This window comes from Actinopolymorpha pittospori (genome assembly GCF_014873875.1).
GTDB lineage: Bacteria > Actinomycetota > Actinomycetes > Propionibacteriales > Actinopolymorphaceae > Actinopolymorpha > Actinopolymorpha pittospori.
The window spans coordinates 6798681-6855210 of the sequence record NZ_JADBEM010000001.1; the positions used below are offsets into that span (position 1 = coordinate 6798681).

Consider the following 56530-nt stretch of genomic DNA (forward strand, 5'->3'; position numbering starts at 1 on the left):
CCCGGATCACCGGCAGCGGGCGCGGGTCGTCGGGGTCGGCGAGGGTCTCACCGATCGTGATATCGGGGATGCCGGCGATGGCCACGAGGTCGCCCGGTCCGGCCTTGTCGGCGGGCACCCGGTCCAGTGCCTCGGTCATCAACAGGTCGGTCACCCGGACCCGCTCGACCGTACCGTCCGCCCGGCACCAGGCGACCGAGCCGCCACGGACGAGCTCACCCTGGTGGATCCGGCACAGCGCGAGCCGGCCGAGGTAGGGGGAGGCGTCGAGGTTGGTGACGTGGGCCTGCAGCGGGGCGCCCTCGTCGTAGGAGGGCGCGGGAACCGTGGACAGGATCGTCTCGAAGAGCGGACGCAGGTCCTGGTTGTCGGGGACCGTGCCGTCGGCGGGCTGTTCCAGCGTCGCCCGGCCGGCGCGGGCCGAGGCGTAGACAATCGGGAAGTCCAGCGCGGCGGTGTCCGCGGCCGGGTCGTCGAGCAGGTCGAGGAACAGCTCGTACGCGGCGTCGACCACCTCCGCGATGCGGCTGTCGGGACGGTCGACCTTGTTCACGACGAGGACGACCGGAAGCCGCTTGTGCAGTGCCTTGCGCAGGACGAACCGGGTCTGGGGGAGGGGACCCTCGGAGGCGTCGACCAGCAGCAGCACGCCGTCCACCATCTCCAGGGCCCGCTCGACCTCGCCGCCGAAGTCGGCGTGGCCGGGGGTGTCCACGATGTTGAGCGTCACCGGGCCATCGGGGCTCTCCCACCGCACCGCGGTGTTCTTCGCGAGGATCGTGATGCCCTTCTCGCGCTCGAGGTCCATCGAGTCCATGACGCGTTCGGCTACGTCCTGGTTTTCCCGGAACACCCCGGACTGCCACAGCATCGAGTCGACCAGAGTGGTCTTGCCGTGGTCGACGTGGGCGATGATCGCGACGTTGCGGAGGTCGGAGCGGATAGCCATGCGGCCATCCTTCCCGACGACCCGTCACGCCGGTCGCCTGGGTGGTCATCTTCGCCCTGCTCAGACGGCGACCTGATCATCTTCGCCGGCCGGACATCCTGGGTGGGGTTCGGCCCCTGGCGGCTCACCCCCGGGGCTGGTGGGACCGGGGTGTCAGTGCAGCTCCCACAACACCGGCGCGGTGAGCACGCCGACGCGAGGAAGCCCCAGGGCCGCGGAGAGCAGTTGCGCGGGCCCCTGGGCGGTGTCGATGCCGAGGATGCCGGCACTGGTCGCGGTGAGGTCCTCACTGGACTCCGGGCCACGCAGCCGCTCGACCATGCTGACCCGGGGAGTCACCCGCAGCGTCGCCTCCTCACGGCTGAGGCCGACCCGGGAGCAGGCGATGTCGAGCGCCCGCTCGAACCCGCCGAGTTCGTCGACCAGGCCGCGCGCCTGGGCGTCGGCGCCGGTCCAGACCCGGCCCCGGGCGGCGGACTCGACGTGGTCCCGGCTCAGGCCGCGGTCGCCTGCCACCTTGCCGGTGAAGTCGTCGTAGACGTGGTCGAGCCAGTCCTCGAGGCGGCGCCACTCATCGGTGGAGAAGCGGTGGTAGGCGGAGAACATCCAGGCGTTGCGGCCCTCGGCGACCCCGTCGCGGCTGATGCCGATGCGGTCCAGGAGGTCGCGAATCACCGCTTTGCCCCCGAACACCCCGATCGACCCGGTGAGCGTGCCCGGTTGGGCGACGATCGTGTCGGCCGCCATCGAGACGAAGTAGCCGCCGGAGGCGGCCACGGTGCCCATCGACACCACGACCGGCTTGCCGGACTCGCGGACCCGGACGACCTCGCGGCGTACGGCGTCGGAGGCGACGTAGGAGCCCCCGGGGCTGTCCACCCGCAGCACCACCGCCCGGACGTCGTGGTCGGCGGCGGCCGCCCGCAGCGCCGCGCCGATGGTGTCCGAACCGATGGAGGTGGAGCCGAGCCCACGCCGGGTGGACCGACCCAGATGGATGTCGCCGGTGCCGTGGACGACGGCGACCGCCGGTCCCCTGGACGACACCCGGCCGATCGCCTGGCGGGGGCCCAACTGCTTCGCGCGGCGGTAGCGGTGCACGAACCTGGGCCGCACCTCACCGAGGCGAGCGCGTACCTGGGCGTAGACCTCGTCGCGGTAGCCGAGCCGGTCGACCAGGCCGCTCTCCTTCGCGTCCACGGCCGACAGGGGCGCCCGGTCGACGAGCTCCCGGATCGCTTCGGGGGAGAGCCGGCGGGTCTCGGCGATGCCCTCGACGACCTGCTCCATCGCGGAGGTGGCCAGCCGCCCCGCCGCCTCCTTGTGCGCGTCACTCATCTGCGTTGCCAGGAAGGTGTCGGCCGCGCTCTTGTACTCGTGCCGGCGGGACATCTCCGGCACCACGCCGAGCTTGGCGAGGGCGTCCTTGACAAAGACCGCCTCGGCGAGGACGCCGGTGAGGCCGACGTCGCCCGAGGGCTGCACCCAGATCTGGTCGAACGCGGTCGCGAGGTAGTAGGGGAGCGTGCCCGGACCGAACTCCCCGAAGGTCTCCGACCAGGCCACGGTTGGCTTGCCGGTGCCGGCGAAGTGCCGGACCGCGGTCCTGATCTCCTGGATCTGGGCGAGCGTGGGTCCATGGCCGCCGATGTGGGCCACCAGCCCGGCGACGTCGGGGTCGTAGGCCGCCAACCGCAGCCCTTCCACCACGTCCCGCACCAGCGGGCGACGCCGCGCCATGAACGCGCCGACGGGGTCCTGCGGTGGCGCTTCGAGCAGCGGAACGGTCAGGTCGAGTTCGAGCAGGGTGGCGACCATGGGACTCACCTTAGGGGCCCGGGTGGGACGGAAGGCTGCGGGTAGGCAACAATGATCCCGCAACGTGGAGGGGAGTATTCCTTCGCGACGGCATCGTCATCACGGTCAATCGGGTACATACCCGACCACCCGGTGCCGTCGGCCTGTGACGCAGGCGGAAGAGACCTCCGGGGAAGCGCATCCACTTCTCTCGGAGGTCACACGTGACAATCGAACCCTGGGTCTGGGTTGCCACCGTCGGTGTCCTGGTGGCGATCCTCGTAGCCGACGTACTCATCATCGGTCGCCGACCGCACGAGCCGTCCATGCGCGAGAGCGTCAGCTGGATCGCCCTTTATGTCACCCTCGCGGTGATTTTCGGCATTGGTGTCTGGTTCCTGGCCGGCGGGCAGTACGCCGGGGAGTTCTTCGCCGGGTGGCTCACCGAGTACAGCCTGTCGGTGGACAACCTCTTCGTCTTCCTCGTGATCCTGACGAGGTTCGGCGTACCCCGGAAGTACCAACAGACCGCCCTGCTGATCGGCATCATCCTGGCGCTGGTCATGCGTGGCTTCTTCATCGCCATCGGCGCGGCGGCGATCAGCGCGTTCGCCTGGGTCTTCTACATCTTCGGCGCCATCCTGATCTACACCGCGATCCAGTTCGTGCGCGGTGGCACCGGGGAGGAGTCGGAGTACAAGGAGAACGCCGTCATCCGCTGGGCCAAGAAGAACCTCCCGGCGACCGACAGCTACAACGGCGTGAAGCTCACCATCGTGGAGAACGGCAAGCGCCTGGTCACCCCGATGCTGTTGGTGATGATCGCGCTGGGGACGACGGACCTGCTGTTCGCGCTCGACTCGATCCCGGCGATCTACGGCCTCACGAAGGAGCCGTACCTCGTCTTCGCCGCCAACGTGTTCGCCCTGATGGGGCTACGGCAGCTGTACTTCCTGATCGGCGGGCTGGTGACTCGGCTCGTCTACCTGCCGATCGGTCTCGCCGTGATTCTCGGCTTCATCGGCGTCAAACTGATCCTGCACGCGCTGCACGAGAACAACCTTCCGTTCGTCAACGGTGGCGACCCGATGCACAGCGTCCCGGACATCGGCATCGCGGTCTCCCTCGGCGTGATCGTCGGCACGCTCCTCATCACGACGGTCGCGAGCCTGCTGAAGAGCCGCAACACCGCGCAGAAGAAGGACGACGAGGAACCCGCGCAGACCCACTGAGCAGCAGGCGGCCGGCACCAGTACAGATGCCGGCCGCCCGCTGTGTCCGCTCTGCCGTCGCGCCGTCCTTCGAAGGACGGGCGATCAGCCCTGCCGCGCGCCCTGGGCCCGCTCGGCGTCCCTCCGATGGTCCTCGCCTCGCACCAGCGCGCCGATCTCGTGTCCCAACCCGATCGAGGGTCCGCCGATCAGTTCCCACGATCGGGCGATCCCGACCAGGAAGCAGACGATCACCAGGATCGAGATCGTGTGCACCTCACCGGAGTCGCCGGCGTCGCCGGTGTGGCCGGCCACCCGCAGGCCCATGACCAACTGGAGCGCGAAGATCGCGATGAGGCCGAGCAGGAAGACCTGGTCGCGCACGTCCCGCCAGCGCATGCCGCGGACCCGGATCAGTGACAGCAACGAGGCTGTGGTGAACATCAGTCCGAGGACCGCCACGTCAAGCGCGGTCCAGCCGATGTCGTCTCGGGGAATCAGAGCGAACAGCGACACCGCGAGCGCGTTGGTGAACGCGGTCAGCGCGGCGGAGGCTCGCACCCGGTGAATCTGGGTGTCGCCCCTCTCGGCCAGCCGCTCCTGGGAGACCGAGATGGCGACGAACAGCAGCCCGATCAGTGCGCCGGCCACGCCCGCGGTCGCCACGAAGAAGTCATGGAGGTTGTCCACAGTCATCCCCGCATCCTCGCGGAGGGAGCGCGGAGGAGGCCGGGCGCGGGGCGTTCGCTCCGGGGTGACGCGCTGGGTGTCCTGCGGATGCGACCTAGGGTGCGTCTCCCGAGTCGGCGAGCCGGCCCGCGAGGTCGACCAGCGTGGCGCGACGGTCGGCGTTCATCGCCTCCTCACACACCTCCTTACCGGTCCCCGGCGCGTGCAGCAGGTAGGGCCCCTCGGCCGGCGGCGTGCCCTGCGGCGTCCCGGCGGCGAAGCCGACGTGGTGGATCGACTTGCCCGGCCGAGCGAAGAAGAGCAGGTCGCCGGGCCGCGCGTCCGCGAGCGGGACCCGAACGGAGGCGTCCGCCTGGTCATGGGCGTCGCGCGGGACGATCCGGCCGAGCGCACGGAAGCTGATGTGCACCAGGCCTGAGCAGTCCAGGCCGAAGGCGCTCATGCCGCCCCACAGGTAGCTCAGGCCGACGAAGCTTCGCGCCGCCGCGAGGACGGCGCGCGTGTCGACGGGGTGGGCGTGGCCGGTCTGGCGTACGACACAGGCGGACGCGTCCAGGAAGGCGCTGCCACCGCCGGGAGTGGCGACCCGCACCCGTCCCTCGGCGTCGTCCAGGACCGGAAGGATCGTCGCGTAGGACAGCGCCGCGCTGACCAGACCCCGGGCGCCCGGGGCGGGCTCCAGCCGGGTCTCCTCGACCGTCACGACGGCCTCCCGCTCCGCCGGAGCGGCCGCCACGCTGACATGGGCCCGCGGCACCCAGCCGGGATAACCCCGCTCGTCGCGGTCCGAAGGTTGCCACGGCGCGACGACACGCAGCCAGTCGCGGTGTTCTTCGAGGACCTCGACCGGCTCGCCCGCCAACAACTGGGTGAGGATCCGGTCGTTCAGGTCACGTCGGGCCGGTGTGTCCAGACCGGCCGCCCAGGCACGCGGGTCGGGGTCCGCCGCGAGGATGGGCGCGTCGATCTCACGCGGCGCGTCGGGGTTGGTCCACAAGACGGTGGCGGCGACACCGATGGCTGTGCTCGCCTGGACGGAGAGATCGGGTGCGGGCATGGAGCCACGCTAGAGCCTGCGACCCCTCCGGCGCCGTGCGGTCCGGTTGCCGGATCAGGCCCTGTGGGCGCGATGGTCACCGCGGCCCGACTGGCGTCTGTGCCCGGGTTCGTCGCGCGAGCCGGCGCGCCTCGCGAAGTGGTAGGGGCGTGCGGGTGCCGGCGAGGGCACGACGTACGACCTCTACCGCGACGTCGGGATCAGTGCGCCAGCCCGCGTGGACGACCAAAGGCCGCCGTCCCCGCCTGGTTCGGACCCACGCACCGACCTGTTCCTCCGCCAGCCACAGGGGGCTCGCCGCGCCCTCCTCCTCACCGGGCCACTCGCCACTGGCGAGCAGGGGGCGGTGGGTGACTCCGACGGTGGGCAGGTCCAGCGCCGCCCCGAGGTGGTAGGCCAGACCGGCGCGGCGCGGATGGTCGCGGCCGGTGGCGTCGACCAGCATGACGTCGGGCCGGGGCTCGAGCGCTTCGACGGCGGCGGCCAGCGCCGGTCCCTCCCGCATCGCGAGGCTCCCGGCGACGTAGGCGGCGCCGGCGGTGTCGGTGCGGACGTGCCGGGCGATTCGCCGGCGACCGGCGTAGGTCACCGCGGCGACCCAGACCGGGTCACCCGGGCCGCCGGGCCCCTCGATACCTCGCGGGAAGCAGCAGAACGAACCGCCGATGAGCAGCGGCCGGTCGACGGGCGGGCGCCAGGGCTCCGGCGTACGGGCGGCCAGCGCGGTCTGGACGACGGCCAGCCCGTCGGCGTCCTCCGGCCACCAGGTTCCGGGCAGGTCCATACCTCCAGCAGACCAGACGGGCCGGCCGCGGGCGGTGCCGGGCGGACCTGGCCCGGTCCGACGGGCACCCTAGTCCTCGGTGGCGGTGAGCTCGTAGTGCAGTGTGCGCAGATGCTTGAGCCGGTGGAAGAGCGGCACGGCGACTCCCTGCAGGAACGGGTACTTCCGGCGCAGCGCGCGACGGATCGGGAGCGACTCCTGCGTCGACAGCAGTCGGGCGGTGGCCCGCATCGACGGCCCCGTCGGCCGGCCCATGCCGTTGGAGGGGGCGATCTCGACGTGCGGATCGCGACGGAGCCGCTTGTACTTGCCCGCCTTGTCGTAGGTGCGGAAGTAGGCCCGGTCTCCGTCGACGACGATGTTGACCGCGGTCGGCACCGGTGTGCCGTCCTTGCGGAAGGTCGTCAGGGCGATGGTCTTCTGGCGGGTGAACCGGGCGAACGGCGAGGCCGTGTCGGTGGTCATGGTGGTTGCCTCTCAGGGGACTGGCGAACGCTTACGCCGCCCAGACGAGGCCACCGCGGGTTTCGTGACAAGGTCCGGGACCGACCTTGGACCGGTGCCCGGGCCGCTGCCCTGACTACCCCTTCAGGCCGCTGACTCCCAGGCCGGGTGCCTGCGGGAGGACCAGGCGTGAACCGTCGTAGCTGACGCCGCCCACGACCGGGGAGCCAGCCAGCCACCAGGCGGCGTCCAGGTCGCTGGTCAAGGTGGTGCCTCGCGCGGCGACCAGGCTCGCCGCCGCGCCGACCCCGACCGGGCCCTCCATCATCGACCCGACCAGCGTCCCGATCCCGTAGGCGTCGGCGAGGTCGAGCAGGGTGCGGGCCGGAGCGAGCCCACCGCACTTGGCGAGCTTGACGTTGACCAGGTCGGCGGCGCGCCTGCGGATCACCTCCACGAGGTCGCGGACGCCGTAGACGCTCTCGTCCGCGAGGATCGGCGTCTGCACCCGGTCACTGACCCAGCTGAGACCGTCCAGGTCGGCGGCGGCGACGGGCTGCTCGACGAGTTCGACGTCGAGGTCGGCGTCCTCGAGCGCGCGGATCACCCGGACGGCCTCGCGGGGCGTCCAGCCCTGGTTGGCGTCGAGCCGGATCCGGACGTCCGCGCCGACGGCCTGGCGTACGGCGCTGACCCCGGCGACGTCGGCGGCTGGGCCCGCCTTCGTGCCGACCTTGACCTTGAGCACGTCGAAGCCGTCCTGGACCCGGGCCCGCGCGGTCGCGGCGAGCTCACCGGGTTCGGCGGCCGAGAGGGTGACGTCGGTGGGCACGCTGGTGGCGGTGCCGCCGAGCAGCCGGGCCAGGGGCACGCCGAGCCGGCGGGCGGCGAGGTCGTGCAGGGCGACGTCGAGTGCGCACTTGGCGTTCAGGTTGCCGACGACCGCGGCGGCGATCTCGTGGGAGCGGGCGGCGAGGTCGTCGGGATCAGCGCCGAGCACGACGTCGCGCAGAGGCCCGGACAGGCACGCCGCCGCACCCTCCATCGACTCACCGGTCACCCGCCAGACCTGCGGCGCCTCACCCCAACCGCTACGGCCGTCCTCGTCGACGACCTCGACGAGGACCGACTCCACCGCGGTGGCGCGGCGTAGGGCCGTGACGAACGGCGTGTGCAGTTCGGCTCGCATCGCATGGCAGCGCACGTCGGTGATCGGCACGGGACCGGACGTTATCGCAGCGGAGCACCGGGTTCGTCGTCGGTGAGCAGGTGGTCGACGAGGAAGAGCCGCGACCCGCCGTAGCGCAGCCGCATGAGGTAGGCGAGCACACCGGACAGCCCGACGTTGTAGTCGGCGACGACCGAGGTCAGCGTCTCGTCGGGGACCAGTGCGCGACCCTCGCGCCGGCAGTGTCGTACGGCCAGCAGCGGCACCAGGTCCTCGGCCCACGCGCGGTAGGTCGGGTCGGCCAGGATCTCGGCGGCGTCGAGGAGGTATTCGCCGTCACCGGCGAGGCCGTGGCAGGCCGAGGGGGAGGACCGCCAGCGCGCGCGGTAGACCGCGCCGGCCGCCGCCCGGGCGTACTCGCCGAACCGTTGTTCGCCGGTGACGGCGAGCAGCCTGAGCAGGAAGGTGCCGACGCCGGAGGATCCGCTGCACCAGTGCGGGAGGCGGTTCGCGTCCTCCGGGCCGACCGGCCACCAGGCCGCACCGTCCTCGTCGACTCGTGCGGCCCGGCAGAGCGTGTAGCCGGCCTCCGCGGCGAGTTCGACGTAGGCCGGTTCATCCAGGGCGGTGCCGAGCGCGAGCAGGGCGTAGCCGATGCCGGCGACACCGTGCGCGAACCCGTAGTGGTAACCGCCCGCGAGCTCCGACCCGAACGACGCGGGGACCGGCCAGGTCGGACCGTACGGTCCGGGTACGGCGGCCGCCCGCAGCGCCCGCCCGCAGGCGAGGGCCCGCTCGCCGAACTGTCCCTCGCGGGCGATCAGGGCGCCACCGGCGTCGCCGCCGGCCCGGGCGAGATACAGCTGGGTCAGGGCGGCGCCGGCCAGCCCGTGTGCGATGTCGGCGTTGGGCCAACTGGTCGGCAGCCGCAGCGCGAGCCGCTCGGCCTGAGCGAGCAGCGGCGGCTCACCGAGCGTGGCGGCGGCGTCAGCCAACACCCAGGCCACACCGGCCCGGCCGTAGTACAGGCCGGGCAGGGCCCGGTCGCCGCGCTCGCACCGGTCGGACAACCAGGCCGCGGCCTTGCGTGCAGCAGCGTCGAGACTCATCGACGCCACGTCGAAGGCGGCACCGTTGGCGTGGGCACGCAGCAGGACGGAGAGGACGCCCGCCGCTCCGTGTTGGACGTTGCGGGGGTCGGTCCGGGCGCCGAGGTCGCCCGAGGGCCACAGCCGCTCGTCGTCGGGGCGCATCGTCGCCAGCAGATGGTCGAGGCCGTCGGCGAGCAACTCCTCCGCGCCCGGCTGGTCGGCGGGAGCGGCCGGAGCGGCTGAAGCGGACGCACAGGTGGGCGCGAGGGGGTGCCGGCCGGCGAGGAGGGGTTCGAGTGCCGCGAGGTCACCGCGCTCCTCCGGCCGCGGCGCGAGCAGGGCGGTGATGGCGGGCCGGAGCAGCCGGGCCGTGTCGCCGTAGCGCGCGAGGACCGCCAGCCAGGCGGACAGCCGGTCGCGGACGGGTCGTCCCTCGTGCCGGCGCGGCTCCGCACCGCTGTCACCTTCGACGGGGAAGCGACCATCGACGGGTCGCGTCGCGGGTTCGCCCAGCCAGTCGAGGAGCCCCGGATCCTCCGTCCACGGGTCGGCGTCGCGCCTGGCCGAGACGGCGCCCGGCACGTCGGCCGGGAGCAGCGGATCGGCTCCGGTCGCGAGCAGGAACAGCAGACAGCCCAGGCCGTAGAGGTCCTCGGAGGTGGTGGCAGCGGTGCCGGTTCGCAGGTCGGGTGCGTGGTAGCCCGGCGCGACCGGGCCCGGCCCGGTCTGCCCGATCGGGGTGGCGGCCGCGGCCGAGGCGAGCCCGAGGGACCCGTCGAGGCCGACCAGGTACTGCGACGGATGCAGGTCGCGCAGCGCGACGCCCGCGCCATGAGCGGCACCGACCAGCGCGACCAGCCGTCGGGTCATCATCAGCGCGAGGTCGGCCGGCACACCGGCTCCACCGCTCGCGTGCCGGTGCACCCACTGCCGCAGGGTCTCACCAGCGACGTGATCCTGGACGAGGAACACGTCGCCCGCGGCAGCGAACACCACACGCGGGCGGGCCACCCGCAGGTGGCCGTCCAGGCGCCGGAGCATCCGCGCCTCGTGCAGCAGCCGGGACCGCGCGTCGGTGCCGGTGAGGTCGGCGTCGGCGTGCGCGCGGGCATGGCGGAGCACGACGTCGACCGCGGTGCCCGCGGCCTCCCCGGCCTCGCCACGGCCGCCTTCGTCGATGGCGAGGTAGCTGCCGCCGGTGGCGAGGTGCTCCAGGGCCTGACGTACGACATAACGCCGGTGCAGCCGGATCGCCTGGCCCGGGGCGAGTCCGTCGGGGGAGCCGAAGGGGCCGGCGGTCTCCGTGCCGTCCCACGGGCATGGTGCCCAGGTGGGCGGCGCGAACCACGCCTCGCCCCGGTCGGGGACGGTCGTGCCGTCAGGGGCGAGCAACGGCTGGCGCAACCGGCCGTCGTCGTCGAGCGCCTGGAACGGGTTGGTTGTGCCCTGGAAGCCACCGAACCGGTAGTGCACCACGCTGCCCGGCCGGACCGGACGCGCGGAGAGCACCCGCGGGCCGGGGATGCCGGCTGTGCGCGCGAGGAGTTCCTCGGCGATCTGGGCGAGTACGTCGTCGTCGCGCGGGTAGACAGTCAGCACTTTGCCCGAGTCGGCGCGTGGGCACGACCGGCCTCCGAGCCAGCCGACCAGCGCGACGGAGGGGGCGAAGGTGAACGCGGCCCGGTGGGCGCGCAGCACGGGCACCACCCGCTCGAGCATCGCGGGAACCGACTTCGGCGTCGCGGACACGTCCAACTGCCAGCCCTGCCGGCGTTCGGCGTGAGTGGCGGGAAGCGCGGTGTGCCACGGTGTTCCGCGCAGGATCCGCCAGGGGCGTTCGTGGGGGCGATCCAGCAGACGCGAGACCACGGAGGCCAGGTCGTCCCTGTACGGCGTCACTCGCTCACGCCTTTCGGTGTCGCTCGCGCACCCGAAACCAGATGACCGGCGTCGACGGTGACGACCGGGCAGCGGGCTCGTCGTGGTGGACCGCTCGTGGATTCCCCCTCCACCGCGCGATCACACACACACTTTAGGTGCTCATACGACTACCAACAGCGCGGGGCCAGCGCAAGACTTACAGTGATATTTTTCGCGCATTAGGTAACCGTGAGTTACTTTCGCGGAGGCTGAGAAAGGCCGTGCCGGTCCGCCCAACTCGCCGCCGCCACCCGCGCGACCACGGCGCATCCGGCGGCGTCGTCCAGTTCGGCGCTCACGCACGTGACCAGGACGTAGGGCTGCGCGTCGGTGGGCAGGACGAGGGCCGCGCTGTGGCGGACGTTGTCGACCCAACCGTTCTTGTGCGCGACCGCGGTGCCCGGCGGAAGTCCCTGGACGACGTCCGCGGTCATCTCCTGGTCGAGCAGGACCTCCAGCATCTGCGCACACGCGGTCGGCGAAGCCAGTGTGCGGGCCTGCAGCGCCCCGAGCATGCCGGCCAGGTCGGCGGCCGTGACCAGGTTGGAGCGACCCGCCTCCTGGGCGGCGTAGTCCTGGATGCCGCGGGTCACCACCGAGTGCCGCGCACCCGTGGCCGCCCAGGCCGCCGCCGCGGCGGGCAGCCCCACGCGTTCCAGGACGAGATTGGTGGCGAGGTTGCTGGACCGCACGATCATCCGGCGGACCAGCCAGCGCAGGGAGGCGGCGCGGCCGAGGCGCTCCCACGGCTGCGGATCACTGTCGTAGTCGGCGGTCGCGTGGTAGATGGCACCGTCGCCGACCGCCGAGGCGAAGTCGTTGTGGACGCGCACCTCCTCATCGAGGTCGAGTGCACCCTCCTCGGCGAGCCGGTACGCCGCCGCCATCACCGCGAGCTTCATCGTGCTGGCGGCGTTGTGGGTCGCGTCCGGTTCCCGGACGTAGGCCGGTGGCCCACAGGGCGGACCACACCACACCGACACCACGCCGGGCAGGGCAGCGAGGTCGGCTTCGAGGGCGGACAGCGTTGGTGGGTGACCTGGCAGGTGACCTGGCGAGGCGATCGGCGGGGAAGTCGGCCGGCCGGGGCCCGGTCGCGCCGAGGGTGCGGGTGCGCTCATCGGCTCAGTCTGTCTGGTCGAAGACCCGCTGCACCATGGTCAGCGCGGCCCGGGCGTCGACACCGAGGGCGCGGGCTCTCTCGACGTAGGCCCGGGCGGCGTCCCGGAGCGGGTCGGCCTGCCGGCCGGGGGTCGCGGCGACCACCGTGCCGTGTCGTCGGGCGGTCGCCAGGATCCCCTCCGCCTCGAGTTCCTTGTAGGCGCGCGCGACCGTGCCCGGTGCGATGCGAAGGTCGGTGGCCAGCTGGCGGATCGCGGGCAGCCGCGCCCCGACCGGCAACTGTCCGGCCTCGACGAGTTCGAGGATCTGGTCGCGGACCTGCCGCCAGGGTGGCGCGGTGCTGCCGGCGTCGACGGCGATGCGGGCGGCCCACTCGGGTGTCGAACTCACCTGTGGCCCTCGCGGTCTGGCATCGGCGTACTCCCTGCTCGTGACGGTCTTCTCCGGACCCGGTTGTCGGGCTGCTCGGCGGACGTGTGCGGTCGTGCCCGGCCGGCACCCAAGAATGCGCTGGCCGAGATCGGCACGCAAGGCTGGCACACAGGCGTCATCCGGGCGCACGCAGGCGGGAGAACAGGGGCTGCCCGGTGGTGTGTGGCGGCGAAGCGTACGGGAAAGTAGGCCCGTCGAACGAGCGGGACGTCCGTCCCGGGCAGGAGGAGTCGCATGGGTGAGTGGCGGGATCTGCACGACGGCTGGGTGCTCTCGGCGGCGGGCGGAACAGACGACGTCCCGGCCGAGGTCGCCGGTGCCGAGGTGGCGGCAACGGTTCCGGGCTGTGTGCACACCGACCTGCTCGCCGCCGGCCTGATCCCCGATCCCTATCTCGACCGCAACGAGTACGACCTCGCCTGGATCGGTCGCATGGACTGGCGTTACACCACGACGTTCGACTGGGCCCCGGGCGATGACGACCGCGTCGACCTCGTCTGCGAGGGCCTGGACACCGTGGCGAGCATCGAGCTCAACGGCCAGCCGGTCGGCACCACCCAGAACATGCACCGGTCCTACCGCTTCGACGTGGCGAGCCTGCTCCGCGAGGGCAGCAACGACCTCGTGGTGACGTTCTCCTCGGCGCTGAGGTACGCCGAGCAGATGCGGGACAAGCTCGGCAACCTGCCCGGGCCGAACTCCGCCACTCCCGAGCCGTTCAACTTCATCCGCAAGATGGCCTGCAACTTCGGCTGGGACTGGGGCCCCGTCCTGGTCACGGCCGGCATCTGGAAGCCGATCCGGCTGCACAGCTGGAGCACCGCGCGCCTGGCCCGGGTGCGACCGCTGGTGACGGTGGAGGAGGGCGTCGGCCGGGTGCGCGTGCTCGCCGACATCGAACGCGTGGAAGGCGAGGACAGCCCGCTGAACCTCGTCGCCTGGCTCGCGGGCGCGAGGGCCCAGATCGAGGTCGCCGAGGGCGCCCTGTCCGCGGAGCTGGACCTGGAGGTGCGCGACCCTGACCTGTGGTGGCCGCACGGGCACGGTGACCAGCCGTTGTACGACCTCGAGGTCGCGCTGATCCCGAGTGTGGTCGACGGCGCCGAGGAGGCCCACGAGGACGTCTGGGCGCGGCGTATCGGTTTCCGTCAAGTCGAACTTGACACCGCTCCGGACGCGGCCGGTGCCGAGGCGGGCTCGGCGTTCACGATCCGCGTCAACGGCGTACCCGTGTTCGCCCGCGGCGCCAACTGGATCCCCGACGACTGCTTCCCGACCCGCGTGGACGCCGGTCGTTACCGCGCTCGCCTGCAACAGGCCAAGGACGCCAACATCGACCTGCTCCGCGTGTGGGGCGGCGGGCTCTATGAGAAGGAGGAGTTCTACCAGGCCGCCGACGAGCTCGGCATCCTTGTCTGGCAGGACTTCCTGTTCGCCTGCGCCTCCTACCCCGAGGAGTCCCCGATCGGTGAGGAGGTCGAGGCGGAGGCCAGGCAGAACGTCGCCCGCCTGATGCCGCACCCGAGCCTGGTGTTGTGGAACGGCAACAACGAGAACATCTGGGGCTGGTTCGACTGGGGTTGGCAGGCGCGCGTCGGTGACCGCACCTGGGGCAAGGGCTACTACCTGCAGGTGCTGCCCGAGGTCGTCGCCCAGACCGACCCGACCCGCCCCTACTGGCCGGGCAGCCCCTACTCCGGGACGTTCGACATCCACCCGAACGCCGACGAGCACGGCTGCAAGCACGTCTGGGACGTGTGGAACCAGCGCGACTACAGCGGCTACCGCGACTACGTGCCGCGCTTCGTCGCGGAGTTCGGCTTCCAGGGTCCACCGACCTGGGCGACGCTGACCCGTGCCGTCCACGACGAGCCGCTGGCCCCGGACTCGCCTGGGGTGCTGAGCCACCAGAAGGCGACCGAGGGAAACGACAAGCTGGCCCGTGGTCTCGCCCCGCACTTCCCGGAGCCGGCGACCGTGGAGGACTGGCACTGGATGACCCAGCTCAACCAGGCGCGGGCGCTGACGTTCGGGATCGAACACTTCCGTTCCCACCGCGGCCGCTGCATGGGGACCGTGGTCTGGCAGCTCAACGACTGCTGGCCGGTCACGTCCTGGGCGGCGGTCGACGGTGACGCGCGGCGCAAGCCGCTGTGGTACGCGCTGCGTGACGTCTACGACTCGCGGCTGCTGACGGTCCAGCCGCGGGAGAACGGGCTCGAGGCCATCTTCGTCCACGAGGGCACCGCCGACGACAGCTCCACCTGGGCGACCGAGGTGGTCCTCGAACGCCGCAGCTTCGCCGGCGAGGTCTTCGGACACTGGTCGACCTTGGTCGAGGTCGAGGCGGGATCGACCGCGTCGGTACGGATTCCGGCCGACGTGGCCACCCCGACCGACCCGCTGAGCGAACTGCTCATCGTCACCGCGGGGGACCGGCGTACGACGTGGTACTTCGGGGAGGACAAGGACCTCGCCTACCCCGATGCCGACCTCGACGTGGACGTCACCACGCACGGCTCGGAGACGCGGGTACGGGTGACGACGCGGACGCTGGTGCGCGATCTCGCCGTCTTCGCCGACCGGCTCGACCCGGCCGCCAGCGTCGACGACATGCTCGTGACGCTGCTGCCGGGGGAGTCGCACACGTTCCGGATCAGTGGGCTCGGCCGCGAGGTGAGCGCCGAGGAGGTCGGTCGCGCACCCGTGCTCCGCTGCGCCAACGACGTCCGCGCCACGACGTCCGGCTGAGCTGAGCCCACTCTGGGCCTAACTCTGGGCCCCACTCGTGGCCCGGAGTGGGCCACTTTGGCCTGAACGTTCCCGGGCGGCGGCCGAGCGAGCCTCGGCCGCCGCCCCCAGCGCGATCCGCACCATCGCCGCCGACGGGCATTTCGAAGCAGCCTCGGAACCGGATGTGCCGACCTCGCCGTACGGTGAGGGGAGGGGAGCAAGAGGCTGGGGGTGTCGTGCCTACTCCGCTGCGAGGACGCCAGCGGCAGATCGGTGTGTTCGACGACTGGTTGCGGGAGCGATCATCGGGCCGTGGCGGCGTCGCGGTGATCGACGGCACCACCGGGATCGGCAAGACCAGGATGCTCGAAGAGGTGGCCCATCTGGCCGGCGAGCGCGGTTTCACCGTCGCGTTGGGCCGAGCCGACCGGATGGGCGGCGCGGCACCTCTCGCCGTACTGCTGGACGCCCTGATGGGCACGGACCCGCCCCTGGTGACCCCGGGCGGCCTGGCCGACCTGACCACCCTCGTCGACCAGCGGTTGTGGCTGCTCGACCGGATCCGTACGGCGCTGGAGGGCCGGTCCACCCAAGCGCCGGTCCTCGTCGCGATCGACGACCTGCACTGGACGGACCTGCCGAGTCTGTGGGCGATCGGTGCGCTCGTCACCCAGCTCACGTCCGAGCGGGTGGCGTGGCTGTTCACCCGCCAGTCGGCGTACCCCAGTGGTGAACTCGCCGCACTCCTCGCGAAACTGCGCGCAGTGGACCTCCTCGAGGTCACCCTGGGGCCGTTGTCAGCCGAGGCGGCGCGCGCGGTCGCCGAGGACCTGCTCGGCGCCGCACCCGACGAGCGCCTGCGCGGGCTGATCGAACAGGCGGGGGGTTGCCCGTTCCTGGTGTCGGAGGCGGTACGTCTCGCGGCCGAGAGCGAGGAGAGCCCGTCTGGGGTCGAGTCCGTGCCGACGCCGCTGGTCCCGTCCGGTCACCGCCGGCTGCCGCGGCTCGATCCCGCGGCGATGCGGGTGCTCGAGGTCGGCGCCATCTTCGGGCAGCGGTTCTCGCTTCGGGACGTCGCCATGGTGCTCGACGAGCCGGCGGCCCGACTGCTCCCGGCGATGCGGACCCTCCTCGACTCGGGCCTGCTCCGCGACGACGGTGGCCGGCTGGCGTTCGCCCACGAGTTGCTCTGGCAGTCCGCCTACGACCAGATACCCCCTTCCGTGCGCGGCGCCTACCACCGCGAGGCGGCCCGCACCCTGCTCGCCTCCGGCGCCGCGCCGTTGGAGGTCGCCCGGCACGTGTTCGCGGGCGCCTGGCCCGGCGACGACGAGGCCGCCGACGTGTTGCTGAGCGCTGCCCGGGAGGCGGTTTCGCGGGCCCCGGCCACGGCTTCCGACCTGTACACGCAGGTGTTGACGCTGCTTCCCGAAGGCAGCGCCGAGCGCACCCGGGTGGTGGTCGAGGCGGTGCCGGCGCTGACCCAGGCCGGCCGCCTGGAGCAGGTCCGGGAGGTGGCGCGGGGGACACTGGCCGCCGGTGTCGACTGGGCGAGCGAAGCCGACATCCGGCACAAGGCCGCGATCGCGGAGTCCCTCGGCGGGAACTTCCCCGCCGCCCTCGCGCAGGCCCGGGCCGGCCTGGAGCGTCCAGGGATGCCGGACGCGCAGGCCGCTCTCCTGCGTGGCACCGAGGCTCTCGAACTCGCGTGGATGATGGACTTCGCTCCCGCCATGCTCAGCGCTCGCCTCGCCGTCCGTCAGGGTGAGGGGGCGGGAGAGCGCCTCGCGGTCAGCATGGGCCTCATCGCGGAGGCGATGGCCCAACGCCTGCAGGGCCAGCTCACCCACACGCTCACGCTGATCGAGCAGGCCTCCGCCGACCTCGTCGGCCTGGACACCCAGGCCGCCCGCTGGCTGAACCCGAGGCGTTGGCAGGCGTGGCTGCTCACCGGCCTGGACCGTTTCGAGGAGGCGGATGCCGCGCTCGCCGTCGCCCGCCACGACCTGGAGGCCTACGGGCTGGGATTCATGCTCAACACCTGGCACGGTTACACCGCGCTCCTGCGGTTGGCCGAGGGCCACCTCGACGACGCGGTGGCGGCGGCGGAGGCCGCGGTGGAGATCAGCGAGCAGCTGCGCAACACCGCGCTGTGGCCCTCGGCGCTTGCCGTCCTCGCCCGGGTCGCGCTCAGTCGCGGGGACATCGAGGCCGCACGAGGGTACGTGGACTATCACCCGCCCTACGGTGGGAGCATCTTCGACCTCGACCTGGACCTCGCCCGCGGCATGGTCGCCGACGCCACGGGCGACCCGGGTGCAGCGGTGGAGACGATGCGGCCCCTGTGGAGGACGTTCCCCGATCACTTCGGGATCCTCGCCATGGAGCCGCCGACCGCCGCGACCCTCGTCCGCATCGCGCTCCGTGCGGGAAGGCGGGACGTCGCCACCGTCACGGTGGAAGCCTCCACGCGGCTCGCCGAACTCAACCCGCGCGTCGCCTCGGTGACCGGCGCCGCCGCCCACGCCGCCGGTCTGCTCCACGACGATCCCGACGAACTGGTCCAGGCGGCGCTGCACTACCAGGCCGGTCCGCGACCTCTGGCGCGGGCCGGGGCCTGTCTGGACTCCGCGGTCGCGCTCGTCGCCCACGGCCGGCAGGACGAGGCGGTACCCCAGTTCGAACACGCCCTGCGGGTCTTCACCCGCGCGGACGCCACGGCGGAGGCCGAGCGGGTACGCGTCCGCCTCCGCGCCCTGGGTCAGCGGCGACAGGACCGGGCGATCCCCGCGCGCCCGACCACCGGGTGGGCCGCCCTGTCAGAGTCCGAACTACGCGTGGCCCGGCTGGTCGCCGCCGGCCTCACCAACCGGGCGGTGGCCGACCGGCTCAGCCTCTCGCCGCACACGGTGGACTCCCATCTCCGCCACATCTTCGCCAAGCTCCGCATAAACACCCGGGTCGACCTCACCCGCGCGGTTCTCGCGCATGAGGCGACGGTGAGCGGCTCCCTCGCCTGAGCGGCTGATGCCGGGCGGCGAACCCCCGTGCCGGGCACAGACCTCGCGGGCCGGCACGTATCGGTCCGGCCGGCTCATCGTCGAACCGTGGAAGCCGCTTGGTCGTACTGTGGTTGTGTCCGACGTTGGTGGTGGTAGCCGTGGAATCGTCTCGGCTGTACGGACGTGAGGACGAACGCCACGTTCTTCGCGCCTGGTTGCGGCGCATAGCCGAGGGTTCGGCCGGATCAGCGGTGATCGAGGGGCCGAGCGGCATCGGAAAGTCGAGTCTGCTCGAGGAGCTGACCGCCACCGCGGTCCGCGACGGGTTCGCGGTCGTGGCGGCGCGGGCCGACCGACTGGGTGGGGCGGCACCCCTCGCGCTGTTGACCGACGCGTTCCGGGACAGCCACCCGCCCCTGCTCTCCCGTGCCGACCTTCGTGACCTCGCGCGGCTGGAGGACCAACGCATCGGGCTGCTCGACCGGCTGGGCACCGCGCTCGAACGACAGGCGATCCGCCGGCCGGTTCTGGTGACGTTGGACAATGCCGAGTTGACCGATCACGCGACGGCGTGGGCACTGGCCGCGCTCGCCAGGCGGCTGCGGACACTGCCGATCGGATGGCTGGTCACCGGCGAATGGCAGCATGTCGCGGCCGACGCGTGCCCCCTGCTCACGGACGAGAAGACCCCCGAACCCCTCGTTGTGAGGCTGGGTCCACTCTCCGACGACGCCTCGGAGGAACTCGCGGGCGACCTGCTCGGGCACGCACCGGACCAGCGGCAGCTCGAGCTCGTCCACCGCGCCGGGGGAAGTCCGTTCCTGGTCGTGGAGGCGGTTCGCTCCAGCCTCGGCATGCGCGGGCGCGAACCACGCCACCCGAAGGCGGAGGACACCAGCTCCGTCGCCACGCGACTGGCGGCCATGGATGTGCCCTCTCGTCAGCTGCTGGAGGTCGGTGCCGTCTTCGGTCGGCGGCTCACGCTGGCCCATGTCGCCACGATGCTCGACCAGCCACGTGACACTCTGCGACCGGCGATGCGGGAACTCCTTAGCCGCGGCGTCCTCGTGGAGGACGGCGACCAGTTGGCCTTCGCACACGAGCTGCTGTGGCAGCTCGTCTATGACAACCTGCCCGCGACCGCGCGCGAGGTCCTCCATCACGACGCGGCGAAGGTGCTCCTGCGCGACGGGGCCTCGCCCCTGGACGTCGCGGGCCATGTCTGGGCCGGGGCCCGGCCTGGCGACATCGAGGCCGCCGACCTGCTCCGGCGCGCTGCCCGGGAGGCGGTCCCACGGGCCCCGAGGGTCGCCGCCGACCTCTACGACCAGGCACTCAGCATCGCCAACCGGCCCGGCCCGGAGCGGACCGAGACGATCGTGGAGGCGGTGCCGGTGCTGGCCCAGGTGGGGCGGCTGGACCACATCAGCGGGCTGGCCGAGGCCGCGGTGGAGGCCGGCATGACCCCGGAACGCGAAGGAACCATCCGCTACACCCTCGCTGTCTGGGAGTACTTCAGAAGGCGTCACAACGCGTCGTTCCGCCAGGCCTACAAAGGACTGGAACGCCAGGACCTGCCCCCCTCCGCACGCGCCCTCCTGCAGGCGATGCAGGCGCTGATCCTGTCGGTCACCGGAAGGATCGAGGAGTCCCTGCACGTTGCCCGAGAGGCCATGGCGGCCGGCGAGGGAGCCCACAACCTCGACGCCATGAGCGTGGCGGTGTGGGCGGAGGGCGTCGCCCTGCGGATGGTCGGGCGGTTCACCGAATCCGAGGTCTGCACCCGGGAGGCGGTTCGCCTCGCGACGGAGGCCGGCCCCGCCGAGGCGCGCCGACTGGCGCCACGGCGCTGGCTCGGACAGTTGCTCATCGTCATGGACCGCGTCGACGAGGGCATGACCGAGCTCAACGCGGTGCGTCAGGACATCGGCACCTTCGGGCTCGGCTGGATACTCAACCCGTGCCACACCGACACCGCACGCTCCCTGCTGTTCATGGGTCAGCTCGACGAGGCGCGGGCCGAGGCCGAGGCGGCGGTCAGCGTCGCGGAGGAGCTGGAGACGACGCTTCTGCTTCCCACGGCGCGCGCGGTCCTCGCCGGCGTTGCACTGCTACGGGGAGACCTGCACCAGGCCCGTGGGCTGGCGTTCGCCGCGTCGGAGCGCAGCGAGAACGTGTACGAACTGGAGCTCGACCTGTTGCGCGGCCTTGTCGCCGACGCCTCCGGCGACTCCGCGGGGGCGATCGAGGCGCTGGTGCCGATCTGGTCGGCGTTCGTCGACCACTTCGGGATCCTCGCCATCGTCCCGACGACCGCGGGTGACCTGGTGGGGGTCGCGCTCCGCGCGGGCGAACCCGACTACGCCGACCTCACGACGCGCGCGATCACCCGACTGGCCGAGCTCAACCCGAACGTGCCCTCCATCCAGGCCGCGGCCGCACACGCGGCGGGCCTGCGCGACGACGACCCGGGCCAGCTGATGTGGGCGGCCGCGCGGTTCGCGGCCGACCGCCGGTTCCTGGCCGCGGCCCACGCGTTCGAGGACGCGGGCGTCCGGCTGCTCGCCCACGGGCGGCTCGCCGACGCCGTCGACCACCTGGACCGGGCGCTGCGGCTGTACGCGGACATGGACGCGGGTGCCGGCGTGGAGCGGATCGGAGCCCAGCTGCAGGCGGTGGGTGTCCATCCGCGTCTCACCCGTCTTCGCCCGCCGTCGGGCTGGGCGGCGCTGTCCGCGCCGGAGGAGCGGGTCGCCCGGCTGGTCGCCGACGGCCTGACCAACCGGGCGGTCGCCGACGAACTCTTCCTTTCGCCCCATACGGTCGACTCGCACCTGCGGCACATTTTCACCAAGCTGGGCGTGAAGACCCGGGTCGAGCTGACCCGGGTGGTCCTCGAACAGCGGCCGCCGGAGCCGCCCCGACGCTCCGCATAGCGCGACGAGCGCGACCTTCGTTCGATCCGCGCCGATCCGCAGCGAAACGCCCGATACCGGGGCTGTCCGGGTGGGGTGGCCGCTCCGCGCCGTGCTCCGCGGCGATCGGCCACGGTCAGTTGGCGCGCTTACGTGATGGTCGCGAGCTCCGACGGAGCGAGTCTTGGTTGTGTCACAGCCAGTAACCCGTTTTGGGACCGAGGAGGACACGTCGTCCGAGCGGCGCCGCAGCCGCGGCCGCTTGGGGCTGGATGGGGAGTTGACGGCGAACTCCCTGGGGGCCACCGCCTGCGACGACGCGGGGAGAAGCGCGCCGGATGTTCGACCATGACCAGGCAGAGAGACTGCCCGTACAGGAGTGCATGCGTCTTCTGGGGGAGACGCCCATCGGACGGGTCGCGTTCACCGACCAGACCCTTCCGGCGGTCGCGCCGATGAACTTCGCCGTGGACGGCGACTGTGTCATCGTCCGCACGCGCGGGAGTTCGAAGTTCCTCACCGCCGTGCACGAGTCGGTCGTGGCGTTCCAGGCCGACCAGATCGACGTGGACCATGGCCGCGGATGGAGTGTGACGGGCGTGGGCCACGCCGAGGTCGTCACCGACGCCGACGACATCGCGAGGTTCTCCTCGCTGTCCCTGCACGCATGGGGGTCGGATTCGACCTCGCGTTTCGTACGGATCCGGCTGGAAGCCGTCTGGGGCAGGCGGGTCGGCGTCGCCTCCGGTTGAGCACCGGCACGCCGAACCCGCCCGGCCCCTTCCGACCCGGTTAGGGCACGACCTGGATCTTGCGGCCGACACCCGCCTTGAACTGCTCCAGCGCCGCGGCGTAGTCGCTGAGCGGGAACCGGTCGCTGATCATCACCTCCGGACGCAAGGCGCCGTTGACGAAGAGGTCGCCCGCGCGTTCGAAGCTGTGGAGCACCGCCATCGAGCCGGTGATCGTGATCTCCTGGTTGTAGATCTTGTACGGCTCCACCTGGACCCGCGCGTCGTAGGCCGCGACACCGAACTGCAGGAACGTGCCGCCGCGCCCCACCCGTCCGAGTCCGTCCTGGATGGCGGCGGCGACACCGGTGCAGTCGATCACGACGTCCCAGCCGCGGGGGAAGCCGCCGAGGAGTTCGTCGGCGCTGGTCGCCGTGGCGGAGCAGCCGAGCTCACGAGCCGTCTCGAGCCGGGCCGGGTTGATGTCGACGACGTTCACCGAACCGGCACCGGCACGCTTGGCGAGCTCCATCATCATCAGACCCATGGTGCCGGCGCCGTAGATCAGGTAGTGGTCGGCGAGGACGCGGGGGAGTACGTCGAACCCGCGCACCGCGCACGAGAGCGGCTCGATCAGGGCGGCCTGCCCCGTGTCGACACCCTCGGGCAGCCGGTAGCAGTTCTTCACCGGCGCGACGGCGTACTCCGCGGCGCCACCGGCGGTGGTCACCCCGATCGCCGCCCAGTTCTCGCACAGGTTGCCCCGAGCCCGGCGGCAGTAGTGGCACTCACCGCAGTGCAGCGACGGGTCGACCGCCACCCGGTCGCCGGTGGACAGTTCGGTGACCTCCGCCCCCACCGCGACGACCTCCCCGGCGAACTCGTGGCCGGGGACGACCGGAAGCGTCGGCGCGAACTCTCCCTCCAGGATGTGCAGGTCGGTCCCGCAGATCCCACACGCGAAGACCCGTACGACGACGTCGCGGGGCCCCGGAGTCGGATCCGGGACGCTCTCGACACTGACCTGACCGGGTGCGCTGATGACGGCGGCTTTCACCGGGTTACCCCTTTTCTGTTCTCTGCTCGGGCCCTACTCGTCTGGTGCTCGGGTCTCGTACTCAGGTGCGCCCGGGTGTCACGCCCGGGCGGCGCTCAGGTCTGGTCGTTGGGGTGCACCATCGCCTTGATGGTGGTGGGATCGGTGGCCGCGGCGGTCAGCGCCTGCTCGGTCCCGGACAGGCCGAAGTGGTGGGTCGCCAGCCGGTCCAGGTCGATCTGGCCGCTGGTGGCGAGGCTGATGGCGGTCGGCCAGGTGTTGGCGTAGCGGAAGGTACCGGTCACCTCGATCTCGCGGTTCTGGACGTGCGCGAGCGGCAGCGGGATCTCGTCACCCCCCATGCCGACCAGGACCACACGCCCTGCCCGACCGACCCGCCGGATCGCCTCGCCGATCGCCGGAGGGTGACCGGAGCACTCGATCAGTACGTCGGCCTCCACGCCAGCCTCGGCGAGCGTGGTCGCGCTCACGTCCACGGTCACCGCGCCGAGTTCGCGGGCGATCGCGAGTCGCCGCGGACGGACGTCGCTGACGACGACCTCGCTGGCTCCGAACACCCGGGCCGTCTGCAAGGCGACGAGCCCGATCGGACCGGCGCCGGTGATGAGCACCCGAGTGCCGGGAGTCACCCGCGCCTTGCGTGCGCTCCACACCCCCACCGAGAGCGGTTCGAGGAGCGCGGCCGCGTCGTCGGAGAGCGCGTCGGGGACGGCGTGGGCGAACTCCTCGTGCAGCACGACGTACTCGCAGAAGGCGCCGTCGATCGGCGGGGTGGCGAAGAACCGCATGGCGGGGCAGAGGTTGTAGCGGCCGAGGCGGCACTGCGCGCAGGTGAAACAGGGAACGCCGGGTTCGAGTGAGACACGTTGCCCCACCTCGTGCAGGCTGGCCCCCGGGCCGGCGCCGACGACCACGCCGCTGGCCTCGTGCCCCAGGACGAGCGGCGCGTCGACGACGAAGTCGCCGATCCGGCCGTGCTCGTAGTAGTGCACGTCGGAGCCGCAGGTGCCGACGGCGCTCACCCGGATGAGCACCTCCCGCTCGCCGGGCACCGGAACGGGTCGTTCCTCGAGGACGAGGTCCTTCACGCCGCGCAGCACCGCGGCACGCATGGTCGGGGGAACCGGCTCCGGCATCGTCGCGCCCACTTTCATCTCGTCTGGACCACCACGACCGTACCGATCACGCCTGGCCGGCCACAGCCGACGTCGGCCTGTGTCGCGAGCTGGTCCCGCGACGCCACCCGACCCACCGGCCCATCTGCCGCCCCCGGGTCAGCGGCCCCAGGTCATCGCCTTCGGGCCGGCGGCGGCGCAGACGCGGTGAGGGGAGCGCCGGGGCCGGCGACTATCGTGCGAGCCGGGAACCGTGTGAGCCGACAGGTCAGTGGAGAAGGGGCGGTGGTTTGGGCGTGATCCTCACCCTCACCCCGAACCCCGCGATCGATCGGACGCTGGAGGTCCGGAGCCTGGCCACCGGCGCGGTCAACCGGGCGGTGACCTCCCACGTCGAGCCCAGCGGGAAGGGCGTCAACGTCACGCGGGCACTCGCCGCCAACGACATACGTTCCCAGGCGATCCTGCCGATCGGCGGTGTGGAGGGCGCCCAACTGCGCCAACTCCTGGACGACGAGTCCGTCTCCTTCGTCGGCGTCCCGATCTCCGATCCGATCCGGGTGAACATCTCGGTCGCCGCGCCCGGCGGAGTCGTCACCAAGATCAACGAGCCGGGACCCACCCTGACCTGGGCCGAGGGTGAGGCGCTGGTCGAGAGCGTGCTCACCCACCTCGGCCGCACCGACTGGGTGGTCGCCTCGGGCAGCCTCCCGCGCGGCATCAGCGCCGACTTCTACGCCGAACTCGCCGAACGGGTGCACCACGCGGGTGGGCACCTGGCCCTGGACACCAGTGGAGCCGCGCTGCGGCGCGGCATGGAGGGCCAGCCCGACCTCGTCAAGCCCAACCTGGAGGAACTCGCCGAACTCGCCGGTGAGCCGTTGCCCACCATCGACGCCGTGCTCACAGCCGCCACGAAGGTGAGCCAGACCACCGGGGGCAGCGTGCTGGTGAGCCTCGGCGCGGCCGGTGCCGTTCTGGTCGGCGCCGGATCCCCGCTGCATGCCGAGGCGACCGGGCGGGTCCCGGTCCGCAGCACCGTGGGTGCTGGTGACAACCTGCTCGCCGGTTACCTCGCCGCGCAGGGTGAGCCGTCGCAGCGGCTCCGCGAAGCGGTCGCCTGGGGGAGCGCGGCCGTCCGGTCCACCCGCAGCCTCGCCCGCCCGGTCACCGATGGTGACCGACGGACCGTCGTCCTCCACCCGGCGCCGGATCCGCGCCGTCCGCTCTGATCAACCCACCCGTTAGGTTCCGAACGTGCGCACTCTCGTCATCGGCGATCACTACATTCCGGCCGCTCCCTACGTCGACGCGCTGACCGCGCAGGGTCTCGACCCGGCCGGCATCCGCACCGTCGACTGGGCCGGTGGCAAGGCCGACCAGCACGCCGCCCAGCAGCGGATGGAGCACGAGGGTGCCAACGCGGTCCCCGTTCCGACCGAGATCGTCGAGGCGGTCGGGGACGCCGAGGCGCTCGCCCTGCACTTCGCCCCGGTCCCGGCCGCGGTCCTCGACGCCGGCGAGGCGCTTCGTGCCGTGGTGGTCGCCCGTACCGGTCTGGAGAACATCGACGTGGCGGCCGCGACCGAACGCAAGGTGGCAGTCGTCCCCGTCCACGGACGCAACGCCTCCGGCGTCGCCGAACTCGCGATCGGCCTGATGATCAGCGAGGGACGAGACGTCGCCCGCGCCGACGCCTCGGTGAAGGCAGGTGGCTGGCGCAAGGACTTCGGTGGCCCTGGAACAGAGATCGGCGGCAGCACCATCGGCCTGGTCGGCTTCGGCCACGTCGGCCGGGAGCTGGCCCGCAGGCTGAGCGGGTTCGACGTCCGGCTGCTCGTCAGCGACCCCCACGTCAGCGACGACGCCCTCGCCGCCCACGCCGCCGTCCGGGCCGACCTGGACACCGTCTTCCGCGAGTCCGACTTCGTCCACGTGCTGGCCCGGCTGACCCCGGAGACCGCACGCTTCATCGGGGCCGAGCAGTTCGCGTTGATGAAGCCCACGGCCTACTTCGTCAACACCTCCCGAGCCCGCCTCGTCGACCACGACGCCCTCTACGCCGCGCTCGCCGCCGGCCGGATCGCCGGTGCCGGACTCGACGTCTACGACAACGAACCGCTCCCTGCCGACAGCCCCTGGCGCCAGCTGGACAACGTGACCCTCACGACCCACTTCGGCGGCGAGACCCACACCACGAACCTGCGTTCGGCCCGGCTCGTCGCACAGGCCATCGCCGAACTCGACCGCAGCGGCCGGGTCGCCAGCGCGGTCAACGCCGGCGCCCTGGGCTGGGTCTGACCGTGGCGGCCGACCTCCTGCTCGGAATCGACGCCGGCCAGACCGTCACCAAGGCCTGCGTCTTCGACCGCGAGGGCCGCGAACTCGGCAGGGGAAGCGCGCGGGTCCAGGTCTCCAGCCCGCACCCCCACTGGGTCGAACGTGACCTCGAGGACGTGTGGCAGGCGACGACGGCGGCGATCCGCGCCGCACTGGTGGCGGCGACCGTGCCGGGCAGCAGGATCGCCGCGGTCGGCATCGTGGGTCACAACGACGGGCTGTACCTCCTGGACGAGGCGGGCCTCCCGGTCCGCGCCGGCGTCACCGCGATGGACACCCGCGCCCATGACGTCCTCGAGGAGTGGCGCGCGGGTCCGGTCTGGTCGCGCGCCCTCGAACTCACCGGCCAGGTGCCCTACGCCGGGTCGCCGTCCGCGCTGCTCGCGTGGTTCGCCCGCCACGACCCCGACGTTGTGGAGCGCACCCGGTGGGTGCTCTTCTGCAAGGACTGGTTGCGCTACCGACTGACCGGTCAGGTGGCGACCGACCCGAGTGAGGCGAGCGCGGCGTTCACCTCGGTGCGCACCCAGGACTACGCCGCCGAGGCGCTGGACCTGTACGGACTGCCCGGCCTCGCTGACAAGCTGCCGCCGTTGGTGGCCAGCCACGCCGTCGCGGGCGAGATCACCGCGGTCGGTGCGGACGCCACCGGTCTCCTGCCGGGCACGCCGGTGGTGACGGGCGCGCACGACGTCGACGGCACCGCGGTCGGACTGGGCGCCGTACGCCCGGGGCTGCTGTCTCTCGTGGCCGGAACGTTCAGCATCAACCAGGTGGTCAGCACCGAGGTGGTCGTCGACGAACGCTGGCAGGCGCGCAGCTTCGTCGAGCCGGGGCGCTGGCTCACCATGTCGACCTCACCGTCCTCGGCGACGAACCTGGACTGGTGGCGCGGCGTCTTCGGCCTGGCCGCCGACGACGACGCCTACGCCGTGCTCGAAGCCGAGGCCGCCGCGGCGCTCGGCGGGCCGAGCCAGTTGATCTACCACCCGTTCCTCTACGGCTCTCCCTACGGCGAGACCGCGAGCGCGGCGTTCCTCGGTGTTCGCGGCTGGCACGGCCGGGGCGACCTCGTACGCGGCCTGCTCGAGGGTGTGGTCCTTGGACACCGCGTCCACGTCGACGCGCTGCGGGAGCGCTTCGCACTGGAGGACGTCGCCCGCCTCTCCGGTGGCGCGGCGCGCAGCGAGGTCTGGTCCCAGATGTTCGCCGACGCACTCGACGTCGAGATCGAGGTCGCCGACGGCTCGGAGGCCGGTGCACGAGGAGGCGCACTGTTGGCCGCACTCGGCGTCGGCTGGTACGACTCACTCGAGCAGACCGCCGACACTGTCCGGATCATCCGGCGTCACCAGCCCGCACCCAAACGCCGTCAAGTCCTCGATGACGCCTATGCGCGGTTCGTCGCGACCGCAGCCGCGCTGCGCCCGTTGTGGGAGGTCCACCAGAGCGCGGGTTCGGCATGACACCCCAGGTCAGGGCTACCATGCGCCCATGTCCGCACTGAACCACAACACCGAGGGCTCGAAGTTCGTCGAGCTGCTCCACGCGCAGGTCCGCAACGAGTTCAACGCTCACCAGCAATACGTCGCCCTGGCCGTCTGGTACGACGCGGAGGATCTTCCGCGCCTGGCCGCGCACTTCTACCGGCAGGCACTGGAGGAGCGCAACCACGCGATGATGATCGTGCAGTACCTCCTCGACCAGGACGTGCGGGTCCGCATCCCCGGAGTCGACGAGATCCGCAACGACTTCGCCAACCCGCGCGAACCGGTCGCCCTCGCCCTCGCCCAGGAGCGGCAGGTGACCGAGCAGATCGTCACCCTCGCCAAGGCCGCTCGCGACGAGGGCAACTACATCGGTGAGCAGTTCATCCAGTGGTTCCTGAAGGAGCAGGTCGAGGAGGTCTCCTCGATGTCGACGCTTCTCTCGGTTCTCGATCGCGCCGGCGACAACATCTTCCACGTCGAGGACTTCCTCGCTCGCGAGAACGTCGGCGACCAGGGTGCCACCGACACCAACGCCCCGGCGGCGGCCGGCGGGTCCATCTGAGCGCTGTCCAACGAGCCGTCAGTCGGCTCGCCCCGACCCGGCGATCGCCGTGGCGATCGCGTGGGCGAATCCGGCCGGATTGTCGTAGGTCATTCCGTGCCCCGCCGCGGGCACCACGTGGATCCCGACGCTCGCCTCCCGCAGACCCGACAGGTCGTAGTTCTGCGTGCCTTCCCCCACCAGGACCGCCCGGTGCATCGGCGCCGCGACCAACTGCTCGCGCAGCGTCGGCCGCCGCTCGGCCAGCATCGAGACCGACGTGAGATACATGCCGCGCTTGGACCAGCGACCCGTGGTGGCGTGGAAGACCGACATCCCCGCCGTTCGGTCGTCCCGGTCGATCACGGCACGAAGCGCGTCGTAGCCGCGGGTGGTGAAGGCCTCCTCCGACTGGTTGGCGACATGCCGGCTCAGGTAGCCCACACCCGGATCGAGGTTGGGCTCGGCGGCGACGAGCGTGCCGACGAGGTCGGGGCGACGGTGCGCCAGGGAGATCGCCACGCCACCGCCGAGACTGTGCCCGACGACCGTGCATCCACGTAGGTTCAGCGCGTCGAGGACGACGGCGACCGCGTCCGCGTGCTCCTCGATGGTGTAGCCGAAGTCGGCGGGGTCACTCCAGCCGGTGCCCACCAGATCGACCAGCAGCGACCGCGCTCCGCGCAGCCGCACCGAGGTGGCGACCTCGGCGAAGTCCGCGGAGGCCGCCCCACCCAGGCCGGCGAGGTAGACCCGGACGGGTTCCTGCCCGTGCGAGCCGTCCACGCCGTCGCCGTGGGTGTCGCCCGCCAGGTCGAGATAGCGCATCCAGGTGTCGAGGTGGGGGAGGAGAACCGCGCGCATACCTCGAAGCATGCCGCAGCCCGGCCGGCCCGCGACGCGGCAGGCCGGACCAGGTGAGCCGGGTGGGCCGGACCCTGGCGCCCGTGGCCCGGGGCGTGGGGTGTGGGGGGGTGGGGCGTGGCCGGGCTCAGGCCTCCAGGACGACCGCGAGTCCCTGGCCGACGCCGATGCACAGCGCGGCGAGTCCGCGGCCTCCGCCACGGCGGTTGAGTTGCCAGGCGAGCGAGCCCAGGATCCGGGCACCCGAGCAGCCGAGCGGGTGGCCCAGAGCCAGCGCACCGCCCTGCGGGTTCACCAGATCCGGGTCGAGATCGGGCCACTCGGTCAGACAGGCCAGCGCCTGCGCCGCGAACGCCTCGTTGAGCTCCACGACGTCAAGGTCGGCCCAGCCCAGCCCGGCCCTCGCGAGTGCGCGTTCGGCCGCCCGGACCGGCGCGATGCCGAAGAGTTCCGGTTCGACGCCGGCGGCTCCTCGCGCCACGACTCGGGCCAGTGGGGTTCGCCCGGCGGCCCGCGCGCCGTCCTCGTCGGCGATGAGCAACGCTGCGGCACCGTCGTTCAGCGGTGAGGAGTTGCCGGCCGTCACCGTGCCGTCGGCCCGGAACGCGGGCGGGAGCGCGGCGAGTGCCCGCATCGAGGTGTCGGCGCGGATGCTCTCGTCGCGGACGAGGTCGGTGCCGGGTACGACGGACACCTCGGCGGCGAACGCTCCGGCGTCCCAGGCGGCGGCGGCGCGTTGGTGGCTGCGCAGGGCGAACGCGTCCTGACGTTCGCGGGAGACGGCGTACTTCTCCGCGAGAAGCTCCGCGCCCTCACCGAGGGAGACCGTCCAGTGCGCGGGCATCCGTGGGTTTACCAGCCGCCAGCCGAGCGTCGTCGAGTGCAGGGTCTCCGACCCACGTGCGTACGCGCGGTCGGGCTTGGCGAGCACCCACGGCGCGCGGCTCATCGACTCCACCCCGCCCGCGACGCACAACGAGGCGTCGCCCACCGCCACGGCCCGGCTCGCCTCGATCACCGCCTCCATGCCCGAGCCGCACAGCCGGTTGACCGTCGCGCCCGGCACGGACGTCGGCAGACCGGCGAGGAGGACCGCCATCCGGGCGACGTTGCGGTTGTCCTCACCCGCACCGTTGGCGTCGCCGAACAGAACGTCCTCGATGCGCGCAGGGTCCAAGTCCGGGCTGCGCCCTACCAACTCGGCGACCACGTGCGCCGCGAGGTCGTCGGGCCGGACACCGGCGAGCGCGCCGCCGTGGCGTCCGATCGGCGTCCGGACGGCATCGAGGATGAAGACGTCCCGCGTCACTGCGCTCCCCTTCGTCGCACCCTGCTCGTCAGCCCCTGCTCGTCGTGCCTGGCCTCGTCCTACCCGACAAGTTGATCTCCCTGGGACTCACGATCATCTTCCCTTGTATGGTCGGTCAGGTGCCCAGTACCCGCATACGTTCGGCCGTACGTCTGCTCGTGATCGACTCCGTTGACCGGGTGCTTCTCTTCCACGCCACAACGGCGACCGGTCCGGCGGACGGCATGTGGTTCTGCCCGGGTGGTGGTATCGAGGCCGACGAGTCCGACCGGGAGGCCGCGGCTCGTGAGCTGCGGGAGGAGACGGGTCTCGTCGTCGAGCCGGACGCCTTCGAAGGCCCGGTCTGGAACCGGCGCCACCTCCTCGAACGCAGCGAGGACGTGCTCGACCAACGCGAGCAGTTCTTCGTCTACCGCGCCCCCAACATCCCGACGATCCAGGCGGTCGGCGACCCGTGGTCGCTGCGCGATGGGCGCCAGATCTACCGGTGGTGGAGTCGGGGCGACCTCAAGGCCGGTCTGGAGGACGCCGCGGTGTTCGCACCCAGGTCGCTGCCCGACCTGATCCCCGACATCCTGGTCGGTCGCTGGGACGGCCCGCCGATCGACGTCGGAGTCTGAGAACAGCTGGGTCGGTCAGGTCGGCCAGGGTGGTCCGAGCACCGTGAGGGTCTGAGGAGGGCGGCCGCGATGGGGGAGTCGCCGACAGATCCAGCCCTTCCAGCCGCTCCGGCCATCCGACCGGCCCGCGGTGAGGACGCCGACGCCCTCCGCGAACTCCTGCGTCACCTGCACCCAGAGCCGACGCGCAGCAGCCTGCCCCGAATCCGGCAGGAGGCGCAGACGCTCGTCGCAGCGGAACACGGCAGGACCCTCGGCCTCGCGGTGGTGACGCTCGTCGACTACGGCGTCGAGGCTACGGCAGCATAGAGGAGCTCGTGGTCGAGCCGGCGTACCGGCGACGCGGGCTCGGCCGCGCCCTCCTGGGGAGTTGTCAAGCATGGTTTGACAGCCGCGGCGTCGACGTCGTCTTCGTCTCCGCACTGGACGAGCGGGCCGCGTCCTTCTACCTCAGGGAAGGTTTTCGTTCCTGCACAGGGCCCTGGCTCTACCGCTCCCGGTAGGCAGCCGCGAGCGCTTGACGACTGCGCGACATGCTCGTCTGGCATGATCCTGCGCGTGGAGGAGCTACGGGGAACGCACCGATCAGAGCCGGACGAGCCCACCTCGGCCCGGCCGTCCAGGCTCCTCGACCAGGCGATGACAGCCGGCCAGGAAGGACACGTCCCCACTCGCGACGACGGGCATCCGGCCGGCATCCACTCGCCTGGTCGAGGAGCGCTCGTCGGCCTGTGCGTCCTCGTGCTGGGCTGCTCCATCGTCATCCCGATCCGGCCCTGGACGGCGACGTTCACCGCCACGGTCGGCGCACTCGGCCTGGTGACGGTTCTCGCCCTTGTCCTTCGCTCGCCGGCGGCGACGCGGGCCGCGGTGTTCGTCGACACGATGTTCGTCTGCTTCGTGGCCGGAACGCTCGGACACTGGCCGCCAGCGCTCACCACGGTCCTGGTGTGCGCCCTCCCGCCGCTCCTGCTGTACGCCGCCGGCCGCCGCCGCGCCACCCTGCGGCCCGCCATGCCGTGGTTTCGTCGGGGCCGGCTGACTCCGGAGGCTCCGTGGTTCGGCCTCGCCACCGTGGTGCTCAGCGCGCTCGCCCTCACCGTCTGGGCGCTCATCGTCCGTCCCGAACCCGCGCAGTACCTGCGTGACCTGCAGAGCCTGCCGCTCTGGCTCGCCGTCCTGGGCGTCGTGGGCTTCGCCCTGGTCAACCCCATCTGGGAGGAGATGCTCTACCGCGGCGTGCTCCTCACCGAACTCGGCCGAGTGTGGGGGCCGAAGGTGGCGGTCACGCTCCAGGCTGTCCTGTTCGGAGCCGCCCACTACGCCGGCTTCCCGTCCGGGACCGCCGGGATGATCATGGCCGCCGGCTGGGGCTTCGCGCTCGGCGTCATGCGCCTGCGCAGCGGCGGCCTCCTGGTCTCCTACGTCGTCCACGTGACCGCCAACGCCGTCATCGGCGTTCTGGCGGTCACGGTGCTGCACTGAGGTACCCAGCCCCTTCGAGGCTGCCGCGTACACCGACCACGGTCAGCCGAAGGTGATGACCGACCGCTTGCCGGAATGTCCCCTTGCCATGGCGTCGAGCGCCGTGTTGGCGTCGCGCAGGCCGATCGGGGTGAACTCGGGCAGGATGGCGTGCGCCGCCGAGAACGCGAGGGTGTCGCGCGCGTCGTGCGGGGAGCCGGACGGGTTGATCATGGCGCGCAGCCGGTTGAGGCCCATCGGTTGGGTGGGCAGGACCAGCGGTTCGGGGCCGTACCCGCACAGCACGAGCTGGCCGTCGGGCGCCAGGCCGGTGAGCGTCGCCGCGGCGGCCGTAGTGGACGGGGAGGTGTTGAGGACGAGGTTCGCACCACCGTCCCAGGCGCTGAGGGCTTCGGCCGGATCGGTGTCCTGGGTGGCGATGAACCGCTCGGCGCCCATCTCCCTCGCCGCCACCTCGCCCCGGTTCGACCGGCCGATGACCGCCACGCGCGCGCCCATGGCGACGGCGTAACGGATCGCCAGGGCGCCGACACCGCCGGCTCCGATCACCGCGACGCGCGAAGTCGGGGTGATCCCGCCCTGCCGCAGGCCGTTGAACGCGGTCAGACCCGCGCACATCAGCGGGGCCGCCGCGACCGGGTCGAGCCCCTCCGGCAGCGCGGTCACGAAGTGGGCCTTGAGGACGGCGTACTCGGCGTAACCGCCGTCCATGGCGATGCCCGTGAAGCGCTTCTGGGGGCAGAGAATCTGATCGCCGCGCACGCAGTAGTCGCAGTGGCGGCAGGAGTCGCCGAGGATCTGGGCGCCCACGGACGTGCCGGCCTCCGGCCACGACACTCCGGGACCGGTGGCAGCCACCACGCCGGTGATCTCGTGGCCGGGGACGAGCGGGAAGCGGGCGATGGGCCAATGGCCCTGGAGCACGTCCAGGTCGGTGTAACAGACTCCGCACGCGGTGATCTTGACCAGGACCTCGCCCGGGCCGGGTTCGGGCACCTCGCGTTCGGTGAACGTGAGCGGCTCCTCGACCGCGGTGGCAATGGCCGTCAGCATGCCTGGACCTCGCTTCTGTTCCGGTTGCGACGAACGTAGTACGGGAGGGCAGCTCAGCCGGGGACGACAGCAGGTTGGCGGGCCGCGGTCCGCCACCGACAGGCAACCTCACCTTGACGGTCGAGCCGGGCCGCGGACACCTCACCGCGTGGGCTAGCCGCCGATACCGTCGAGTTCGGCGATCACGTCGGCCGGAAGGGACAGGCTCGCCGCCGCGACGTTCTCGCGAAGGTGCGCTACCGACGACGTACCCGGGATGAGCACGGTCGTGGCCGAGCGTCGCAACAACCAGGCAAGTGCCACTTGCTGCGGCGTGGCGTCGAGTTTGGCGGCGACTCCGGTCAGGGTTTCCGACTGCAGCGGGGTGAGGCCGCCGAGGGGGAAGAACGCGGCGTACGCGATGCCTTCCGCCGCGCACCGGTCGACGAGCGCGTCGTCGTCTCGCCGAGAGAGGTTGTACAGATTCTGCACCGTGACCACGGGCGCCATGCCCTGAGCCTCGGTGAGCTGAGCGGCGGAGACACCGCTGAGGCCGAGGTGGCGGATCAGGCCCTGCTGCTGGAGTTCGACCAGAGCGCCGAACTGTTCCGCGATCGGGTCCTCTGTGGTGCCTTCGTGTGAGCCGAGGCGCAGGTTGACGACGTCCAGGGTCTCAAGGCGCAGGTGCTGGAGATTCTCCCGAACCTGCGCCTTGAGATCGGAAGGCTCCAGCGAGAACAACCAACTGCCGTCCGCGCCGCGGCGGGCACCGACCTTGGTGACGATGCGCAAGTCGGCGGGGTAGGGATACAGCGCGTCCCTGATGAGCTCGTTGACGACGGTCGGGCCGTAGAAGTCACTGGTGTCGATGTGGGTGATGCCCAGGTCGACGGCCTCGCGCAGCACGGCGATCGCCTGGTCACGGTCCTTGGGCGGGCCGAACACACCCGGACCGGCCAGTTGCATGGCGCCGTACCCCATCCGGCTGAGGGTGAGATCCTCCGCGAGGGTCAGGGCGCCACCGGGAGCTGTGCGATCGGCCATTTCGTACCTTTCTGTCCTTTACCGGCTTGTGCCCGCCTCATCGTGCGTGGCACGGGTGGTCCGGTCGGTTCGTCGAACGACCAGGACCGACATTCAGCCTGCGGCGTTACCAGGCGCGGTGGGAGTACCCCGACGTTCCTGGGAGTGGAGGGGCCAGGCACCCACTGCCCCGACCGAACTACCGTGAACCGCATGGACAGCTCCAATCCACTCGGTGAGTTCCTGCGCGCTCGGCGGGAACAGGTCCGACCCGAGGACGTCGGGATCAGCGGCGGCGGCCTGCGCCGCGTCCCGGGCCTGCGCCGGGAAGAGGTCGCGATGCTGGCCGGCATCAGCTCCGACTACTACCTGCGGCTGGAGCAGGGCCGCGACCGCAACCCCTCCGTCCAGGTCCTCGACGCGCTCGCCAAGGTGCTCCGGCTGGACGCGGACGCGACCGCCTACATGATCAACCTCACCCAGGAACGGTCCGCCCAGGCGCGCCCCATGTCGCGCAGACGGGGAGCACCCAGGCGGGAGCCGGTCTCGTCGAGCATCCGCCAACTCATCGACGGCTGGACGAGTAATCCCGCGTACGTGCAGAACAAGTTCACCGACGTACTCGCGGTCAACGCCCTGGCGACGGCGCTGTCACCGAACTACGCGGTGGGCGTGAATCTGCTCCGGGCCGTCTTCCTCGATCCGTCCGAGCAGGCGCTGCGACGGGACTGGGACGAACTGACCGAGGAAGGGGTGGCCACCCTGCGCGCCCACGTCGGACCCGACGTCGACGACCCGCGACTGGTGGACCTCGTCGGCGAACTGTCCGTGCGCAGCGACCGGTTCCGCCACCTCTGGGGCCGCCACGACGTGGCGCTGAGGCGCGGCCGGGTCAGCCGGTTGACCCACCCTCAGGTCGGCGACATCGACCTGCCCTCCAACAAATTCGCCATCGGCGGCTCCAACGACCAGATCCTGGTCGTGTTCCATGCCGAACCCGGCAGCCGAAGCGCCGAACTGCTCGGCCTCCTCGGCAGTCTCACCGCCCCCGACCAGGAGACGGCGCGGGAGAACTCCGACCACCAGCAATGACGGGTCTCGCCTGTAACGGTGTCCCGGCGGTCAGGTCGCGGGAACGTCGTCGTGGTCGGTCGCGACGGCGACGGCGCGCCACTCGTGGAGTTCTCGGCCTACCTGCTCGAGCTTCGCCTCGATCCGAGCGACCGAGTCGGCACCGAGTTGGAGCCGCAGCGGAGGCTTCTCGGTCTCGGTGAGGTCGATGATCGCCGCGGCCAGCCGGACCGGGTTGCCGCGCTGGAGATGGTTGTTGGCGGCCACGATGTCGCGGGTGACCCCCGCCGTCGACACGTAGTCGGCGATCACCGGTGGTTCGACGTGCAGGCTCGACCCGTCCAGGAAGTCGGTCCGGAAACCTCCCGGCTCGACGATGGTGACGTGGATGCCCAGCGGCTCGAGTTCGGCCCGAAGCGCCTCCGACATGCCTTCCAGCGCGAACTTCGTCGCGGCGTACAGACCCCAGCCCGGGGCGGTCGTGAACCCGCCCACCGAACTCATGTTGAGGACATGACCTGACCGTTGGGCCCGCATCGTCGGCAGGACGGCACGCTGCACGTTGAGGACGCCGAAGACGTTGACGTCGAACACCGCGCGCGCGGCCTGGTCCGAGGCCTCCTCCACCGCGGACAGCAACCCGCGTCCGGCGTTGTTGACGAGGACGTCGATCCGGCCGAACCGCTCGACCGCGGCCTCGACGGCCGCCTGGACCTGGCGTTGGTCGGTGACGTCGACGGACGCGGCGAGCAACGAGTCAGCCTTGTCCGGGAAGGTGCGCAGGACGACCTCCGCGTCGCGTGCCGTGGCTACCACCCGGTGGCCGCGGCCCAGCGCGGCGCTGACGATCTCCGCACCCAGTCCGCGTGAGGCACCGGTGACGAACCATACGCTCATGAAGTCCTCTTTCCTGGTACGCGCCCACGACCTGTCAGGTGGGCGTTGACGCTCCCACCGCGCGGTCTGGGCAGGCCCGACCGCCCGGACGGAGATCGATCCTCCGCGGCGTCATCGGCTAGGACCCTAGGACCTAGAGTTGACTCTAGGTCAAGCGGTTACCCTGGGCGGCATGACAGAGGTCGCGGCGGAGTTGAGTATCGGACAGGTAGCCGGGCGTACCGGTTTGAGCGTTCACGCACTGCGCTTCTACGAGCGGCAAGGCATCCTTGCCACCCCCGTCGCACGAGGGGCGAGCGGGCGTCGCCTCTACACCGAGCATGACGTGGAGTGGCTGAACTTCTGCACCATGCTCCGCGCCTCCGGAATGCCACTCGCCCTGATCCGGGAGTACACCGACCTCGTGGCCGCCGGGCCCGGCAACGAGGAGGAGCGTCTCGGCCTGCTGCGCCGCCACCAAGAGTCGGTGACGACGCAGATCCACGAGCTCGGCAGATGTCTGGACATGATCACCCACAAGGTGGGGGTGTACGAGGACCATCTCGCCCAGGGCACGGCGGGGGAGTTGTGGACCATGCCGCCCGAGCCCGACTGTCCCAGTGAGGACCCCAGCGGGAAGCGCGCAGCTACTGGGTGACCTCGACGGGCCGGGTCGCCGAGGCTGCGGTCCTCTCGAGATCGGTCTGCTCAGACGTTCCACGCGCCGCGGGCGGCGGCCTCCGTCGCGTAGGTCTCGAACGGCTTTGGCTCCCGCCCGGTGACCCGTCGTACGACGTCGTTGGGTTCGGCGTCACCGAGACCGGCGAGCGCGGTGAAGGCCCGGGCTGCGGCCGTCGCGGACTCGTGGGGGAGACCGGCGGCGGTCTGCGCCGCGACGAACTCGCCCGCCGTGCCGCGATAGACGATCCTGCGTCCGGCGGCCCGCCCGATGATGTCCAACGCCTCACCGAAGCTCAACGCCCGTGGACCGCCGACCTCGTAGGTCTGCCCGGCGTGACGGCGTGCCGCCAGCGGCGGCCCTGGTCGTCGCGATGTCGGCGCGGATCTCGACCACGACCAGAGGCGCGACCTGGTGGTAGCCGGTTGGCTTGGACCTCCAGTTGACGGTGAGCTGCACCGGCCACCGATGCCCGCCGATCGCGGCGACGAGCAGGGGCGCGACCGCCGCAGCCTGCGCGTCGGTGAGGTGGGTCGTCCGCCCGCGTAGTGGAGGCGCCCCGTGTCTGAGGCGTACCGGACCAGCAGCAGCGCGCCCGGCCGCCGGAGAACTGCCGGTCACCGCGCCAACGACGGCGTCCGTCGTCAGCCTCGACTTGTACTTGAGCCAGAGCCTTGACCCTGGCAGGTACGGGTTGTTCGCAGGCTTCACGACCAGGCCTTCCACGCCAGCGGCCGCCATCGTGTCGAACCATTCCTCCGCCACGACAGGGTCCCGCGTCTGCATTGCGAGGGTCGGCGGCGACCGTGGCGGCACCCGGCGGAACAGCCGTTCGAGGACAGCGCCGCTCCTTCAGCGGCCGCCGGCGAAGGGCGCCGTCCTGCACGGTCTCCAGGACGTCGAACACGACCATGTGGCACGGCTGGGTCGCGGCGAGTTCGCGAGCGTGGCGACGCTGCGCCTACCGGCGCTGCAGCGCGTTGAAGTCGAGCCGATTTCGATGCCGGCCGAACGCAGTCCTGCCTCGATCAACGCCGTCGTCGGGCCGCCCAGGCTGGCTTCTGCTCTTCGCGGGGGTAGCCGAGAAAGCTCGTGCCGGATCGCGCCGTTGGCGCGGTCGTGGAATGCGGTCTGGTCGGGCCGCCGGCGACCGAGACAGACCACCGGCCGCCGTCAGGTGACCGTCACCTGCCAGTCAGGACGACCGTCGGCCTCGACCCACCCGGCGCCGGCGTGGACCCGGATCTCGGCCTCGATCTCGTCCGCCGGAGCGCTCCAGTTGTGCAGGCTCGAGATGAGCAGGAGGCGCTTCTCGGCCTTCCAGGTCAGAGCCGACCGCGGTGCGCGGGCGAAAGGCTGCCTGGGCCGAACCGCCAGCACGGCCGCCTTGTGCTGACGGGCCATGCCGACAGCCTCCTGCTCGGCCCAGGGGAGGCGCAGGTGCCAGGCGCCAAAGGCGCCGTGGAGAGACAGAGCCTCGGCATCGACCTCGATGCTGAACCAGCCGCGAAGCATGACGAAGAAAAGGTAGGCGGGGATGGCGGCCAGTACGAAGAACACGCCAGCAAGCACGATCGTCATCGGGGACCCCGCCCTCAGCGCCGCGACGGCGACGACAAGAGGAATGAGCGTCAGCAGAGGAAGTCCGATCAGACTGACCACCGACGCGGTGGGGTTCGGGCGGAAGATCCTGCGCGGAGGCATGGCCATACGGTAACCGCACGTTCCTGGTTCGTGTCCAGCCGACGCCGCGACGATTCGGTTATCCACAGGTCGGTGATCTGGCCCTTTGGCCTCATGGAACTGCGATACTGTCGGCTCGAATCCTGAGCTGCTTGCAAGCCCCCGACGCGCGACTGCGGAGGAGATTCCCAGGATGGCGCCACAGAACAAGGACGACCGCAAACAGATCGAGGACGCGGCGCATCGGATCGCGGACTCCGCGGGTCCGAAGCTTGCTGCCGCACTCGAGTACGTCGACAAATACACCGACATCCCCGGCCACGCGTTCGGAGTGCTGCCGACCCTTATCGTCTCCGGCGCCTACAACGACGCCCGCAACACCCAGCTCCAGAACCTGAAGGACGGCCAGGCGAGGTTCAACTCCATGCTCGACGGCCTCGCCCAGGTCGCACAGCAGTTCTGGAAGCGCGACGTCGCCAGCACGATCCGCCCCGACGACAAGAAGAAGATCGAGATCGACAAGCCGAAGGGCTCGGAGAACCCACTCGCCAACACGGTCGGTGGTGCCAACGCGTTCTCGGTGCTGGGGCTTGTCAGCGTCGCCAAGCTTCGGTCGGCCTGGAAGTTCGAAAAACTGATCGAAGCCGGCTTCGAGCTCCCCAAGCTGACCAAGGGCGCCAACACCACGATGTGCGTGGTCGCAGGGATCAGCATCGCGCTGTGGATGTTGGTCGAACCCTTCGGCGAAGAGGACGTCCTTGACGCTGGCGCCGCCTGGGATCTGGCTGGCGGACACCTCAGCCAGCTGAACGACCTCAAGTCGATGATGTCGATGCCCGACGACGCATGGTCGGCGTCGACGGGGTCCCGTCAGGCGTTCAACTCCTGGCTGGCCAACTTCCAGCTCGAAGTCAACGACGCGGCGACCGCAGCGACCGCGAACGCGAAAGCACTGACGGATCTGGTGGAGAACATCCACCTCGCACAGATCGCCATGCTCATCACCGACATCGCAACCGCGATCGCTCTGCTCGCTGCATGGATAGCCGAGCAGTTCCCGCCGGCGCGGCCAGCGGCGATGGCGGCGAAGATCGCCATCTCGATCGCCAACGCGCTCGGCACCGCCTGCGTCGTCACGATCATCCTGACCCTTGTCGGCCAGGCGGCGGCCATCGGCCTCAGCGTTGCCAAGGACGGTGCGTTCAAGAAGCTCGAGATCGGTGACGAGAAGGCGGCATACGGCCAAGGTTCAGATCCCTCGAAGGACACTTTCATCGACGTCTCCGATCCGATGGCGGGCGGTGAATGGGCCACCAAACCCATCTGAGGCCGGCTGATCCAGCGGTCCCAGCCCTGTCGGACCACGAGACGAGGAGCGCCATGACTCATTTCGGGATCCCTGAGATCGACGAGCGGTTAGCCGGCCTGATGGGCATGGTCGACCGGATGAGCGAGCTTCAGAGCCGCATGCAGGAGATGACCGCGACGGCGACCGACGCTGACGGCCGGATCGAGGTCGCCGTTGACGCGTCCGGCCGGGTCAGCGCACTGCGCATCGATCCGAGGGCGATGCGCAGTGCGTCGGAGGACCTCGCGGAGGCGATCAAGACAGCTGTCTCGCAGGCACAGGACTCGTTGAAGGGCCAGATGGACGGTCTGATGGCCGAGATGGCGGGTTCGACCGGTGTCGACATCGACGCGGTCATGGCCAGCCCCGGCAGCCTCCAGGAGCTCGCTGTCGAACTCGGACGCGTCGCCCGCGCTGGCTCCACGGTCGAGGAGGTCCAGGCGGCGCTGACGGAGATGACCCGCAGGACAACCGGTCTCAACACCTAGGCTTCGGCGACGGCATCCACCACTGCTTCGGCGCGCCACTGGCCCCGGCCGAGGCTCAGATCGCCCTCGCCGAATTGGCCCAGCGGCTGGAGGGGCCCTGCCTGCACTAGCGCTGCATCCGCCCGGCCGTGTGCCCTGTCAGTGGCTGCTCTGGGCCCCTCTGAAACCATCTCACCGTCCACGACGGTTCTGGGCGGCAGGTACGCGTACAGCGCGCCCACGATCTCCGGGAACGCCTCACCCAGGGGAGTGCCGCGCGGACGGTCACCGGGGCGGCGCGCGGTCGGTTGCGCGGATCTGCACGGTCAGCGCGTGGCATCGTTCGACCATGGTGCGGGCCAGTCGGACGATCAGTCCGTCGACACCGGCTAAGCGGGCGGTGATGGTGGCGAGGTGCCTCGGCCGCCACAGGGTGCGAGCTGGGGGCTGCCAGGACGGGTCGAGCTCGTGGAGGTGCCAACGCAGCCGGTTGATGACGTGGGTCCGCTCTGCCACCAGGTCGTCGCGGTGATCTGCTAACAGCCGGATCTCGCGGGCCAAGACATCGGCGCCCGGGATCGCGTCGACGATCCACCTCAGGTACGCGAACACCCCGGACGGCCAGTACGAGGCCCGGATGTACGACGAGACCGCCGTCGACCCGGTGTGGACGGTGCAGCGGGGCGAGTGGCTTCACGTGGCCGAGGCGACGCTGGTCGAGGTGGAGCGGCGGTACGCCGGGCGGGCGAAGATCTGCAACCACCTGCCTGCCGACGAGGTGCGCGACGACTTCGCGCAGGCGCTCAACAAGGCCCTGAAAGGCTGAGTCGAGCCCTGGTCCGGTGTCGGTGGAACGCCTCGGCCGCCGACAGCCTGACGACGCGGAAACGGGCCGGACTTCCCGTGGGGGTCCGGCCCGATGTCGTGCTACTGGCAAACCATGCTGGCGAGCAGCCGCCGGCGACCGGTCCGTGTGCCGCATGACGTCCCCCAGTAGACACGAGTACCGAAACGTGAAGAACTGCCACCGGATCGGCTGGCTGCCCGCCGACCGGCCGGCGCGGTTACGACTCGTCGCCGACGCCTACGGACTGGACCGGGGCGGTCGGGTGGAGCTGCTTGCCGCCATGAACGATGCCCTCGCCCGCGTCGAAGCAGCCGCGCGGCGCAGCGATCGATGCGGGTGACCCGAACGCCATCGCGAGGTTGAACCGGATGGGAGGCATCGAAAAGTACGACCGTCGGCGCCGCTGGTGGACTGCCCACCACGACCAGTTCGCCGCCGCCATTCTCTGACCCACAACCTCTGGCCGGAGGACTGGTCGCCCGCTGCGGCGGTCTGGGGCACCGGCCCACGCTCGCCTTCAACGGCACTTCGGGGATAGGTGCAGCTTGCGTCGGACTGCGTCAGCGGACGCGATCCAGCGCCAGGGCACTACCAGACGACATCGTCGAGCGCCGGCCACGGCGGACCCTCCCGCAGAACGTGAAGGAACGCCACTCCCGATTCTCTGCCGCTCGGGTGTTGATCGTTGCGACTCCAGCGATGCGCTGCGACGATCGCGAGTACGACCCCCCTGCACTCGCCGACCAAATCTTGGTCAGCGTCGGGATAGTCCTGGCTGACCTCGCTGGGCACCCAAGCCAGGTCGTACTCGACAGGCCCATGGGCGGTGTTTTCGAAGTCTATGAAGAGCGGCCCGTTCTTCGTGTTGAGGATGTTCCCCGGGTGCGGCTCGCCGTGCAGCAACTGTTCGGGGGCGCGCCGGTTGAGGATTGATCGCCCCAGATCGCGCAGCGTGTTGGCGAGCAGCGCCCGGTCCATGTCCGTGAGATCGGGAGTGATGTCACGGCTGGCAACGTCTCGTTGAGTAGCAGCCACTCGATCCATGAAGTGCGGCGTCGTGACCTCGATCCGCCGCAGGCCGGCATGAAGACATGCGAGCGCCTGCGCGTACTCGGCCGGCGGAAGCATTCGAGACTGCACAGGTTCGAAGTAGGCCCACATGGCGATCTTGAAGCCGTCATGCACGAAGACGCGTGGTTCGACCCGAGCATCGAGCGCGGCGACCGGGCTGCCCGTCTGCGCTAGCCGTCTCACGAGTTCAACTTCTCGCTCTGCGCTTGCGAAATGCGTCATGGGCGTGACTCGGGCGACGATGTCGCATGGCGTCAGGCGGATGATGAGTCGGTTGGAGTCGCTGAGAACGATCGCGTCGTCGACGGCCAAGTCGAGTTCTGAGGCGGTCGACATCGCCGCAGCCACCGCACGCCGCGCATCGGCTGCTTCCATCTCCGTGTCCCCTCCCGCCTGCGCAGTCGCAGCACCTGGGCGACCTGGGTCCTGTCAGCACGATACGAGGTCGATGGATTGGCGACGTCGACTGACCCAGACCGCTGCGTCCCGGACGGACTTGTCGCGTCGACAGGTCCCCGAATCCTGGGCTCTATCGGTCTCGAGGTCCCGATGTCGTCGGCGATCGTCTGAACCCCGCTCCGCGCACTCAGTGATCAGATTGCCGCCAGCGCGCGAGCTCTATTGGCCGCGTGGGCGCGATTCCATGCTGTGCGCCAACAACGAGATCGCTCGTCGACGGCGCGCCGGTGCCGTAGCCGAGGCCCGCCTGCGGCGGGCGACCCAGATGCAGTGCACTGGCTGCAAACCAACTTCCTGAAAACCGAACTCGAACTCGGCCACTGTCTACGTCTACCCGCCGAAGGACCCTGCGAATGCGACCTCATGCTCAGCTGCTCGAAGTTCCTCACCACCAGTGACTACGCCCCACGACTCCGCGCCCGCCTCGCCGTCGAAGATCAGCTTCACCGACGCCACCACCCGCGGATGGCAGCGCGAGGTCGAACGCCACCAAGCCACCCGCAACGCCTCAACAGCTCCTACGAGACCTCACTCATGGCCGGGCACGGCCGGCCATGAGTGGTTAGCCTGGTGTGCTCCGGGCACGGCGTCGTTAGCGCAGCGGATCGATTGTGTGCAGTTCTGTGGTCTTCGGTGTTGAACGAAGTGGTCGGCTGAATGTGGCGATCGTGGCTGCAACGCCCATGACTGCGGCGAACACGAGAGTGGTTGGAACTCGGCCTACCGCTTCCAGGAGCACACCGGCGAACGACGAACCAATTGGGATCATGACAACTCGTCCAAAGCTGGCAGCGGCTTCTGACCGTCCCAGCATCGTCGGCGGGGTGACGTGCACTTGGTACGCCGACATGGCTGTGTTCGACGAACCAACAACCAGATAGCCCAGCGCGACGAAGAGGCCCAACCACCAGATCGAAGCGTGAAGCGTCAGGAATAGTTGGAAGCCGGCGAGCAGCCAAAATACGCTGCGCACGATGGCGCCCACCGTGGCACGACGTAGCACTGCTGACGCCAACAGCGAGCCGGCGATGCCTGCGAGCCCGTAGCTGGCCTGCAGTAGCCCCAGATGTGATGGCGGGGTGCCCCCCTGTTGCAGGGCAAGCAGAACTGTCGTTGCCGCTCCCGTGAACGCGATATTTGACACCATCGTGGACACGACCAGATCCCGTACCGGTCGCGCACGACGTAGCCAGCCAACGCCCTCGACCACGTCGCGGGCGAGACTCTGGCTTCTCGGTCTTTGCGGTGCCGGCAGTGGTCGGCGGACCATTGCGGTGCACACAGCCGCAATGGCGAAAGTCAGCGCGTCGATCAGAAACGGAAGGGTTCGACCGATCCCGTAGAGCAGCGCGGCAGCAGGCGGGCCGATCAGGCTCGCAATGGCGCCCCTGCCTTGGTTCGCGGCCATCGCCGTACCCATCTGGACCGGAGGAACGACCTCCTTCAACGCCGCCATCTCGGCCGGGTTGTAGAAGCACGTCAACGCCCCGCCCAAGCCGGCGACCACGATCAAGTGCGGGAAGGTGACCGACCACATGGCGGCCGCCACAGGAATGCTCACAAGTACGACCGCTCCGCCGGTTGCGGTCACGATCATGACCTTCTTGCGGTCAACCCGATCCACGATGGCGCCGGCCGGCAGCATCATGGCCGCCAGGCCGACGCCGTAGACCGCGCTCACCACCCCGGCCTGAGCCGCCGATTCCGTGATCGTGTAGGCCAGCATCACAAGGGCCAGGGTGGTCATGCTCGACCCAACCAACGAACCTGCCTGCCCCAGCATCAGCAGCAGGAAATCTCGATTACGACCGAGCGGTTGCGGCGGTGCCTCCGCATACGCCATGAAGCCTCCGCCAATCACCCGGACCACAAACGGCCGATCAGTACAGCACCCACAGGCAACAGAACACAACCGGAAACCGGCAAGATCGAGTAGCCGAACACCACACACACGATCTCCGCAACCACAACTCACACGGTTGCGATCTTGAAGCTGTCCATATAATCGAGGTCGACTTGCTGCGAATGAGGACTCGGGAGGGCATGGCCGTCGCGCGGGCGAAGGGCCGACTGCGCGCGCGGCAACAGCCCAAGCTGTCGGCCAAGCAGCAGACCGAACTGCGGCGCATAACTCGACCTGACCATCACCCACGCACCCGAGTCGGTCGATCTCCACCTCTACCTCGGCGAAACCCGCCTCCACAACTAGCAGTCACCACCGCCATCGAGACCTGCCCTAAGGACTTGACGGGACCGATTGGGCTGCGCTCGCTGGGTACTCGCCGTCGCCCTCGGCCTGGGCCAGGGCCAGGGCCAGGGCGAGACCCTGGGCCTGCGGTGGTCGGACGTCGACCTGGACGCCGGCTTGCTTTACGCCGCCCACTCCAACGTGACCCCGACGCCAGAGTTCGCCAGGCAGGTGGTCTCGGAGGGTGTCGTGGAGCCGTGGATGATGCGGCCGAAAGTGGTGTACAGGCTACGCACTGGTGGAGCTCGCTGCGGCGGCGTGGCGGGCGGCTATCTCCAGCGCTCGGCGTCGCAACTCGGTGCGGAGTTCGGGAGGGTCGAGCACCGCGAAGTCGTAGGACAGTCCGGCGGCGTAGGACGCAAGTCCCGCCAGATCGTTGGCGGCCACCCGCAAGATGGCCCGCCCGTCCGGCGCCGGCTCGACGATGCGGCCACGAAATGCCTGCACGGCCGTCTCGTACTCCAGGTCGAGCAGGATGCGTGCCTCGTACCGGTAGACGGCCAGCTTCGTTGCCTCCAACACCATCGCAGCGGCGTCCGGCGGGTCGGTGACCTGGTGGCGGTGCCCGGTCAGTTCCGGCTCTGCGATCCGGTCGATCCGAAACGTCCGCCATGCCTGCCGGTCGCGGTCCCTGGCGACCAGGTACCACCGCCCACCCGCCCGTACAACCTGGTAAGGCTCCACACTGCGCACACTGACCCGGCCGGCGTGGTCGGTGTAGGAGAACCGGAGCGCTTCGGTACGCCAGCATGCCGTTGCCAGCGTGGTGAGCACGGTCGGGTCGACGGCCGGCAGCACCGGCCCGGCCGCCAGTTGGACCGTCGCCTCCTGCAGCGCCCGCACTCGCTCACGCAGCCGCGGCGGCAGCACCTGGCCGAGTTTGGCCAGGGCCGCGACAGCGGCGGTCTCGATGCCGGCGACCGCGCTCGAGGCGGTCATCTGAAGCCCCAACGTGGTAGCGACTGCTTCGTCGTCGTCGAGTAGCAGCGGGGGCAGCCGGCCACCCGCGCCGAGCGTGTAGCCGCCGGTGTGGCCACCGCTGGCCTGGACGGGATAGCCCAGCTCACGTAGCCGCGTCACGTCGCGGCGCAGGGTGCGGGGCGAGACATTGAGGCGGGAAGCCAGCTCCTGACCGGACCACCAGGGCCGGGACGGCAGCAGTGACAGCAGCCGGAGCAGACGGACAGCGGGATCCATAAGGCCATCCTCTCCCGCTTCGCGGCCGGGATCTGACCGCGAAGCGCTCTATCGTCCACCCTGCGAGCCGAGTACGACGCAGAGCGACAGGAGTGGACTTCGTGAACTTCAAATATCGGCAGATCGTTTTGGATGCCGCGGATCTCGAAGCGGAGAGTACGTTCTGGGCGTCGCTGCTGGACGGCACCGTGAAAGGCGACGACCGGTGGCACAACATCTGGCTCGACGGTGGCTGGGCGCTCGCGATCCAGCACGCACCGAACCACATCCCACCAGACTGGCCCGACGGCACCCCGCAACAGCAAATACATCTCGACTTCTACACCGCGGACCTCGAGTCCGCGCACAAGAAGGTGCTCGAGCTCGGCGGGCGCGTGTTACGGGCCAGAGACCATGCCAGCGCGCACAGGGGTGTCCGGATCTACGCCGATCCAGCCGGCCACCCGTTCTGCATCTGCTGGCTCCCACCCTCGGACCCCGAACAGTGACCGAAACGAACGGATGGGGCAAGGTTGGGATCAGCGTGCTGGCCGCCGCGGCCTCCGCCGCACCCCGCCAGGCCGGCGTCTACCTCTTCCTCGACCAGAACAGCGAAGTCCTCTACGTGGGAAAAGCGGGCAACCTGCGCCAGCGTCTGCGCCAGCACGCGGCGACGAAGCGTCCCGAGTCACCTCGGGACCACAAATACGACCTCGTTCGTCGCGTGGTGTGGGAAATCGCCGTCAGCGAGGAGGCCGCAGCCTGGCGAGAAGAGGACCTGATCTTCGCGCTTCGCCCCCTCTTCAACGGCAACCTGGACGACCGCGCACCTGATCTGGTCGGAAAGGACACGCACGTCCCCTACATCATCGTCGCCGAGGTAGCAGGGACGCTCAGCCTCACCCTGGAACCCGATCTCCCTTCGACTGGACGGGCCTACGGATGCTTCCCCCGCCTGGGCAAGGGCATGGGATCCCGCCTCGGAATCGCCTGCAGCGACGGCTACACGGCACTCCTGCGTCTCCTGTGGGCAGCCGCAGGCAACGGCACCCACGTGCCCGCCTCGATCACCAGATCGGCGCCGCCGTCGTTCACCGTGCCAGTCCCGTCGGCTCTTCGGGACGGCCTGCACCGGTTCCTCTCCGGAACGAGATCTCGACTGGCCGACGAACTCCTTCTCGCCGCGTCCCATCGACCGGAGTTCATGCATCCGGCGCTGTGCCGCGACACCGAAGCTGCGCTTCAGTTCTTCGCCGCCGGGCCACAACTGGTGCGCACGTGTCGACTGCACCATCGCATACGCGGGAGAGTTCTCGACGTCGAGACATAGGGACACCCTGGCCGCCGTCGAGCGGTTGGCAGCGGGCGAGTAGCTGGCGGTGGACCCCTGGCACGGCCGTGATGCGCAGCCTGTAGCCCTGGCTGCGCCGTACGGTCACCCCTTGGTCGAGCGCGGGCCGCTCGGTGGGCTCCAGGTCGTACGCGCGGAGGAAGTCCGCGACCTTGCCCGGCATGTCGAGGGTGACCGGCAGCTCCGGAGCGGGGGTGTCCTCCTGCGAGATGGCGTTGTGGTCGGGCATGAGGTCGGTGACAGCCGTGCGGATCGCGCCGCGGCTGACGCCGTGGTCGCGGGCGAGGGCGGCGATGGAGCGGCCTTCCAGGTACGCGGTGCGGACGTCGTCGGTCTTCTCGGCCGCCACGGCGGGGCGGCGCCCGCCCTTGCTGCCCTTGGCCTCGGCGGCGCGCAGTCCGTCGTAGGTCAGCTCGCGCTGGAGGTCGCGTTGGAGTTCGCCGGCGGCGGCGAGGGTCTGCACCATGAATTTCACGGTGGACAGCAGCTCGCCGGTGCGCGGGTGGCGGGCGGTGAGGTCCATCGCGGAGAACGCGCCGTCGTGGATGCGTAGCGCGAGGCGGTTGCGGTGGAGGACGTCGAGGATGTGCCCGGTGCCGCGTACGAGGCGGAACATCTCGGAGATGTGCATGGGGTCGCCCGGCCGCGCGTAGGTGAGCAGTTCGCGGAACTTCGGGCGCTGGAGGGGGTGGAGGCGGCTGGAGGTCCCGCCGTCCTCCTCGAAGACGACCGGGTCCTCGATCCCGGCCTCGTCCAGGACGAGGTTCTGTCGGGCGGTCGACTGCTGGTCGGGACCCGCTTGTAGATCAGGTTCGCCACTGAGGGCCCCTTCCGTGCGGAAGATCGGACCCTATCCGTCATCAAACCCTGTCAGCAATCGCCATCGGATCTGATTGGATTCGCGCCGCCTCGAACCCCCGGATTGCACGGGTTCATTGGACGCGCCCGACGCCTGTCGTCAAATGATCGTTTGCCGACACTCGCATAGCCAATTACATGGCACTCCGTTCGGTGCTCGTTGACGACCCCGGGCCAGGTGCCGGGCGGCTGGTGTCGCGTACCAGCGGGTGCAGCCGGACGACCGGCAGCGCTTCCAGCCCGGCCGCGGAGTGCCAAGTTAACTTGACGCTTCCTCCCGTCGCCGGTCATCGCTGGCTGTGGCGGGGATGGCGTTGTCGATGAGGACGGCGGCGATGGCGGCGGCGGTGGGGAAGGCGTCGGCGTTGAGGACCCGGGTGCGGGCCGCGGCGCCGTCGATGAGCAGCGCGAGCTGCTCGCCGAGCTGTTCAGGGTCGGCGGCGCCGGCTTCGCGGGCGGTGTCGGCGAGCCGCGCGGCGACGGCTTTCTTGTAGTCGCGTGCGTACTGGGATGCGGGGTGCTGGGGGTCGTGGAGTTCGACGGCGGCGCCGATGTAGGGGCACAGGGGGGTGGTGGGGGGGATGTCGAAGGCGGCGAGGAGCCGTTCGCGGGGCGTGAGGTCGGTGCGGTCGAACACGCCGGACAGAACGGAGGGGTCGAACCGGCGCAGGTACTCGGCGACGAGTTCGTCCTTGCCGGTGAAGTGCTGGTAGGCCGTGCGCTTGGACACCTGGGCCGCCGCGCAAAGCTGGTCCATGCCGGTGCGGTTGATGCCCTGCTCGCGGAACAGTTGCTGGGATGCGCTGAGGATGCGCTCGCGGGCGCCCCGGCCGCGGCGGCGGCCCGTGGGGCCCTTCTCCAACTCCATCTTCTCCAGCTCCGTCATGGGTCCATCATACCCGTTGGGTAACGATCGGTGTACATAGTTTGCGTTCCCGGCCGCAGCCCCGTACCTTTAAGCACACAGACCGGTGTACCTAACACCGTCACCTCAGGTGCCCACGGCACCACCAGCTCAAGGGAGCGGCAAGACAATGGGAAAGCTTGACGGCAAGGTCGCGGTCATCACCGGCGGCACCACCGGCATGGCGCTGGCCGGCGCGAAGCTGTTCGTCGACGAGGGAGCGCACGTCTTCATCACCGGCCGCCGCCAGGACGCCCTGGACGAGGCCGTGAAGCAGATCGGCCGCAACGTCACCGGCGTCCAGGGCGACGCCGCCAACCTGGACGACCTGGACCGCCTGTACGACACCGTCAAGCGGGAGAAGGGAAGCCTCGACGTGCTGTGGGCCAGCGCCGGAGGGGGCGAGCCCGCCCCGCTCGGCGAGATCACCGAGGCCCAGTTCGACACCTGGTTCGGGCTCAACGCCCGCGGCACCCTGTTCACCGTCCAGAAGGCCCTCCCGCTCTTCAACGACGGCGGCTCCATCCTCATGACCGGCTCCAACGCCTCCCTCGGCGCCTTCCCCGGGTGGAGCGTCTACGCCGGCAGCAAGGCCGTCCAACAGGCATGGGCCCGCATCTGGCTCAACGAGCTCAAGGACCGCCGCATCCGGGTCAACGTCCTGACCCCCGGCCAGGTCGCCACCGCCAAGCAGGAAGAACTCTTCGACGAGGCCACCAAGCGGCAGTTCGAGTCGCTCATCCCCCGCGGCCAGATGGGCCGCCCCGACGAGATTGCTGCCGCCGCCCTCTTCCTCGCCTCCGACGACTCCAGCTACGTCAACGGCATGGAACTTGTCGCCGACGGCGGCACTACCGCCATCTAAACCGAACAACCCACAATCAGGGCAGGACAGCTCATGAGCAACATCAGCATCATCGGCACCGGCAACATGGCCCGCACCATCGGCGCGCGGGCGGTAGCGGGCGGCAACACCGTCGAGGTCATGGGCCGGGATCAGTCCAAGGCCGCTGACCTGGCCAAGGCTCTCGGCGGCGGCGCCACGACGGGAGAATGGGGCACCGCCCCGGCCGGGGACATCGTCATCGTGGCCCTGTTGTACGACGGTGTCGTGCCGGTCGTCGCCCAGTACGGAAACGCTCTCGCGGGCAAGGTCATCGTCGACATCAGCAATCCCTTCAATTCCACGTTCGACGGGCTAGCCCACCGCGAGGAGACCTCGATCGCGCAGGAAGTCGCCAAGGCGGCCCCGGCCAGCGCCAGCGTGGTGAAGGCGTTCAACACCATCTTCCGCCATGTCCTGGAGAAGGGTCGGCCCGACGTCTTCATCGCTGGCGACAATGCGCAGGCCAAGGCAAGTGTGGAGGCGTTCATCGAGAGCCTCGGGCTGCGCCCGCTGGACGTCGGCGGCCTGAAAATGGCGCATTGGCTGGAAGGAGCGGGCGTGGTCACGGTGGGCCTCGCCAACCACGGGGTGGGGAACTTGGACTTCGCCCTCAGCATCACCGAACTTCCCGTCTGAGCAAACGGTTGACGGATCACCGAATTGCTGCCCAAGCTCGGTGTTGCGCCGCACGTAGCGGGTGCTCTCGGGGTCCAGTGGCATGCCCGGCATGCTAAGACCGCCTACGCTCTCGCCGCCGAGATCGAGGGCGCCCGGGAGATGTCGAGCAGCGTGCTCACTCCTCGGCTTCGTCGTCCTCGTCCAGCCCAGGCGCGTCCGGGTCGCGCAGCGGGCGTAGGGCGCCGGCGGCCGGGACGCTGGCGGTGAAGCTGTAGCGGCCGAGCAGGTTCAAATTGCGGTGCTTGAGCGGGGAAAGCCGGGCGATGTCCTCCTCGCGGATCTCGCCCTCGGCCTGGAGTTGGGCGACGGCGGCGTCGATGTAGCGGGTCGTCCAGAGCACGATGACGTTGAGGACCAGGCCGAGCGCGCCGAGTTGGTCCTCCATGCCGTCGCGGTACGCCTGGTGGATGGTGCCGCGCTTGCCGTGGCACACGTCCCGGGCCAGCTTGTGGCAGGATTCCTGCACGGTGAGCTGGCGGTTCATCTGACGGCGGTAGGTGTCGTCGACCGGGTCGACCACGCGCAGCAGGTGCTCGGTCTTCGCGATCCGCCCGTACTCCGCGAACGCCGCTCCCAGCGGGGTAGGGCGCCCCTCGCGGCCGAACATGCGCAGCAGGTCGTATGCGCGGACCTGGTTAGTGACTAGGGAACCGGCGACCTTCAGCATGTCCGGCCAGTGCGTGATCACCTTGTTCAGGTTCACGGAGCCCGCGGTCACGTCGGCCGGCGTCTTGTTGAGCGCCGGCATCGTCGCCTGGTGGCAGTTCGGCGGCGAAGTAGCGGCACGCGGGCGAGGGTCTCTCGCAGGAGATAGAGATGCTCGAGAAGATGCCGCTCGAGACACCTGAGGGTCAGCAGTACGCGGAGCACAAGCGCAACTCGATCAGCCGCTACGTGATGCTCGCGGAGTATCCGCGCTGGCAACGTCTCATCTACCGCGGCTGGCTCTACGTGGTTCCCTGGCTGATCTACAAGGTGTACGAGGGCCGCATCTGTCGGGTCGCGCTGCCGCGCACGAAGCTCAGCCGCGGCTGAAACCGGGTCGCCAACGCCAGGAGCCCGCCCTAGGGTGCAGAGGTGGCTCTGGGACTGGAAGCGGTGACCTTTGATGTGGGCGACGCGACCGCGGTGGCGGCCTTTTGGGCCGGGCTGCTCGACCGAGAGGTACGCACCGAGCCCGGTGGCGCGTTGGTAGCGGGTGGCAAGACTCAGGTCGGGCTCCGCTTCGTCACCTCCGACACCAAGGAGATTGGCCCGCGACGGCTGCATCTCCACCTGACCAGCAGCAGCCTCGAGGACCAGCAGCGAACCGTTGAGAAGGTGCTGTGCCTAGGCGGCCGCCACCTTGACGTGGGCCAAGGGGCCGATGAGCACCACGTCGTACTGGCCGACCCTGGCGGTAACGAGTTGTGTGTGATCGAGCCGGGCAACAACTACCTGGCCGGCACCGGCTACCTCGGCGAGGTCACCTGTGACGGTTCCCGGGACGTCGGCCTGTTCTGGCGCGACGCGCTGGGCTGGCCGCTGGTGTGGGAGGAGAACGAGCAGACCGCGGTCCAGTCGCCGCTCGGCGGCACCAAGATCTCATGGGACCCATGGGGCAGACCGCCGATCCAACCCAAGACCGGAAGGAACCGGCAGCGCTTCGACTTGGTCACCGCTGACCCGACCAGCGAGGAGGAACGACTGGTCTCACTCGGTGCGACCCGTCTTGCCGACCTCGCTGACGGCGTCGAACTGGCCGACCCAGACAGCAACGAATTCGACCTTCACCCAGACTGAGCGTCGAGCCACCGACTCCGGTACGCGTGCCGGTCAGGGTTCCTTCAACGAAGGCAATAGACCAGGGCCATCGAACCGAAGTCGGTACACATTCCTAGGGTCGGCGCCTAGCGTCGCTGTGGTCCGTGAGAAGTTTCTCGGTATGAACCTGAGCTTGGACGGCTACATCGCCGCGCCCGGCGACGACCTCGGCTGGGGCGTGCCGAGCGACGAGTGGTTCCAGTGGTGGTCGGACCGGGTGGGGCCTGGCGCTGTACGGGCGCAGACTGTGGGAGGCGATGAGCTCCCACTGGCCGACCGCCGACCAGCAGCCTGGCGCCACACCGGCGCAGATCGAGTACGCCCGCCGCTGGCGGGACATGCCGAAGGTGGTGTTCTCCTCGACGACCAGCGCGGTCGACTGGAACACCCGCCTGGTCACCGGCGACGCGGTCACCGAGATCACCCGGCTCAAGACTGAGGATGGCGGCCCCATGGACGTCGGCGGCGCCACACTCGCCGCGGTGGCCATGCGGGCCGGGCTGATCGACGAGTACGCGATCGTCACCCATCCGGTCCTGGTGGGTGGCGGCACGCCGTTCTTTGCGGCCCTGGACAACTGGGTGAACCTGAGCCTGGTGGAGACCCGGACGTTCCCCGACGGCGTGCTCCTGACCAGGTACGAGACCAGGCGCTGAGTACCCCAACCTCGGATCGGCCCGGGCTTCGGGCCACCCAAGGATCTCGTGGCGCTGTGTTCCAAGGCGATCGTGATACCCGTCCCGGATCACAGACCGTGTATCTAAGGGATCCCTCACCTGACGGCGTTGGGTGAGCGTAGCCGGGGTTGAGTCGGTTACGTCGGCCGGGCGTTACGGGGTGACACTCGCCGGGCGGCGGGGTCTTTCGTCGGCCGCGGCAAGGTAGGACGTCCGAAGGAGAGGAAGGACGATGCCAGACCAGCACGCCAGGCGGAGCGAGCTCAGCCGCTCCGAGGTGGCGGCACAGCTGCGGTCGTTGGGAGTTGCACCAGGCGGCGTACTCCTGGTGCATACATCCTTCCGGGCGACGCGGCCGGTCGAGGGCGGGCCCGGCGGGGTTGATCGAAGCCTTGCGCGCGGTTATCGGGCGGGCGGCACATTGGCGAGTGCCGTCATGGACGGGCGACGACGACGAGCCGTTCGATCCCGCCACCACGTCTGCCTCCACCGACCCGGGCGTGGTGGCGGAGGCTTTTTGGCGTCTTCCTGATGTACTGCGGAGCGAGCATCCCTTTGCGTTCGCGGCGGTAGGCCCGGTGGCACGGCGGATCGTGGCTGACCCGCTCGCTGTGCCACCACACGTGCCGAACAGTGCCGTCGGTCGTGTCCACGAGCTCGACGGTCAGGTACTGCTCCTCGGTGTGAATCACGATGCCGACACCACGATCCACCACGCGCAGATCCTCGGTGGTGCGCTGTACCGCAGGGCTTACTACTGCACGGTCCTGCGCGACGGCAGGCCCACCCGGCTCGAGTACACCGAGAACAACCACTGTTGCCAGCGCTTCAACCTGGTCGACGGCTGGCTGCATGAGCGCGGGACGCAGGCCACCGGCCTGGTCGGCCACGCGTACGCGCGACTGGCGCGTTCGCGGGACATCGTTGACACGGTGGTGGAGCGAATAGCCAAAGACCGTCTCGTCTTCCTCCACCCACCCAACGCACACTGCGACGAATGCGACAACGCCCGGCGAAGCGTTCCCGCGTAGAGGCAATGGGGCAGCAAAGCCCTCGTACCTGGGCGGCGATTGGTCCCCGCCAGCCGAACTGGGCGCCCCGGTGATCTAGCGGGGTCCGGTGAGGATCCCCATCCGTACGCGGGAGGTTCCTCCATCGGTCAGGATCGGATCGTCCACCACCTGGCGATCCAAACGCCACCGTTGTCGGCATCCGGGCGGCGTCGATTCACCCGGGTCAATTTCGCAGCGCCGCTATCGCTTGTGTTGCCAGTCGTTCGGCGAACTCGCGACTGCCGGGTCGCATCCAGCTCTCGTTCATAACCGGAGTACGCCCGTCGTTGACGGCCATCCGGTATTCCAAACATGCCAGCCACAAGGGCCTGAGGTTGAGGATTGACGGCAGCCGGTCGAGTTCTTCGTCGCTGAGTCGGACGTGCTCGCGGTATCCGTGCATGACCGCGTCAACATTCGCGCTGCCGCTGCCCTCCGCTGCGGTGCGCAGTAGCCAGGCCAGCGCGGGCAGACGTGGACCACGCCCGGATCCGGCCCAGCCAACGATCGCGAGATCGCCCGGCTCTCCGACGGCGGCCCACGGATGGTAGTTGCTGTGGGTGAACGCCTCAGGCAGTCCTTCGGCATCGTCAGCGGTCTCGACCTGGTCGCGCAGCCACTCGAACTTTTCTCGACCTGCAGCATTCACCGCGTCCTCGACGCTGACGAGGAAGCTCATTGCGGCTACGAGGTCTTGTTTTGGCCGCCCCACATGGAACCCACCATCGGTTTCTTCGGCGCCACCATCTCTGGCGACAGCGCCGCCCGCGGTGGGGAGCATATGCAACCGCCCTAGGAGACCAGCGAGTTCGTACCAAACGGCCGGGGACTTAGCGCTCGGACGGCCACCGTCGATGAACTGGGTGACGATGACCCCCTTACCGTCCAGAACCGTCACAGGATTGCGATGCGCGATCAGCTCCGCGGGGAAGCCCTGACGGGCCAGGAACTGCAGGATTTCTGCATCACCCTGCACGCGGCTGACCTGGTCGGCCGATGAGGAAAAGACCCGGGCGATCCAGCGCTGACCATCGCGGTGCTTGACGACCAGCGTTGAGGGATAGTGGCCTGGCCAGGAGTCGCGTGGACGGGTGGCGGGATCGTCGTCGATCGGCAAGATCGAGACAATCCCGATCCCGTAACGTTCCTCAAGGTGGGCTTTCAGCCTCGCCTGCTCGAACGGGCGGGAATGCACGAACTCTTGCCTATTCGCCAATTCCAAATCAGCCCGCGCATCGGTGTACCGCTGCCCGGTCGCGCGGGCCCGCTCACGTGCGGCGCGCTTGAAACTGCCCTGCTTGGTCATCACAAGCCTCCTCGACGTGTCCTCGCTCCCCAGCAACGCGACACTCGAACAGGCCTGAACTGGCAACGACCGTGAGGGCAGATTCCCCTTCGCCATCCCGAGGTCCCGGCTGGGGCAAGACCTCGCAGGCTCGGCGTCAGGTCAACGCCACGGCAAATCATGATAGAG

53 protein-coding genes and 3 pseudogenes (1 of these 56 running past the window's edge) are annotated in these 56530 nt (G+C 70.2%); 28 read left to right on the forward strand and 28 right to left on the reverse strand.

All coding sequences use genetic code 11. From position 1 onward, the window contains the following. Nucleotides 1-949, reverse strand: partial view of a translational GTPase TypA gene (gene typA / locus HEB94_RS31680; RefSeq protein WP_192753268.1) — the 5' portion only. It extends 917 nt beyond the left edge of the window; the window shows 949 of its 1866 coding nt (coding positions 1-949); its start codon is at nucleotides 947-949; its stop codon lies off the left edge, out of view. Nucleotides 950-1102: 153 nt separating this feature from the next. Further along, complete coding sequence (gene sppA / locus HEB94_RS31685) at nucleotides 1103-2767, reverse strand: signal peptide peptidase SppA (RefSeq protein WP_192753269.1); 1665 nt, start codon at nucleotides 2765-2767, stop codon at nucleotides 1103-1105. A gap of 203 nt (nucleotides 2768-2970) precedes the next feature. On the opposite strand from sppA, the gene HEB94_RS31690 reads away from it, so the two are divergent. After that, on the forward strand, nucleotides 2971-3978 hold the full coding sequence (locus HEB94_RS31690; RefSeq protein ID WP_192753270.1) for a TerC/Alx family metal homeostasis membrane protein: 1008 nt from the start codon (nucleotides 2971-2973) through the stop codon (nucleotides 3976-3978). 84 nt (nucleotides 3979-4062) lie between these two features. Here HEB94_RS31690 and HEB94_RS31695 read toward each other — a convergent pair whose 3' ends face one another. The 8 genes from HEB94_RS31695 to HEB94_RS52825 all read right to left on the reverse strand — a co-directional run bounded on the left by HEB94_RS31695 (nucleotide 4063) and on the right by HEB94_RS52825 (nucleotide 12623). Then, on the reverse strand, nucleotides 4063-4653 hold the full coding sequence (locus HEB94_RS31695) for a hypothetical protein (RefSeq protein ID WP_192753271.1): 591 nt from the start codon (nucleotides 4651-4653) through the stop codon (nucleotides 4063-4065). Between the two features lie 88 nt (nucleotides 4654-4741). Continuing rightward, entirely contained in the window at nucleotides 4742-5704 is a 963-nt protein-coding gene (locus HEB94_RS31700) for a C40 family peptidase (protein ID WP_192753272.1), read from the reverse strand. 76 nt (nucleotides 5705-5780) lie between these two features. Then, nucleotides 5781-6488: an endonuclease V gene (locus HEB94_RS31705; RefSeq protein ID WP_192753273.1), complete on the reverse strand. Its 708-nt coding sequence runs from the start codon at nucleotides 6486-6488 to the stop codon at nucleotides 5781-5783. Nucleotides 6489-6557: 69 nt separating this feature from the next. Next, nucleotides 6558-6953 carry a PPOX class F420-dependent oxidoreductase gene (locus HEB94_RS31710; RefSeq protein ID WP_192753274.1) on the reverse strand — a complete coding sequence of 132 codons (396 nt, stop codon included), beginning with the start codon at nucleotides 6951-6953 and terminating at the stop codon, nucleotides 6558-6560. Between the two features lie 115 nt (nucleotides 6954-7068). Further along, nucleotides 7069-8151, reverse strand: a complete 1083-nt coding sequence (locus HEB94_RS31715) for a dipeptide epimerase (RefSeq protein WP_192753275.1) — start codon at nucleotides 8149-8151, stop codon at nucleotides 7069-7071. 11 nt (nucleotides 8152-8162) lie between these two features. Continuing rightward, nucleotides 8163-11090: a class III lanthionine synthetase LanKC N-terminal domain-containing protein gene (locus HEB94_RS31720; protein WP_192753276.1), complete on the reverse strand. Its 2928-nt coding sequence runs from the start codon at nucleotides 11088-11090 to the stop codon at nucleotides 8163-8165. 215 nt (nucleotides 11091-11305) lie between these two features. Beyond that, nucleotides 11306-12232 (reverse strand): serine hydrolase, encoded by a 927-nt coding sequence (locus HEB94_RS31725; protein ID WP_192753277.1) that lies wholly within the window; start codon nucleotides 12230-12232, stop codon nucleotides 11306-11308. A gap of 4 nt (nucleotides 12233-12236) precedes the next feature. Continuing rightward, nucleotides 12237-12623: a GntR family transcriptional regulator gene (locus tag HEB94_RS52825; protein ID WP_337918077.1), complete on the reverse strand. Its 387-nt coding sequence runs from the start codon at nucleotides 12621-12623 to the stop codon at nucleotides 12237-12239. 276 nt (nucleotides 12624-12899) lie between these two features. Between HEB94_RS52825 and HEB94_RS31735 the strand changes: the two genes are divergently transcribed. From HEB94_RS31735 to HEB94_RS31750, 4 genes are all read left to right on the forward strand, one after another. Further along, nucleotides 12900-15416 carry a glycoside hydrolase family 2 protein gene (locus HEB94_RS31735; protein ID WP_192753278.1) on the forward strand — a complete coding sequence of 839 codons (2517 nt, stop codon included), beginning with the start codon at nucleotides 12900-12902 and terminating at the stop codon, nucleotides 15414-15416. A gap of 218 nt (nucleotides 15417-15634) precedes the next feature. Beyond that, entirely contained in the window at nucleotides 15635-18418 is a 2784-nt protein-coding gene (locus HEB94_RS31740) for an AAA family ATPase (RefSeq protein WP_192753279.1), read from the forward strand. A gap of 140 nt (nucleotides 18419-18558) precedes the next feature. Beyond that, on the forward strand, nucleotides 18559-21336 hold the full coding sequence (locus tag HEB94_RS31745) for an AAA family ATPase (RefSeq protein WP_192753280.1): 2778 nt from the start codon (nucleotides 18559-18561) through the stop codon (nucleotides 21334-21336). Nucleotides 21337-21698: 362 nt separating this feature from the next. Beyond that, nucleotides 21699-22067, forward strand: a complete 369-nt coding sequence (locus HEB94_RS31750) for a pyridoxamine 5'-phosphate oxidase family protein (RefSeq protein ID WP_238361690.1) — start codon at nucleotides 21699-21701, stop codon at nucleotides 22065-22067. 40 nt (nucleotides 22068-22107) lie between these two features. Here HEB94_RS31750 and HEB94_RS53785 read toward each other — a convergent pair whose 3' ends face one another. Together HEB94_RS53785 and HEB94_RS31760 are read right to left on the reverse strand one after the other, a co-directional pair. Beyond that, nucleotides 22108-23103: an alcohol dehydrogenase catalytic domain-containing protein gene (locus HEB94_RS53785; protein ID WP_192753282.1), complete on the reverse strand. Its 996-nt coding sequence runs from the start codon at nucleotides 23101-23103 to the stop codon at nucleotides 22108-22110. A 95-nt stretch (nucleotides 23104-23198) separates the two neighbouring features. Beyond that, complete coding sequence (locus tag HEB94_RS31760; RefSeq protein WP_337918078.1) at nucleotides 23199-24251, reverse strand: NAD(P)-dependent alcohol dehydrogenase; 1053 nt, start codon at nucleotides 24249-24251, stop codon at nucleotides 23199-23201. A gap of 263 nt (nucleotides 24252-24514) precedes the next feature. Between HEB94_RS31760 and HEB94_RS31765 the strand changes: the two genes are divergently transcribed. Genes HEB94_RS31765 through HEB94_RS31780 form a run of 4 tightly spaced genes read left to right on the forward strand, consistent with a single transcriptional unit; the run spans nucleotide 24515 to nucleotide 28610 of the window. Further along, the gene (locus tag HEB94_RS31765) at nucleotides 24515-25450 is read left to right on the forward strand and encodes a hexose kinase (RefSeq protein WP_192756792.1); all 936 of its coding nucleotides are present in this window, start codon (nucleotides 24515-24517) and stop codon (nucleotides 25448-25450) included. A gap of 25 nt (nucleotides 25451-25475) precedes the next feature. Next, nucleotides 25476-26519 (forward strand): NAD(P)-dependent oxidoreductase, encoded by a 1044-nt coding sequence (locus tag HEB94_RS31770; protein WP_192753283.1) that lies wholly within the window; start codon nucleotides 25476-25478, stop codon nucleotides 26517-26519. 2 nt (nucleotides 26520-26521) lie between these two features. Further along, nucleotides 26522-28024 (forward strand): FGGY family carbohydrate kinase, encoded by a 1503-nt coding sequence (locus tag HEB94_RS31775; RefSeq protein WP_192753284.1) that lies wholly within the window; start codon nucleotides 26522-26524, stop codon nucleotides 28022-28024. Nucleotides 28025-28052: 28 nt separating this feature from the next. Next, nucleotides 28053-28610 (forward strand): ferritin, encoded by a 558-nt coding sequence (locus tag HEB94_RS31780; protein ID WP_192753285.1) that lies wholly within the window; start codon nucleotides 28053-28055, stop codon nucleotides 28608-28610. Between the two features lie 18 nt (nucleotides 28611-28628). Here the strand turns inward: HEB94_RS31780 and HEB94_RS31785 are convergent, their stop codons facing one another. Both HEB94_RS31785 and HEB94_RS31790 read right to left on the reverse strand, forming a co-directional pair. Then, nucleotides 28629-29453, reverse strand: coding sequence for an alpha/beta fold hydrolase (locus HEB94_RS31785; RefSeq protein ID WP_192753286.1), 825 nt, complete (start codon nucleotides 29451-29453; stop codon nucleotides 28629-28631). Nucleotides 29454-29580: 127 nt separating this feature from the next. Next, complete coding sequence (locus tag HEB94_RS31790; RefSeq protein WP_192753287.1) at nucleotides 29581-30762, reverse strand: acetyl-CoA C-acyltransferase; 1182 nt, start codon at nucleotides 30760-30762, stop codon at nucleotides 29581-29583. A 119-nt stretch (nucleotides 30763-30881) separates the two neighbouring features. Between HEB94_RS31790 and HEB94_RS31795 the strand changes: the two genes are divergently transcribed. From HEB94_RS31795 to HEB94_RS31810, 4 genes are all read left to right on the forward strand, one after another. Further along, nucleotides 30882-31382, forward strand: coding sequence for an NUDIX domain-containing protein (locus tag HEB94_RS31795; RefSeq protein ID WP_192753288.1), 501 nt, complete (start codon nucleotides 30882-30884; stop codon nucleotides 31380-31382). Between the two features lie 69 nt (nucleotides 31383-31451). Further along, nucleotides 31452-31691, forward strand: a complete 240-nt coding sequence (locus HEB94_RS31800) for a hypothetical protein (protein ID WP_192753289.1) — start codon at nucleotides 31452-31454, stop codon at nucleotides 31689-31691. A gap of 8 nt (nucleotides 31692-31699) precedes the next feature. Further along, a complete protein-coding gene (locus HEB94_RS31805; protein WP_192753290.1) occupies nucleotides 31700-31885 on the forward strand; it encodes a GNAT family N-acetyltransferase in 186 nt (61 codons plus the stop codon). Between the two features lie 43 nt (nucleotides 31886-31928). Next, a complete protein-coding gene (locus HEB94_RS31810; protein WP_238361692.1) occupies nucleotides 31929-32867 on the forward strand; it encodes a CPBP family intramembrane glutamic endopeptidase in 939 nt (312 codons plus the stop codon). A gap of 42 nt (nucleotides 32868-32909) precedes the next feature. Here HEB94_RS31810 and HEB94_RS31815 read toward each other — a convergent pair whose 3' ends face one another. Continuing rightward, nucleotides 32910-33920 (reverse strand): alcohol dehydrogenase catalytic domain-containing protein, encoded by a 1011-nt coding sequence (locus HEB94_RS31815; RefSeq protein WP_192753291.1) that lies wholly within the window; start codon nucleotides 33918-33920, stop codon nucleotides 32910-32912. Between the two features lie 153 nt (nucleotides 33921-34073). Continuing rightward, nucleotides 34074-34943 (reverse strand): oxidoreductase, encoded by an 870-nt coding sequence (locus HEB94_RS31820; protein ID WP_192753292.1) that lies wholly within the window; start codon nucleotides 34941-34943, stop codon nucleotides 34074-34076. A gap of 192 nt (nucleotides 34944-35135) precedes the next feature. On the opposite strand from HEB94_RS31820, the gene HEB94_RS31825 reads away from it, so the two are divergent. Continuing rightward, on the forward strand, nucleotides 35136-36014 hold the full coding sequence (locus HEB94_RS31825) for a helix-turn-helix domain-containing protein (RefSeq protein ID WP_192753293.1): 879 nt from the start codon (nucleotides 35136-35138) through the stop codon (nucleotides 36012-36014). A gap of 30 nt (nucleotides 36015-36044) precedes the next feature. Here the strand turns inward: HEB94_RS31825 and HEB94_RS31830 are convergent, their stop codons facing one another. Beyond that, a complete protein-coding gene (locus HEB94_RS31830) occupies nucleotides 36045-36890 on the reverse strand; it encodes an oxidoreductase (RefSeq protein ID WP_192753294.1) in 846 nt (281 codons plus the stop codon). Nucleotides 36891-37062: 172 nt separating this feature from the next. Between HEB94_RS31830 and HEB94_RS31835 the strand changes: the two genes are divergently transcribed. Then, on the forward strand, nucleotides 37063-37527 hold the full coding sequence (locus tag HEB94_RS31835; RefSeq protein ID WP_192753295.1) for a MerR family transcriptional regulator: 465 nt from the start codon (nucleotides 37063-37065) through the stop codon (nucleotides 37525-37527). Nucleotides 37528-37577: 50 nt separating this feature from the next. Here HEB94_RS31835 and HEB94_RS31840 read toward each other — a convergent pair whose 3' ends face one another. The 3 genes from HEB94_RS31840 to HEB94_RS31850 form a co-directional block, all read right to left on the reverse strand. Further along, nucleotides 37578-37829 (reverse strand): hypothetical protein, encoded by a 252-nt coding sequence (locus HEB94_RS31840; RefSeq protein WP_192753296.1) that lies wholly within the window; start codon nucleotides 37827-37829, stop codon nucleotides 37578-37580. A gap of 4 nt (nucleotides 37830-37833) precedes the next feature. Next, complete coding sequence (locus HEB94_RS31845) at nucleotides 37834-38376, reverse strand: ATP-dependent DNA ligase (RefSeq protein ID WP_273378507.1); 543 nt, start codon at nucleotides 38374-38376, stop codon at nucleotides 37834-37836. 345 nt (nucleotides 38377-38721) lie between these two features. Then, entirely contained in the window at nucleotides 38722-39252 is a 531-nt protein-coding gene (locus HEB94_RS31850; RefSeq protein WP_192753298.1) for a hypothetical protein, read from the reverse strand. Nucleotides 39253-39424: 172 nt separating this feature from the next. On the opposite strand from HEB94_RS31850, the gene HEB94_RS31855 reads away from it, so the two are divergent. Then, complete coding sequence (locus tag HEB94_RS31855; RefSeq protein ID WP_192753299.1) at nucleotides 39425-40558, forward strand: hypothetical protein; 1134 nt, start codon at nucleotides 39425-39427, stop codon at nucleotides 40556-40558. A 53-nt stretch (nucleotides 40559-40611) separates the two neighbouring features. Beyond that, complete coding sequence (locus HEB94_RS31860) at nucleotides 40612-41067, forward strand: YbaB/EbfC family nucleoid-associated protein (protein WP_192753300.1); 456 nt, start codon at nucleotides 40612-40614, stop codon at nucleotides 41065-41067. A gap of 264 nt (nucleotides 41068-41331) precedes the next feature. Here HEB94_RS31860 and HEB94_RS54860 read toward each other — a convergent pair whose 3' ends face one another. Beyond that, a complete protein-coding gene (locus tag HEB94_RS54860; RefSeq protein WP_192757211.1) occupies nucleotides 41332-41658 on the reverse strand; it encodes a hypothetical protein in 327 nt (108 codons plus the stop codon). Between the two features lie 25 nt (nucleotides 41659-41683). Here HEB94_RS54860 and HEB94_RS31870 point away from each other — a divergent pair, with 25 nt between their 5' ends. Together HEB94_RS31870 and HEB94_RS31875 are read left to right on the forward strand one after the other, a co-directional pair. After that, complete coding sequence (locus HEB94_RS31870) at nucleotides 41684-41872, forward strand: hypothetical protein (RefSeq protein ID WP_192753301.1); 189 nt, start codon at nucleotides 41684-41686, stop codon at nucleotides 41870-41872. A gap of 154 nt (nucleotides 41873-42026) precedes the next feature. Continuing rightward, nucleotides 42027-42233, forward strand: coding sequence for a hypothetical protein (locus tag HEB94_RS31875; protein WP_192753302.1), 207 nt, complete (start codon nucleotides 42027-42029; stop codon nucleotides 42231-42233). Nucleotides 42234-42481: 248 nt separating this feature from the next. Here HEB94_RS31875 and HEB94_RS31880 read toward each other — a convergent pair whose 3' ends face one another. After that, nucleotides 42482-43339, reverse strand: a complete 858-nt coding sequence (locus tag HEB94_RS31880; protein ID WP_192753303.1) for an aminoglycoside phosphotransferase family protein — start codon at nucleotides 43337-43339, stop codon at nucleotides 42482-42484. Nucleotides 43340-43693: 354 nt separating this feature from the next. Here HEB94_RS31880 and HEB94_RS31885 point away from each other — a divergent pair, with 354 nt between their 5' ends. After that, entirely contained in the window at nucleotides 43694-43981 is a 288-nt protein-coding gene (locus HEB94_RS31885; RefSeq protein WP_202896664.1) for a hypothetical protein, read from the forward strand. 34 nt (nucleotides 43982-44015) lie between these two features. Here HEB94_RS31885 and HEB94_RS31890 read toward each other — a convergent pair whose 3' ends face one another. Continuing rightward, complete coding sequence (locus HEB94_RS31890; RefSeq protein WP_192753304.1) at nucleotides 44016-45266, reverse strand: MFS transporter; 1251 nt, start codon at nucleotides 45264-45266, stop codon at nucleotides 44016-44018. Between the two features lie 633 nt (nucleotides 45267-45899). After that, the gene (locus HEB94_RS31895) at nucleotides 45900-46868 is read right to left on the reverse strand and encodes a helix-turn-helix transcriptional regulator (RefSeq protein WP_192753305.1); all 969 of its coding nucleotides are present in this window, start codon (nucleotides 46866-46868) and stop codon (nucleotides 45900-45902) included. Between the two features lie 101 nt (nucleotides 46869-46969). Between HEB94_RS31895 and HEB94_RS31900 the strand changes: the two genes are divergently transcribed. Then, nucleotides 46970-47356 (forward strand): VOC family protein, encoded by a 387-nt coding sequence (locus HEB94_RS31900; protein WP_192753306.1) that lies wholly within the window; start codon nucleotides 46970-46972, stop codon nucleotides 47354-47356. Next, nucleotides 47353-48177, forward strand: coding sequence for a nucleotide excision repair endonuclease (locus HEB94_RS51370; protein ID WP_337918079.1), 825 nt, complete (start codon nucleotides 47353-47355; stop codon nucleotides 48175-48177). Before HEB94_RS31900 ends, HEB94_RS51370 begins: the two co-directional genes overlap by 4 nt. A 403-nt stretch (nucleotides 48178-48580) precedes the next feature. Here the strand turns inward: HEB94_RS51370 and HEB94_RS51375 are convergent. Further along, nucleotides 48581-49042 (reverse strand): annotated as a pseudogene (locus HEB94_RS51375) (recombinase family protein); the annotation flags it as partial. A gap of 273 nt (nucleotides 49043-49315) precedes the next feature. Then, nucleotides 49316-49942: a TetR/AcrR family transcriptional regulator gene (locus tag HEB94_RS31910; protein ID WP_202896665.1), complete on the reverse strand. Its 627-nt coding sequence runs from the start codon at nucleotides 49940-49942 to the stop codon at nucleotides 49316-49318. A gap of 148 nt (nucleotides 49943-50090) precedes the next feature. Here HEB94_RS31910 and HEB94_RS31915 point away from each other — a divergent pair, with 148 nt between their 5' ends. Beyond that, nucleotides 50091-50825 (forward strand): SDR family NAD(P)-dependent oxidoreductase, encoded by a 735-nt coding sequence (locus tag HEB94_RS31915; protein WP_192753307.1) that lies wholly within the window; start codon nucleotides 50091-50093, stop codon nucleotides 50823-50825. Between the two features lie 33 nt (nucleotides 50826-50858). Further along, nucleotides 50859-51482 (forward strand): NADPH-dependent F420 reductase, encoded by a 624-nt coding sequence (locus HEB94_RS31920; protein ID WP_192753308.1) that lies wholly within the window; start codon nucleotides 50859-50861, stop codon nucleotides 51480-51482. 157 nt (nucleotides 51483-51639) lie between these two features. Here the strand turns inward: HEB94_RS31920 and HEB94_RS31925 are convergent. After that, a pseudogene (locus tag HEB94_RS31925) lies at nucleotides 51640-52242 on the reverse strand (Tn3 family transposase); the annotation flags it as partial. Nucleotides 52243-52340: 98 nt separating this feature from the next. Between HEB94_RS31925 and HEB94_RS31930 the strand changes: the two are divergent. The 4 genes and pseudogenes from HEB94_RS31930 to HEB94_RS31945 all read left to right on the forward strand — a co-directional run bounded on the left by HEB94_RS31930 (nucleotide 52341) and on the right by HEB94_RS31945 (nucleotide 55035). After that, entirely contained in the window at nucleotides 52341-52559 is a 219-nt protein-coding gene (locus HEB94_RS31930; protein ID WP_192753309.1) for a hypothetical protein, read from the forward strand. Between the two features lie 42 nt (nucleotides 52560-52601). Beyond that, on the forward strand, nucleotides 52602-53306 hold the full coding sequence (locus tag HEB94_RS31935) for a VOC family protein (protein WP_192753310.1): 705 nt from the start codon (nucleotides 52602-52604) through the stop codon (nucleotides 53304-53306). Nucleotides 53307-53448: 142 nt separating this feature from the next. After that, a pseudogene (locus HEB94_RS31940) lies at nucleotides 53449-53983 on the forward strand (dihydrofolate reductase family protein). A gap of 413 nt (nucleotides 53984-54396) precedes the next feature. Continuing rightward, entirely contained in the window at nucleotides 54397-55035 is a 639-nt protein-coding gene (locus tag HEB94_RS31945; protein WP_273378508.1) for an AAC(3) family N-acetyltransferase, read from the forward strand. A 205-nt stretch (nucleotides 55036-55240) separates the two neighbouring features. Here HEB94_RS31945 and HEB94_RS31950 read toward each other — a convergent pair whose 3' ends face one another. Continuing rightward, entirely contained in the window at nucleotides 55241-56362 is a 1122-nt protein-coding gene (locus tag HEB94_RS31950; protein WP_192753311.1) for a phosphotransferase enzyme family protein, read from the reverse strand. Between the last annotated feature and the right edge of the window lie 168 nt (nucleotides 56363-56530).

Excerpts from the sequence above, each read along its gene's own strand:
- HEB94_RS31895 (WP_192753305.1), bottom strand. The coding sequence starts at position 46,868 with ATGGATCCCGCTGTCCGTCTGCTCCGGCTGCTGTCACTGCTGCCGTCC.
- HEB94_RS31825 (WP_192753293.1), top strand. The coding sequence starts at position 35,136 with ATGGACAGCTCCAATCCACTCGGTGAGTTCCTGCGCGCTCGGCGGGAA.
- HEB94_RS31705 (WP_192753273.1), bottom strand. The coding sequence starts at position 6,488 with ATGGACCTGCCCGGAACCTGGTGGCCGGAGGACGCCGACGGGCTGGCC.
- HEB94_RS31855 (WP_192753299.1), top strand. The coding sequence starts at position 39,425 with ATGGCGCCACAGAACAAGGACGACCGCAAACAGATCGAGGACGCGGCG.
- HEB94_RS31810 (WP_238361692.1), top strand. The coding sequence starts at position 31,929 with ATGATCCTGCGCGTGGAGGAGCTACGGGGAACGCACCGATCAGAGCCG.
- HEB94_RS31695 (WP_192753271.1), bottom strand. The coding sequence starts at position 4,653 with ATGACTGTGGACAACCTCCATGACTTCTTCGTGGCGACCGCGGGCGTG.
- HEB94_RS31735 (WP_192753278.1), top strand. The coding sequence starts at position 12,900 with ATGGGTGAGTGGCGGGATCTGCACGACGGCTGGGTGCTCTCGGCGGCG.
- HEB94_RS31950 (WP_192753311.1), bottom strand. The coding sequence starts at position 56,362 with ATGACCAAGCAGGGCAGTTTCAAGCGCGCCGCACGTGAGCGGGCCCGC.
- HEB94_RS31820 (WP_192753292.1), bottom strand. The coding sequence starts at position 34,943 with ATGGCCGATCGCACAGCTCCCGGTGGCGCCCTGACCCTCGCGGAGGAT.
- HEB94_RS31800 (WP_192753289.1), top strand. The coding sequence starts at position 31,452 with ATGGGGGAGTCGCCGACAGATCCAGCCCTTCCAGCCGCTCCGGCCATC.
- HEB94_RS31780 (WP_192753285.1), top strand. The coding sequence starts at position 28,053 with ATGTCCGCACTGAACCACAACACCGAGGGCTCGAAGTTCGTCGAGCTG.
- HEB94_RS31750 (WP_238361690.1), top strand. The coding sequence starts at position 21,699 with ATGCGTCTTCTGGGGGAGACGCCCATCGGACGGGTCGCGTTCACCGAC.
- HEB94_RS31830 (WP_192753294.1), bottom strand. The coding sequence starts at position 36,890 with ATGAGCGTATGGTTCGTCACCGGTGCCTCACGCGGACTGGGTGCGGAG.
- HEB94_RS31860 (WP_192753300.1), top strand. The coding sequence starts at position 40,612 with ATGACTCATTTCGGGATCCCTGAGATCGACGAGCGGTTAGCCGGCCTG.
- HEB94_RS31710 (WP_192753274.1), bottom strand. The coding sequence starts at position 6,953 with ATGACCACCGACACGGCCTCGCCGTTCGCCCGGTTCACCCGCCAGAAG.
- HEB94_RS31815 (WP_192753291.1), bottom strand. The coding sequence starts at position 33,920 with ATGCTGACGGCCATTGCCACCGCGGTCGAGGAGCCGCTCACGTTCACC.
- HEB94_RS31785 (WP_192753286.1), bottom strand. The coding sequence starts at position 29,453 with ATGCGCGCGGTTCTCCTCCCCCACCTCGACACCTGGATGCGCTATCTC.
- HEB94_RS31910 (WP_202896665.1), bottom strand. The coding sequence starts at position 49,942 with ATGACGGAGCTGGAGAAGATGGAGTTGGAGAAGGGCCCCACGGGCCGC.
- HEB94_RS31875 (WP_192753302.1), top strand. The coding sequence starts at position 42,027 with ATGACGTCCCCCAGTAGACACGAGTACCGAAACGTGAAGAACTGCCAC.
- HEB94_RS31870 (WP_192753301.1), top strand. The coding sequence starts at position 41,684 with ATGTACGACGAGACCGCCGTCGACCCGGTGTGGACGGTGCAGCGGGGC.
- HEB94_RS31920 (WP_192753308.1), top strand. The coding sequence starts at position 50,859 with ATGAGCAACATCAGCATCATCGGCACCGGCAACATGGCCCGCACCATC.
- HEB94_RS31890 (WP_192753304.1), bottom strand. The coding sequence starts at position 45,266 with ATGGCGTATGCGGAGGCACCGCCGCAACCGCTCGGTCGTAATCGAGAT.
- HEB94_RS31850 (WP_192753298.1), bottom strand. The coding sequence starts at position 39,252 with ATGCCTCCGCGCAGGATCTTCCGCCCGAACCCCACCGCGTCGGTGGTC.
- HEB94_RS31915 (WP_192753307.1), top strand. The coding sequence starts at position 50,091 with ATGGGAAAGCTTGACGGCAAGGTCGCGGTCATCACCGGCGGCACCACC.
- HEB94_RS31835 (WP_192753295.1), top strand. The coding sequence starts at position 37,063 with ATGACAGAGGTCGCGGCGGAGTTGAGTATCGGACAGGTAGCCGGGCGT.
- HEB94_RS31725 (WP_192753277.1), bottom strand. The coding sequence starts at position 12,232 with ATGAGCGCACCCGCACCCTCGGCGCGACCGGGCCCCGGCCGGCCGACT.
- HEB94_RS31880 (WP_192753303.1), bottom strand. The coding sequence starts at position 43,339 with ATGGAAGCAGCCGATGCGCGGCGTGCGGTGGCTGCGGCGATGTCGACC.
- HEB94_RS31700 (WP_192753272.1), bottom strand. The coding sequence starts at position 5,704 with ATGCCCGCACCCGATCTCTCCGTCCAGGCGAGCACAGCCATCGGTGTC.
- sppA (WP_192753269.1), bottom strand. The coding sequence starts at position 2,767 with ATGGTCGCCACCCTGCTCGAACTCGACCTGACCGTTCCGCTGCTCGAA.
- HEB94_RS31930 (WP_192753309.1), top strand. The coding sequence starts at position 52,341 with ATGCTCGAGAAGATGCCGCTCGAGACACCTGAGGGTCAGCAGTACGCG.